The sequence below is a fragment of the Enterococcus sp. 6D12_DIV0197 genome (assembly GCF_002174385.1).
In the GTDB taxonomy this organism is placed as follows: Bacteria; Bacillota; Bacilli; order Lactobacillales; family Enterococcaceae; genus Enterococcus_D; species Enterococcus_D casseliflavus.
The window spans coordinates 1,732,576-1,780,231 of the sequence record NZ_NIBN01000001.1; the positions used below are offsets into that span (position 1 = coordinate 1,732,576).

47 protein-coding genes are annotated in these 47,656 nt (G+C 41.9%); 41 read left to right on the forward strand and 6 right to left on the reverse strand.

What is annotated here, in order from left to right:
• The coding region (locus tag A5867_RS07920; protein WP_140397106.1) for a helix-turn-helix domain-containing protein at window positions 1–584 on the reverse strand (584 nt) is incomplete at its 3' end.
• Between the two features lie 186 nt (window positions 585–770).
• Between A5867_RS07920 and A5867_RS07925 the strand changes: the two genes are divergently transcribed.
• From A5867_RS07925 to A5867_RS08045, 25 genes are all read left to right on the forward strand, one after another.
• Window positions 771–1,094 carry a PTS sugar transporter subunit IIB gene (locus A5867_RS07925; RefSeq protein ID WP_087627318.1) on the forward strand — a complete coding sequence of 108 codons (324 nt, stop codon included), beginning with the start codon at window positions 771–773 and terminating at the stop codon, window positions 1,092–1,094.
• Window positions 1,095–1,152: 58 nt separating this feature from the next.
• Entirely contained in the window at window positions 1,153–2,400 is a 1,248-nt protein-coding gene (locus A5867_RS07930) for a PTS transporter subunit EIIC (RefSeq protein ID WP_087627319.1), read from the forward strand.
• Window positions 2,401–2,421: 21 nt separating this feature from the next.
• Window positions 2,422–2,760: a PTS lactose/cellobiose transporter subunit IIA gene (locus A5867_RS07935; protein WP_087627320.1), complete on the forward strand. Its 339-nt coding sequence runs from the start codon at window positions 2,422–2,424 to the stop codon at window positions 2,758–2,760.
• Window positions 2,757–4,193 carry a glycoside hydrolase family 1 protein gene (locus tag A5867_RS07940; RefSeq protein ID WP_087627321.1) on the forward strand — a complete coding sequence of 479 codons (1,437 nt, stop codon included), beginning with the start codon at window positions 2,757–2,759 and terminating at the stop codon, window positions 4,191–4,193. Before A5867_RS07935 ends, A5867_RS07940 begins: the two co-directional genes overlap by 4 nt.
• Before the next feature lie 25 nt (window positions 4,194–4,218).
• Complete coding sequence (locus tag A5867_RS07945) at window positions 4,219–5,658, forward strand: family 1 glycosylhydrolase (protein ID WP_087627322.1); 1,440 nt, start codon at window positions 4,219–4,221, stop codon at window positions 5,656–5,658.
• A 157-nt stretch (window positions 5,659–5,815) separates the two neighbouring features.
• Window positions 5,816–6,880 (forward strand): Xaa-Pro peptidase family protein, encoded by a 1,065-nt coding sequence (locus A5867_RS07950; RefSeq protein WP_005225769.1) that lies wholly within the window; start codon window positions 5,816–5,818, stop codon window positions 6,878–6,880.
• A gap of 209 nt (window positions 6,881–7,089) precedes the next feature.
• Window positions 7,090–7,515 carry an Asp23/Gls24 family envelope stress response protein gene (locus A5867_RS07955; RefSeq protein WP_005225770.1) on the forward strand — a complete coding sequence of 142 codons (426 nt, stop codon included), beginning with the start codon at window positions 7,090–7,092 and terminating at the stop codon, window positions 7,513–7,515.
• Entirely contained in the window at window positions 7,508–7,972 is a 465-nt protein-coding gene (nusB, locus tag A5867_RS07960; protein WP_034858046.1) for a transcription antitermination factor NusB, read from the forward strand. The genes A5867_RS07955 and nusB overlap by 8 nt, the downstream gene beginning before the upstream one ends.
• Before the next feature lie 293 nt (window positions 7,973–8,265).
• Window positions 8,266–9,117, forward strand: a complete 852-nt coding sequence (locus tag A5867_RS07965; protein WP_005235351.1) for a bifunctional methylenetetrahydrofolate dehydrogenase/methenyltetrahydrofolate cyclohydrolase — start codon at window positions 8,266–8,268, stop codon at window positions 9,115–9,117.
• Window positions 9,118–10,470, forward strand: coding sequence for an exodeoxyribonuclease VII large subunit (xseA, locus tag A5867_RS07970; protein WP_087627323.1), 1,353 nt, complete (start codon window positions 9,118–9,120; stop codon window positions 10,468–10,470).
• Window positions 10,451–10,672 (forward strand): exodeoxyribonuclease VII small subunit, encoded by a 222-nt coding sequence (locus tag A5867_RS07975; protein WP_005225774.1) that lies wholly within the window; start codon window positions 10,451–10,453, stop codon window positions 10,670–10,672. The genes xseA and A5867_RS07975 overlap by 20 nt, the downstream gene beginning before the upstream one ends.
• Window positions 10,669–11,565 carry a polyprenyl synthetase family protein gene (locus A5867_RS07980; protein WP_081116532.1) on the forward strand — a complete coding sequence of 299 codons (897 nt, stop codon included), beginning with the start codon at window positions 10,669–10,671 and terminating at the stop codon, window positions 11,563–11,565. Before A5867_RS07975 ends, A5867_RS07980 begins: the two co-directional genes overlap by 4 nt.
• Window positions 11,562–12,383 (forward strand): TlyA family RNA methyltransferase, encoded by an 822-nt coding sequence (locus tag A5867_RS07985; protein WP_005225776.1) that lies wholly within the window; start codon window positions 11,562–11,564, stop codon window positions 12,381–12,383. The genes A5867_RS07980 and A5867_RS07985 overlap by 4 nt, the downstream gene beginning before the upstream one ends.
• Window positions 12,384–12,480: 97 nt before the next feature.
• The gene (argR, locus tag A5867_RS07990) at window positions 12,481–12,930 is read left to right on the forward strand and encodes an arginine repressor (RefSeq protein WP_005225777.1); all 450 of its coding nucleotides are present in this window, start codon (window positions 12,481–12,483) and stop codon (window positions 12,928–12,930) included.
• Between the two features lie 15 nt (window positions 12,931–12,945).
• Window positions 12,946–14,619: a DNA repair protein RecN gene (recN, locus tag A5867_RS07995; RefSeq protein ID WP_016610293.1), complete on the forward strand. Its 1,674-nt coding sequence runs from the start codon at window positions 12,946–12,948 to the stop codon at window positions 14,617–14,619.
• 96 nt (window positions 14,620–14,715) lie between these two features.
• Window positions 14,716–15,447 carry an alpha/beta family hydrolase gene (locus A5867_RS08000; protein ID WP_170927520.1) on the forward strand — a complete coding sequence of 244 codons (732 nt, stop codon included), beginning with the start codon at window positions 14,716–14,718 and terminating at the stop codon, window positions 15,445–15,447.
• A gap of 400 nt (window positions 15,448–15,847) precedes the next feature.
• Entirely contained in the window at window positions 15,848–16,702 is an 855-nt protein-coding gene (locus tag A5867_RS08005; protein ID WP_010748000.1) for a phosphate ABC transporter substrate-binding protein PstS, read from the forward strand.
• 97 nt (window positions 16,703–16,799) lie between these two features.
• Entirely contained in the window at window positions 16,800–17,720 is a 921-nt protein-coding gene (gene pstC, locus A5867_RS08010) for a phosphate ABC transporter permease subunit PstC (protein ID WP_005225781.1), read from the forward strand.
• Window positions 17,720–18,604, forward strand: coding sequence for a phosphate ABC transporter permease PstA (pstA, locus tag A5867_RS08015; RefSeq protein WP_005225782.1), 885 nt, complete (start codon window positions 17,720–17,722; stop codon window positions 18,602–18,604). Before pstC ends, pstA begins: the two co-directional genes overlap by 1 nt.
• A gap of 13 nt (window positions 18,605–18,617) precedes the next feature.
• Window positions 18,618–19,424, forward strand: coding sequence for a phosphate ABC transporter ATP-binding protein PstB (pstB, locus tag A5867_RS08020; RefSeq protein WP_005225783.1), 807 nt, complete (start codon window positions 18,618–18,620; stop codon window positions 19,422–19,424).
• 31 nt (window positions 19,425–19,455) lie between these two features.
• Window positions 19,456–20,214, forward strand: a complete 759-nt coding sequence (gene pstB, locus A5867_RS08025) for a phosphate ABC transporter ATP-binding protein PstB (protein WP_005235379.1) — start codon at window positions 19,456–19,458, stop codon at window positions 20,212–20,214.
• Window positions 20,215–20,225: 11 nt separating this feature from the next.
• A complete protein-coding gene (phoU, locus tag A5867_RS08030; protein WP_005225785.1) occupies window positions 20,226–20,903 on the forward strand; it encodes a phosphate signaling complex protein PhoU in 678 nt (225 codons plus the stop codon).
• Window positions 20,904–21,430: 527 nt separating this feature from the next.
• Window positions 21,431–22,993, forward strand: coding sequence for a daptomycin-sensing surface protein LiaX (gene liaX, locus A5867_RS08035; RefSeq protein ID WP_010748005.1), 1,563 nt, complete (start codon window positions 21,431–21,433; stop codon window positions 22,991–22,993).
• Window positions 22,994–23,042: 49 nt separating this feature from the next.
• The gene (locus tag A5867_RS08040) at window positions 23,043–23,351 is read left to right on the forward strand and encodes a PspC domain-containing protein (RefSeq protein WP_010748006.1); all 309 of its coding nucleotides are present in this window, start codon (window positions 23,043–23,045) and stop codon (window positions 23,349–23,351) included.
• On the forward strand, window positions 23,351–23,710 hold the full coding sequence (locus A5867_RS08045) for a phage holin family protein (protein WP_005225788.1): 360 nt from the start codon (window positions 23,351–23,353) through the stop codon (window positions 23,708–23,710). The genes A5867_RS08040 and A5867_RS08045 overlap by 1 nt, the downstream gene beginning before the upstream one ends.
• A 63-nt stretch (window positions 23,711–23,773) precedes the next feature.
• On the opposite strand, the gene A5867_RS08050 is transcribed toward A5867_RS08045, so the two are convergent.
• Window positions 23,774–25,474: a M3 family oligoendopeptidase gene (locus tag A5867_RS08050; protein WP_087627325.1), complete on the reverse strand. Its 1,701-nt coding sequence runs from the start codon at window positions 25,472–25,474 to the stop codon at window positions 23,774–23,776.
• A 157-nt stretch (window positions 25,475–25,631) separates the two neighbouring features.
• Here A5867_RS08050 and hprK point away from each other — a divergent pair, with 157 nt between their 5' ends.
• From hprK to A5867_RS08080, 6 genes are all read left to right on the forward strand, one after another.
• Window positions 25,632–26,567: an HPr(Ser) kinase/phosphatase gene (gene hprK / locus A5867_RS08055; protein WP_087627326.1), complete on the forward strand. Its 936-nt coding sequence runs from the start codon at window positions 25,632–25,634 to the stop codon at window positions 26,565–26,567.
• A gap of 14 nt (window positions 26,568–26,581) precedes the next feature.
• Complete coding sequence (gene lgt, locus A5867_RS08060) at window positions 26,582–27,412, forward strand: prolipoprotein diacylglyceryl transferase (protein ID WP_010748008.1); 831 nt, start codon at window positions 26,582–26,584, stop codon at window positions 27,410–27,412.
• Between the two features lie 75 nt (window positions 27,413–27,487).
• Window positions 27,488–28,516, forward strand: coding sequence for an NAD(P)H-dependent glycerol-3-phosphate dehydrogenase (locus tag A5867_RS08065; RefSeq protein ID WP_005225792.1), 1,029 nt, complete (start codon window positions 27,488–27,490; stop codon window positions 28,514–28,516).
• Between the two features lie 17 nt (window positions 28,517–28,533).
• On the forward strand, window positions 28,534–29,451 hold the full coding sequence (galU, locus tag A5867_RS08070; RefSeq protein WP_087627327.1) for a UTP--glucose-1-phosphate uridylyltransferase GalU: 918 nt from the start codon (window positions 28,534–28,536) through the stop codon (window positions 29,449–29,451).
• Window positions 29,452–29,611: 160 nt separating this feature from the next.
• Entirely contained in the window at window positions 29,612–30,037 is a 426-nt protein-coding gene (locus tag A5867_RS08075) for a DUF948 domain-containing protein (RefSeq protein ID WP_005235398.1), read from the forward strand.
• A gap of 14 nt (window positions 30,038–30,051) precedes the next feature.
• Window positions 30,052–30,732 carry a YtxH domain-containing protein gene (locus tag A5867_RS08080; RefSeq protein WP_087627328.1) on the forward strand — a complete coding sequence of 227 codons (681 nt, stop codon included), beginning with the start codon at window positions 30,052–30,054 and terminating at the stop codon, window positions 30,730–30,732.
• A gap of 83 nt (window positions 30,733–30,815) precedes the next feature.
• On the opposite strand, the gene A5867_RS08085 is transcribed toward A5867_RS08080, so the two are convergent.
• Window positions 30,816–31,694, reverse strand: a complete 879-nt coding sequence (locus A5867_RS08085; RefSeq protein WP_087627329.1) for an NAD-dependent epimerase/dehydratase family protein — start codon at window positions 31,692–31,694, stop codon at window positions 30,816–30,818.
• 54 nt (window positions 31,695–31,748) lie between these two features.
• Window positions 31,749–32,849, reverse strand: coding sequence for a Xaa-Pro peptidase family protein (locus A5867_RS08090; protein ID WP_087627330.1), 1,101 nt, complete (start codon window positions 32,847–32,849; stop codon window positions 31,749–31,751).
• Between the two features lie 194 nt (window positions 32,850–33,043).
• Between A5867_RS08090 and ccpA the strand changes: the two genes are divergently transcribed.
• Window positions 33,044–34,042, forward strand: a complete 999-nt coding sequence (ccpA, locus tag A5867_RS08095; protein ID WP_008378470.1) for a catabolite control protein A — start codon at window positions 33,044–33,046, stop codon at window positions 34,040–34,042.
• A 142-nt stretch (window positions 34,043–34,184) separates the two neighbouring features.
• Here ccpA and A5867_RS08100 read toward each other — a convergent pair whose 3' ends face one another.
• Window positions 34,185–36,629, reverse strand: a complete 2,445-nt coding sequence (locus A5867_RS08100; protein WP_034868505.1) for a transglycosylase domain-containing protein — start codon at window positions 36,627–36,629, stop codon at window positions 34,185–34,187.
• Between the two features lie 262 nt (window positions 36,630–36,891).
• Here A5867_RS08100 and tyrS point away from each other — a divergent pair, with 262 nt between their 5' ends.
• The 4 genes from tyrS (at window position 36,892) to A5867_RS08120 (ending at window position 40,549) form a co-directional block, all read left to right on the forward strand.
• On the forward strand, window positions 36,892–38,154 hold the full coding sequence (gene tyrS, locus A5867_RS08105; RefSeq protein ID WP_087627331.1) for a tyrosine--tRNA ligase: 1,263 nt from the start codon (window positions 36,892–36,894) through the stop codon (window positions 38,152–38,154).
• Between the two features lie 69 nt (window positions 38,155–38,223).
• Window positions 38,224–39,135 carry a transporter gene (locus tag A5867_RS08110; protein WP_005225801.1) on the forward strand — a complete coding sequence of 304 codons (912 nt, stop codon included), beginning with the start codon at window positions 38,224–38,226 and terminating at the stop codon, window positions 39,133–39,135.
• Window positions 39,136–39,223: 88 nt separating this feature from the next.
• Window positions 39,224–40,117 (forward strand): deoxyribonuclease IV, encoded by an 894-nt coding sequence (locus A5867_RS08115; RefSeq protein ID WP_005225802.1) that lies wholly within the window; start codon window positions 39,224–39,226, stop codon window positions 40,115–40,117.
• A 45-nt stretch (window positions 40,118–40,162) separates the two neighbouring features.
• Window positions 40,163–40,549: a cytidine deaminase gene (locus tag A5867_RS08120; RefSeq protein WP_087627332.1), complete on the forward strand. Its 387-nt coding sequence runs from the start codon at window positions 40,163–40,165 to the stop codon at window positions 40,547–40,549.
• A 134-nt stretch (window positions 40,550–40,683) separates the two neighbouring features.
• Here the strand turns inward: A5867_RS08120 and A5867_RS08125 are convergent, their stop codons facing one another.
• Window positions 40,684–41,301, reverse strand: a complete 618-nt coding sequence (locus A5867_RS08125; RefSeq protein ID WP_005225804.1) for an FMN-dependent NADH-azoreductase — start codon at window positions 41,299–41,301, stop codon at window positions 40,684–40,686.
• A gap of 162 nt (window positions 41,302–41,463) precedes the next feature.
• Between A5867_RS08125 and A5867_RS08130 the strand changes: the two genes are divergently transcribed.
• The 5 genes from A5867_RS08130 to A5867_RS08150 all read left to right on the forward strand — a co-directional run.
• A complete protein-coding gene (locus tag A5867_RS08130) occupies window positions 41,464–42,159 on the forward strand; it encodes a response regulator transcription factor (protein ID WP_087627333.1) in 696 nt (231 codons plus the stop codon).
• The gene (locus A5867_RS08135; protein ID WP_087627334.1) at window positions 42,156–43,103 is read left to right on the forward strand and encodes a sensor histidine kinase; all 948 of its coding nucleotides are present in this window, start codon (window positions 42,156–42,158) and stop codon (window positions 43,101–43,103) included. The genes A5867_RS08130 and A5867_RS08135 overlap by 4 nt, the downstream gene beginning before the upstream one ends.
• Window positions 43,104–43,192: 89 nt before the next feature.
• A complete protein-coding gene (locus A5867_RS08140) occupies window positions 43,193–43,969 on the forward strand; it encodes an ABC transporter ATP-binding protein (protein WP_016610278.1) in 777 nt (258 codons plus the stop codon).
• Window positions 43,941–46,031, forward strand: coding sequence for an ABC transporter permease (locus tag A5867_RS08145; RefSeq protein ID WP_087627335.1), 2,091 nt, complete (start codon window positions 43,941–43,943; stop codon window positions 46,029–46,031). Before A5867_RS08140 ends, A5867_RS08145 begins: the two co-directional genes overlap by 29 nt.
• Before the next feature lie 304 nt (window positions 46,032–46,335).
• Window positions 46,336–47,656: Ig-like domain-containing protein (locus A5867_RS08150; RefSeq protein ID WP_087627336.1), on the forward strand; the 1,321-nt coding region annotated here is incomplete at its 3' end.

The following is a 47,656-nucleotide window of genomic DNA, read 5'->3' on the forward strand; positions in this document are numbered from 1 at the left end:
TTTTTAAAGACATCTTTAATAATACTGTATAAAGCATCGGTATCAAAGTCAGGAAAACAATGTTTAATTTGTGTAATGTCCGTAAAACTGTTGCCTGATTCTTCGCTTATGACATAGCGAATGAGTTTTCGTTTGTCCTTTTCATCGCCAATAATCTGTAAACAATCATTGTTAGATGTAAATTTAACATTGTAGGTTTTGTACATTGTGTTCATTTTTGTCAGTAATGATTTAAGTGTCGAATAGCTGATGCAAAGTGATTCACATAAATCAAATAAATGTAGTTCAGTTGAGGAATGAAAAATTAGCTGCTTAATTATATAAAAGGATCGATCTTCATTGGATTGGGGAATCTGTTGATTAGTTTGCGCTAATAAACTTGGAATAAGCGAATGATTGCTGAGTAGATAACCGTTTCTTGAAGAGATGATAATTTTACTTTCAAAGAGTGTATTTAGTTGAGATACATAATTTTTAATTGATCTTGTTGAAATATTTAGAGCATTTGCTAACTCAATACTGGTTACAATTCGGTTTTCATTGCTGAGGTATTTCAGCAGTTCTTGCTGTTTTTCATTAATCATGATGCTCCCGTTCCTTTCTTCATTTAATTCTAACTATAGTTAGAATTGGAAAGCTGCGTCAAGCGTACTTTTGCCCCTTAATGGGAAAATGCTTAGAAGATTCCTTGCCCTTTAAAGTGAAAAAGTTCGGTTGAAGGTCGTAGTACATATTTCCTATAGTGGAGCTATCAAGAAGGAGGAATAAATATGACTAATTTAAAAATACTTCTATGTTGTGGAGCTGGAATGTCGAGCGGATTTCTTGCTAGTAACGCCCGTAAGACTGCAAAGAAAAGAAAATTATCCTTAAATGTAGAGGCAAGGAGTTATACAGAAGTGAATGATTATTTATCAGCTATTGATATTTTGATGATTGGCCCGCATTACGCAAGTGAATTATCAAAATATGAAGCATTGGCATACCCCTACAATGTTCCTGTTGTGGTAATCCCGCAAGATGTATACGCGCAGTTAAATGGAGAAAAACTTCTGGATATTGCTCTTCATAAAATCAATGAGCGCAAGAGTTGATCGTTTCTAAAAGGCAAAATATCTGTTTTTACTGAAACTAAAAAAGGAAGTTGTGAATATGAAAAAATTTATGAACTGGCTGACGAATTCGTTTGCCCCAACCATGAACACTTTTTTCTCAAAGCCTTGGCTGGCTGCTCTTTCAAGCAGTATGCAAAAAATCATTCCATTTATTTTAACCGGGTCACTTATCTATTTTTATAATGTGTTTGTATCGTTTTTTCCAGCATTACCTGATCTTTCTCCGATTTTGAATTTTAGCTTTGGACTGATTTCATTAATTGTCGCTTTCATGATGGCAAATCAGTGTATGGAGAAACTTAACCATCCGTTTTATATTACCAATGCGGGCATTACTTCAGTCTGCGTATTATTGATGGCGGTCATTCCACAAGAAGAAAATACAGATAGTTTGTCTGCCTTTCTGGGAAACTTGGGACCATCTGGAATTGCTGTTGGGATGGTTATCGGTCTTTTTGTATCGCTCGTGTTCCATTTATGGGCTAAGGTTCGTTTCATGGAAGGGAGCAGTGTACCCGACTTTGTGACTGGTTGGATAAACACCATTGTGCCGAACGTTATTGCTCTAGGAATTACAATGGTTTTGGTGAATGTTCTTCATGTGAATCTCTTTGAAGTGATATTAGCTGCTTTTCAACCAGTTGCCTCAATAGGACAAACCTTACCTGGGTTTATATTAATCTGTTTTGTTCCGGCATTCTTCTATACGATGGGGATTTCAAGTTGGCTTTTTGGTGCAGTTACCACACCAATTTTTCTAGCAGGTATCCAAGAAAACATCGAGGCTGCTGCTGCAGGAGGAGTGGCTCAAAATATTGCAACAAGTGAAGCGGTTTTTACGCTAGCGTTTATCACAATGGGTGGTATGTGTGCAACATTAGGTCTGAATATCTTGATGTGCTTCTCAAAATCCAAGCAGCTGAGAACTTTAGGTCGTGTCTTTCTTGCCCCGTCAATTTTCAATATTAACGAACCAGTTATGTTTGGGGCCCCAGTGGTATTCAATCCGCTGTTGATGCTTCCAGCTTGGATAAACTCTATTGTCGGAGCGTTGTATGTTTGGTTTCTGATGAGCACTGGCTTACTCAACATCCCTTCTAAAATGATCCAAGTCGGACAAGTGCCTGCGCCGATCTCAAGTGTGATGGTAACAGAAGATTTACGAGCTGTGTTGTGGTGGGTACTTTTATTTATTTTATATTTGGTTATCTGGTATCCATTTTTTAAAGCTTATGAAAAAGAAAAGCTCTTAGAAGAATCACAAGCAGTAGAACTAGAAATTTAGGGATTGGAGACGAGCAAGTTTATGGAAGAGCAAAACGAAAATGAACTAATACCAATAGCTATGCAAATCATTATTCATGCCGGAGATGCTAGAAATCTATTAGTTGATGCAATGAAAATGGCAAAAATATTTGATTTTTCTGCTGCAGAAAAAAAACTTTTTGAAGCAGAAAAAAAAATCGTGTTAGCACATAAAGCACAAACAGAAGTTATTCAAAAAGAAGCCAACGGACACTATTATGAGATATTTTTATTGTTTGTTCATGCACAGGACACCTTAATGACAATAAATTCCGAAGTTAAGATGACAAAAGAGATGATTGATATTTTGAGAATAGTTGAAAGAGGGCAAAAAGAATGAAACAATTTCCAAAAAATTTTTTATGGGGCGCAGCCACGAGTGCTTATCAAGTGGAAGGCGCGGCATTGTTAGATGGCAAAAAAGCATCTCAGCAAGATGTGATCAATGAAAAAAGCTTTGAAGAAAAGGGGTTTGCTTCTGCAGAGATCGCGAGTGATCATTATCATCATTACAAAGAAGATGTTGCATTGATGGCAGAAATGGGGTTTTCAACCTACCGATTTTCAATTTCTTGGTCTCGAGTTTTTCCTGATGGTGTTGGCGAAGTAAACGAAAAAGGAATTGAGTTTTATCGAAAATTGATTGATGAGCTTTTAACTTATGGAATAGAACCAATCGTTACACTGTATCACTATGATTTACCATGGGCTCTTGTCGAAAAGTATCAGGGGTGGCTGGATAGACGAATTGTTACAGATTTTGAATATTATGCGAAGTTTGTTATCAACGAGTTTAAAGATAAAGTTAAGTATTGGACGACTATTAATGAACAGAGCATTATCGTCCAGTATTGGACACAAAAATGCTATATCCCGAAAGAGCTTCAGTCACAAAATCAGTTGCGTTATCAAATCAACCATCATATGAACCTTGCACATGCGACGGCCTGTAAATTGGTGCATGAATTAGTGCCCGACGGATTAGTAGGAGCTGCTTTGGGGTATGCACCGATTTATCCTCTTACATCTAAACCAGAAGACGTATTGGCTGCTTTAAATGCCCATGACTTAAGAAATGCTTTCTACTTAGATATTTATTTCAAAGGTATTTATACAGAGTCGGCAATGACCTATCTCCAAGAAAATCACTTGGCACCAATTGTTGAGCCAGGGGATATGGACTTAATTAGAGAAGGATATTCAGATTTTCTTGCATTAAACTATTATGCAAGTGAATGTGCAAAAGCTTGCCCTAAGGAGTCAGGGAAAGCAATACGATACAGTGGCGTTAATCTTTCTGGAAAAAAAGGCGAGATTTCTGGTTTTGAAACACATCCTGGTTTTTACGAAATGTGTAAAAATCCCCATCTTGATACAACTGATTGGGATTGGGCGATTGATCCAATTGGATTAGAATATGCGTTCAGAGATATTTATACTCGTTATAATAAGCCCTTGATGATTACAGAAAATGGCTTAGGAGCATTCGATGAACTTACTCCAGAAGGAAAAGTACATGATGAGTACCGCATCTCCTATTTAAGAGACCATATTAAAGCGATAAAGAGAGCAATGGAAAAAGGGGTTGAGGTCTGGGCTTACTGCCCTTGGTCAGCGTTGGATTTACTGTCCACAAGTAACGGAGTCAAAAAACGTTACGGTTTTATCTATGTTGATCGGACTGATGATGATCCGAAAGATTGCGCTCGTATCAAGAAAGACTCTTTTTATTGGTATCAAAAGGTTATCCAGTCTAATGGAGAAAATTTATGATTGTGAATCATTTAGGAGGAGAAGAATGACAAAAAAAAGTTTTCCAAAAAATTTTTTATGGGGCGGAGCAGTTGCAGCTTGTCAAATTGAAGGTGCTTTTGACAAAGATGGTCGCGGTTTATCAACTTCTGATATTCATGCGTTTGATCCTGAATTAAATAGAAGCAACATAAAAAAAGAAGGCGGAGGGACATTAGCTGAGATAAAGTTTGCTACAACAGATTGTACCAACTATTACCCTAAACGGTTCGGAATTGATTTTTACCACACGTATAAAAAAGATCTTGCCTTGTTGAAAGAGCTGGGATTAAAAGCATTTCGAACAAGTATCTCTTGGTCAAGAATTTTCCCTAATGGCGATGAAATGCGGCCAAATGAAGCTGGGTTAGAATTTTATGATGATCTGATAGCTGAAATTATCAGTTGCGGTATGGAACCAATTATAACAATGAGCCATTACGATATGCCGCTTCATCTGGTGACAGAATATGGTGGTTTTGCAAATCGTAAAGTAATTGATTTTTTCGTACGCTACGCAAAAGTATTACTAAGTCGATACAAAGGAAAAGTTAAATATTGGATTATCTGTAATCAAATCAATTTGGTACCAACCGTTCAGTTTGGTAGTTTAGGTATTTATGATGACCAATCTGATAATATGGAACAACTGATGTATCAGGCGGTACATCATCAATTTGTAGCTGGAGCCAAAGTTATCGAATTAGGGCGAGAAATTGATCCAGATGCTAAACTAGGAACAATGGTCGCAGATGCAACATTTTATCCGGCTAGCTGCAAACCAGAGGATATAGTCTTAACGATGAAAAAAAACCGTATGCAGTACTATTTTACTGATGTCCAATTGCGAGGAACATATCCAGAATTTGCGTTGCGCTATTTTAAAGATCAAGGGCTTTCTATCGAGATGCATCCGGCAGATCTGCCATTACTAAAAGAGAATACGATGGATTTTCTAGCGATTTCTTACTATTATTCACGTATCGTCGACGCATCCAAAAATACGATGGCACCATTTGACGGTGAACAAAATCCATATTTGAAGCCCACTGCATGGGAATGGCGAGCAGATCCTTTAGGTTTTTACAATTGCTTATCTCAATACTGGGACCGCTATCAAGTTCCTCTCATGATTGCCGAAAACGGCTTAGGTGCAATCGATACAATCGAACAAGACGGAACCATTCGAGATCAATATCGTATTGAGTATTTGAAACAACATATTGTACAACTAAAAGAATGTATCAAGGACGGTGTTGATATTCTTGCTTATTTGAGCTGGGGCCCTATAGATTTAGTCAGCTCTTCCACTGCAGAAATGAGCAAACGTTATGGGTATATTTATGTTGATTTAGATGATTATGGTAAAGGAACCAGGGAACGCATCAAAAAGAGCTCCTTTTATTGGTATCAAAAAGTAATTGAAAGCAATGGAGAAGAATTGTAGAGCAAAGACCGTCTAGTTTTCTAGATGGTCTTTTTGATAACTTGAGGTCCCAAGTTTCTGAAGGTTCATTTTTTAGAAAACTTTTCGCTTGCTTTCCGCTTTTTCTGGAAGTTTGTTATAATACTATCGTATAGAACAAGAAAGTAGGGAACGATACATGTTAAGAGTTGAAAAATTACGTGAAGCAATGAGAAAAGATTCGATTGATGGGTTCTTGATCACCAGCCCATACAATTTGCGTTACTTGACAAACTTTACTGGGACAACTGGTTTAGCAGTCATTACGTTGGACAAAGCTTTTTTTGTAACAGATTTCCGCTATACAGAGCAAGCAGCTGCCCAAGCTCAAGGATTTGAGATCGTAAAAAATAGCGGACCGATTTTTGAAGAAGTTGCAACTATCTGCCAAAAGGAAGAAATCAATGTCTTAGCATTTGAAGAAAGTTTCGTCAGCTTTGCTGAATACTCCGTCTTAGAAGACTTGATCGAGGAATCATCCCTTGCCCCTGTATCGGGGATGATCGAGGCTTTGCGGGAAGTCAAAGATGAGGAAGAGATCGCATTGATCCAACAAGCCTGTCATATCGCCGATCAAGGATTCGAACATATTTTGAAAATGGTCCGCCCAGGAATGACAGAAATCGAAGTGGCGAATCAGTTAGATTTCTTTATGCGTTCATTAGGTGCCACAAGCGTATCTTTTGAAACGATCGTTGCTAGTGGGCTGCGTTCAGCAATGCCCCATGGGGTTGCGAGTGAAAAAGTGATTGAACAAGGCGATCTGATCACGTTAGACTTTGGCTGTTACTATCAAGGCTATGTGTCTGATATGACTAGAACCTTTGCAGTAGGAGATCCTGGCGATAAATTGAAGGAAATCTATCAAATCGTACTTGAAGCGCAAGAAAAAGTCTTGGCCGCAGCAAAACCTGGAATGACCGGAATTGAACTAGATGCGATCGCTCGGGATCACATTGCTTCCTTTGGCTACGGAGATGCCTTTGGTCATTCAACAGGTCATGGGATTGGTTTAGAGATCCACGAAGGACCAAATGTATCCTTCCGCGCTGATAAAGCATTTGTTGTCGGAAACGTCATTACAGATGAACCAGGAATCTATCTTCCAGGAATTGGCGGCGTTCGTATCGAAGATGATCTTTTGATCACCGAAACTGGCAATAAAGTGTTGACACATTCACCGAAAGAATTGATCATTCTCTGATTCATCGACCTTGTTTTTCAGAAAATTCATTGAGAATAGTGGGTTATTATAGATTCTCAGTGCAGAAAATGATAAACTTAGAGCGAGAAGAAACACTGTGCCATGGATGTTATTGATTGAATCAAGCGTTGGTTTGCTTCAAACGGAAAAAACGAGCGGTTTTTTTACAAACAATACGGTACAGCTGTTTAGAATGGAGGCAAAAACGTATGAATGAAGATAAAAACCTTGTATTAAATGCAAGTCCTGAATTAGGCGAGATCGTCATCGCACCAGAAGTGATCGAGATCATTATTGGGATCGCTGCTTCTAAAGTGGAAGGTGTCTATGGGATGCGAGGAACACTGGCAAACAGTGTCACTGAATTATTAGGTCGCGCAGCTCATGGCAAAGGGGTCTACTTAACGATCGATGAAACAGGGATCAAAGTGGACATCTATTGCTATATCACTTATGGGATGTCAGTGCCTAAAGTGGCAATGGAGATCCAAGAACGGGTCAAGCAGCAAGTCTTATTTATGACAGATGTACAACTGGCTGAAGTAAATGTTCATGTTGTGGCAGTCGTGCCAGAAAAAGTAGATTTACCAGACATCGAAGAATTATTTGGAAACGATGAGGAAGAAAATGAGTAAAGAATTATCACGGCATGAAATACGGAAAATGGCGTTACAAGCTTTATTTCCACTAGACTTTAATAAAGATTTAACGAAACAAGATGCCATCATGCATGCCATCGAGTTGGAACACCATGAATTGATCGATGAAGAACAAGAGCATTTTGTGCCTGTTTATTTAGATCAATTAGTGGCAGGTGTCTGTCATTACAAAGAAGCCTTGGATGAAGTCATTCAAAATCATTTAAAAGCTGGTTGGAAAATCCAGCGTTTATCAAAAATGGACGTGACGATATTACGAATTGCTTTGTATGAAATGATCTATGTGGATAATGTGCCGAATCGTGTGGCTTTGAATGAAGCGATCGAGTTAGCGAAAACTTTTAGTGATGATCAGTCCAGAAAGTTTGTCAACGGTATTTTATCGACAGTCAATCAAGAGCTAGAAACAAAAACCAACCAGGTAAGTGAGTAATTTTCAGCCCTAACACGATCGATCAAAAGAGATCAGCTTTTTTTCGATCGAGTCAGAAACCGAACGATTTATGAGCAACCGCCTTGTTTTGACGGTCCTGCTTGATCGTTCGGTTTTTTTGCACGCACTTTGTCGGTTTACCCTCGTTTTTTCCGAAAAAAGGGAGCCTTAGACGGTGTTTTTCTTTTCAGAAAATGCTATGATAGAAAACATGAAGAAGCATATCGACAAACGATTGGTGCGTTTCTTTTTACAAAATAAGTCCGTATAATCAGGTTGGAGGAGTTGTCAGAATGGGTACATTAATCAATGGAAAAGAATTGGCTGAAAAAATGCAAGCAGCGTTTCTTTCAGAGACAGCAACACTAAAAGAGCAGGGTGTGACACCGGGATTAGTTGTTTTGCTTGTTGGAGAAGACAAAGCAAGTCAGACTTATGTGAAAAATAAAGAACTAGCTGCGGCGAAAATCGGCATCAATTCCCGTGTTGCCCGCTACCCTGAATCCATTACTGAGGCAGAATTATTAGCAGAAATCGAACAGTTCAATAACGATGATGCCTTTCATGGAATTTTGGTTCAACTTCCTTTGCCAAAACATATCAATGAAGAAAAAGTACTGTTAGCCATCAAACCAGAAAAAGATGTCGACGGCTTTCATCCAATCAATTTAGGAAAATTATTCGCAGGTGTACCTGACCGAATTCCTTGTACCCCTTATGGCATTATGAAAATGTTTGCTGCGTATGGGATCGAATTGGAAGGGAAAAATGCCTTAGTGATCGGTCGCAGCAACATTGTCGGAAAACCAATGGCGCACTTGCTCTTAGGGGCAAATGCCACCGTGACTATTGCTCATTCAAAAACCAAAAATCTGCCCGAGTTGGCAAAACAAGCGGACATTTTAGTCGTGGCGATCGGCCGCGGTCATTTTGTCACAAAAGACTTCGTAAAAGAAGGGGCTGTGGTGATTGATGTTGGGATGAATCGTGATGCCAACGGCAAGTTGATCGGCGATGTGAAATTTGATGAAGTCGAACCGATCGCTAGCTATATCACACCGGTACCTAGAGGTGTAGGTCCAATGACGATCACGATGTTGATGGCCCAAACGATCGAGGCAGCAAAGGAGACAATGAAAAACTAAATGGCGCAAGAATATTTAACGGTAACCGCATTAACAAAATATATCAAGCGTAAGTTTGACGTCGATCCGTATCTAGAGCGGGTTTATTTGACGGGGGAGATCTCCAATTTTCGTCGTCGCCCCAATCACCAATACTTTAGTTTGAAGGATGATGGTGCAAAAATTTCGACCGTCATGTTCAAAGGCGCTTTTGACAAGTTGCGCTTTCAACCAGAAGAGGGCATGAAAGTCATGGCGGTTGGGCGTATCACTCTGTATGAGGCAAGCGGAAATTACCAGATGGTGATCGAACATATGGAACCAGACGGTGTCGGCGCTCTTTATCAAGCCTATGAACAATTAAAGCAGAAATTGGCAGCAGAAGGTTTATTTTCTGCACCGAAGCAGTCCTTGCCGAAATACCCGAAACGCATCGCAGTTTTGACCAGTCCTAGTGGGGCGGTGATCAGAGATATCATCACGACGACACAGCGGCGTTACCCCATTGCTCAGATCGTTTTGTATCCAACCGTGGTACAAGGCAATAAAGCTGCGGATGATGTGGTGAAAAATATCCAACGAGTCGAAGCCGATGGGTCCTTTGATACTATGATCATCGGACGTGGGGGTGGATCGATCGAGGACCTCTGGCCTTTCAATGAAGAACGAGTGGCAAGAGCCATTTTTGATGCAAAAACCCCCATTATTTCTTCAGTGGGGCATGAAACCGATACGACGATTGCCGATTTAGTGGCGGATGTACGGGCGGCAACTCCGACCGCCGCTGCCGAATTAGCGGTGCCAGTGCTGTCGGAGGAGATTTTGCGGATCGAAGAAAGACAAGCCCGATTAGAGCAAGCATTTATGCACCAGATCCAGTACAAACAAGAACGCTATCAGCGAGTGATTGGATCGTATGTTTTTCGACAACCAGAGCGCTTGTATGAGGCACAGTCCATCAAACTCGATCAGTTGCAGCAGCGGATGCAGCAAGGCTTGCAAACCTTGCTTTATGACAAGGATCGCCAGGCACAGCAATTGATTTCACGGTTGGCCCAACAACAACCAAAAGCGCGATTACAAGCCAGCAATCAAGAGGTCAGCTATCTTTCTCAACGCTTAACGAAAGCCATGAAAGATATTTATGCGGCAAAAGAAAATCAATTTGCAAATGCAGTCCAATCCCTTGATTTGTTAAGCCCACTAAAAATCATGGGACGCGGCTACAGCTATACCACGAAAAATGAGCAGGTGATCAAATCGATTGATGCGATCGAGCCAGAAGATCAGCTGACGATCCATTACCAAGATGGCCAAGCGCTTGTCGAAGTTATTAGTACAGAAGGAGTTAATCATGGCAAATCCAACATTTGAAGAATCATTACAAGAATTAGAACAAATCGTAACCCGTTTGGAACAAGGTGATGTTCCATTGGAAGAAGCGTTAGATGCTTTTCAAAAAGGCATGGTTTTGAGCAAGCAATGCAAGGACACCTTGAGTAAAGCGGAAAAATCCTTAACAAAAATGATGACTGAATCCAATGAAGAAGTCCCCTTTGAAGAGGAAAGCCAATGAGTGCTTTGAAGGAATTTACGAAAGAACACGCCCCATTGATCGAAGAAGTTATGGAACGTTTTGTCAAAGAACACACTTCTGATCAACGACTATTTGAAAGCATGCAGTATTCGATCCAAGCTGGCGGCAAACGCATTCGCCCGCTTTTATTGGCAGCAACAGTCGCCGCTTTTCACAAACCCATCAATACCGCGGTGTACCAGTGTGCAGCAGCCCTAGAAATGGTGCATACGTATTCGCTGATCCATGATGATCTGCCAGCAATGGACAACGATGATCTGCGTCGAGGCAAACCCACCAACCATAAGGTTTTTGGTGAAGCTTTAGCGATTTTAGCTGGAGATGGTCTTTTGACGGCTGCGTTTCAATTAGTCGCTATGGCGGAAATCGAAGCCAATCAAAAAGTCTTGCTGCTGCAGCAGTTGAGTAAAGCAGCGGGCACGCAAGGGATGGTTGCCGGCCAAGCAGCTGATATTCAAGGGGAGAACCAAGCGCTTCGTCTTGAGGAGCTGATGTCAATCCATGAACGAAAGACTGGAGAATTGATCCGCTTTGCGGTGATTGCTGGTGGTGTCTTAGCCGACCAGACGGAAGAGGTTCTGCATGAATTGGATCGCTTTGCCCAGCATATTGGGTTAGCCTTTCAAATTCGCGACGATCTGTTAGATGCCACTAGTACAACCGAAGAACTAGGCAAAGTTGTCCGCCGAGATGACGAGTTGGCGAAAAGTACCTATCCTGCTTTACTTGGCTTAGCAGGCGCGCAGCAAGCCTTGACTGAAGAATTGGGCAAAGCCAAAGAAATTCTGGCACAATTAAGCCAATACGGTCAATTTACGCAGGATGTTTTATTGGCATTTGTGGAACGATTTGAGATTCGAGGGAACGCATGAAGAAAGAACGAGTAGATGTTTTAGCTGTCCAGCAAGGCCTCTTTGAGACACGCGAGCAAGCCAAACGAGGAGTGATGGCTGGATTGGTGTACAAAGAAAAAAACAATGAGCGCTTAGATAAGCCTGGAGAAAAAATTGCCGCAGATACACTGCTGCAGATCAAAGGGAAGAAGCTGCCTTATGTTTCTCGTGGTGGTCTCAAGTTAGAAAAAGCACTCAAAGTTTTTGATTTTGACGTAACCGATAAAATCATGTTAGATATCGGCGCTTCCACCGGTGGCTTTACTGATGCGGCGCTGCAAAATGGCGCCAAAAAAAGCTATGCACTGGATGTCGGTTACAATCAGTTGGCATGGAAGCTGCGGCAAGATGAGCGAGTGATCGTAATGGAACGGGTCAACTTCCGTTATGCAAAACCAACAGACTTCCTGGATGGTCTTCCTGAAGCTGCTACGATCGATGTTTCTTTTATTTCACTTAAACTGATCTTACCTCCCCTTTATGATATTTTGGTAGCGGATGGCGAAGTGATGGCGCTGATCAAACCACAATTTGAAGCGGGCAAAGAAGCGGTCGGAAAAAATGGGATCGTTCGTGACCCCAAAACCCATGAACGAGTGTTGGAGGAAGTACTGGCATTCGCTAAGAAAACAAAATTCGATGTATTAAACCTAAGTTTTTCACCAATCACTGGTGGCGAAGGGAATATCGAGTTTATCGTACATTTAAAGAAAAGCCTGCAAGAAGGCACCGCAGCAGGGATCGACATCCCGAAAGTTGTTGCATCAGCACATGAGACCTTTCATCAACCAAAATAAAGAATGGAAGAGAGTGGACATTTTACTTGTCGGCTCTCTTTCTTTCTTGCGCAAAATAGGATAAAATTAGTAGGAATTCATTCAGGAGGAACAAGAGATGAGAAAAAAAGAACGGCATCGCTTGATTACACGATTGTTAAGTGAACAAGATATTCAGAAACAAGAAGATTTTGTCGAGTTGTTAAAAGATCGCGGCGTCTCAGTCACACAAGCAACCATATCAAGGGATATCAAGGAATTGAAGTTAGTGAAAGTTCCTTCCCAAAAAGGCGGCTATCGCTATAGTATTCCACAAGAGACAACGGAAGACGTGAGTGGTAAACTAGATAAAATCCTAAAAACGGCGTTTGTTTCTGTCGATCGAATGGACAAATTTGTGATCCTGCGCACACTGCCTGGCAATGCTTCGGCTTTGGCGAATTTGATTGATAAGCGTTATGCCAAAGAATTATTTGGCACGCTAAACGATGATGACAACGTCTTGATGATCACTAGAACAGAAGCAGATACCGAGAACCTATTCAAGGATTTCCAACGTTACGTATAAAAGAGGAGGCAAGGGATGCTTTTAGAATTGTCGATCCAAAATTTTGCGATTATCTCCAACTTGCACCTGTCTTTTCATGAGGGGATGACGGCTCTAACAGGTGAAACAGGTGCTGGGAAATCAATCATTATCGATGCGATGGGCTTACTAGCAGGTGGCAGAGGATCCAGTGACTATTTGCGTCAAGGCGCAGAAAAATGTCGTTTGGAAGGGATTTTTGAATGGCCGAATCAGCAGGAGTTCAAAGAGCTGACCGCAGATCTGGGTATTGATGAAGAGGAAGTTCTGATCGTACAACGGGATATCTCTCAATCGGGTAAAACTATTTGTCGTGTAAATGGTCGAACCGTTACCTTGTCGGTTTTGCGCCAAATTGGCTTGTTTTTAGTTGATATCCAAGGACAAAATGAGCATCAAGAGCTGCTGCAGCCAGAAAAACATTTGGCGTTGATGGATGGTTTTGGAGATGATGCCTTTAAAGCAGAACTTGCAAGTTACCGTCAAGCCTATCAAGCCTATCGCTCCTTAGAAAAACATGTGCGGACCATTCAAGAAAATGAGCAGCTCTATGTGCAGCGAATGGACATGCTGCGTTTTCAACAAGAAGAGATCGCCCAAGCGGAATTGATGGAAAATGAAGAAGAGCAGCTGATCGATGAACGAGAAAAACTGACCAATTATCAAAAAATCGTGGATGCTCTAGGGCAAAGCTATGGCGCTCTATCTGCCGAAGAAGTTAATAGCCTAGATGGAGTCAGTGTGGCATTATCAGAGATCCAGTCGATCGCCCATCTTGATCCTGCGTATGAAAAAATCAGTGAAGCGATCCAAAGTGCGTACTACCTGCTACAGGATGCAGCCACTGATATTTCTCGTCAAGTCGACAACCTTGAATTAGATGAAGGTCGTCTAGAAGAAGTCATTTCACGACTAGAAACGATTCGTCAATTGAAGCGCAAATACGGGGAGTCAATTCCTGTGATTCTTGCTTATTATGATGAGATCAGTAAAGAAATCAGCGAGTCTGCCTATACAGAAGGTCAGTTGGAGCAATTAGAAGAAGAGCTTGCCCAAAAAGCTGAAGCAGTTTGGCAGCTGGCGGAAGCCTTGCACGTCAAACGACGTGAATTGGCTCATCGTTTAGAAAAAGAAATCGTTCAAGAGTTAAAAGAGCTGTATATGGAGCACGCGCAATTTGAAGTACGGTTTGCATCTGGTTCAAAACAATTAAGCAGCAGCGGCTTTGATACCGTGGAGTTTTATTTGACCACCAACCCCGGTGAAGGCATGAAACCGTTAGTGCGAGTTGCTTCTGGAGGAGAGCTTTCCCGGATCTTATTAGCGCTTAAATCGATTTTCTCCCGCAAGCAAGGAATCACTAGTATTGTCTTTGACGAGGTGGATACTGGGGTCAGTGGCCGAGTAGCTCAGGCGATCGCCGAAAAAATCGCCAAGATCGCTGCGAATTCGCAAGTCTTGTGTATCACCCACTTGCCGCAAGTAGCGGCTGTGGCGGACAATCAATATTTTATCGAAAAAGCAATTCAAGAAGGTCGGACAGAAACCCATGTCCGTAAATTATCAGAAGAAGAACGAGTGGCTGAGATCGCCCGTATGCTCTCAGGTGCAGAAATCACCGATTTAACGATCGAACATGCACGAGAACTATTGGCGCTGGCTCACCGATAAAAATTGGAAACACTTATAGAAAGATTCAGGAGATGATGGACCCGCAACTTTCGTCTGCCATCCTTTCCTGATCTTCTTTTTTTGCAGGAGGATATGATGAGAAAAAGAACAAAAGTTTTGATTGGTGTATTGATCACCGTTGTTATTTTAACTATTGCCGGTTGGGTCGGTTGGCAACAATTGCATTACCCAGCAGTGGATGCTGCAGTTGCAGCAGCGAAAGAGGCAGATGATGAGGGAAATGTCCTCTATTTTGCTGGAGATGAAGAAAAGCCTTTGGTTATTTTCTATCCTGGTGCGCTTGTCGATGCCGAAAGCTATAGTGTATGGGCAGCAGGTTTAGCGGAAAAAGGCTATCCTGTCGCGATCGTTAAAATGCCCTTTAACATGGCTGTTTTAGCAGGCAATCGAGCAGAAGAGGTCTTGAAAGAAATTCCCCATAGCTCCTATGTCATTGGTGGTCATTCATTAGGTGGCGTCATGGCCAGCCGTTTTGCAGCGAATCAGTTGACTGAAAACGACAACGAGTTAAAAGGCGTCTTTTTCTTTGCTAGTTACCCAGATGAAAAAGGATCCTTAGCTGATCAATCGATTGCTGTGTTGTCACTCTCAGGCAGTCAAGACCAAGTAGTGAATCAAGAAAATTGGCAAGCTGCCCGCAGCCTCCTTCCAGAAACTACGACGTTCCAAACGATCGAAGGCGGCAATCATGCTGGCTTTGGTACCTATGGGTTACAAAAAGGAGAAGCAGCAGCGGATCTACCAAATGAAGCACAGCAAGAAGCCATCATTGAGCAGATGGCGACATGGTTAAGTGAATTAGAATAAAAAAAGACGGCAGAAGATGCATAGGAATGCTTCTTTCTGCCGTTTCGATTCAACAGACATTTTGGGGAAATGTTGATGAAATCGTGAAAACGCTGAACATAACAACATATTGTACTTGATTGGGGAAGCAAGATTAATAATTATGTTCTTTTTAAAATACGTTTCCTCTCACAGTATAGCACAGCATACCTTCTGGATGCACGTAATTTAATTAAGAAATCTTGTCATTTTATTTACAAAATAGTTATTTTGTAAAAGAAAAAAAGCGTTTTAAATAAAGGGGCAGACTCAACTCAAGAAAAAAAAGCAAATAATAATTTTCATTGATTTCAACTAATGGTAAAATGAAAATAATTGATTTTTATAATCAATGACTTTCGAAAGTACAAGGAGCGTTATGATGAAAAAATTAAAACTTCTAAGTCCTATCATCGGATTGGTTATTTTACTCTCAGGATGTGCAAGCTGGGCAGATCGAGGAGAATCGATCACAGCAGTCGGGTCTTCTGCCTTGCAGCCACTCGTAGAAACCGTTGCGGAAGAATTTCAAAACTCAAATCCTGGGCGATTTATCAATGTCCAAGGAGGCGGGAGCGGCACTGGGTTAAGTCAAGTCCAAGCAGGCGCAGTCGATATTGGGAATTCTGATTTGTTTGCAGAAGAAAAGCCAGGGATCGATGCGGATGCACTCGTTGACCACCGAGTGGCAACGGTGGGTATCACACCGATCGTCAACAAAGGCGTCGGGATCACGGATATTTCAACAGAGGACTTAAAAAATATCTTCTTAGGAAATATTACAAATTGGCGTGAAGTTGGCGGAAATGATCTGCCCATCGTTTTGTTGAATCGGGCGACTGGAAGCGGCACGAGAAGTACGTTTGAAAAATGGATCATGGATGGTGAAACAGCGATTCCTTCCCAAGAGCAAGATTCTAGTGGGATGGTCCGTTCGATCGTTTCAGATACACCAGGCGCCATCAGTTATGTTGCATTTTCTTATGTGACAGATGAAGTCAACGTCCTTTCCATCGATGGGGTTCAACCAACGATTGAAAATGTAACGACCAATGATTGGAAAGTTTGGGCTTACGAGCATATGTATACAAAAGGAGAACCAACGGGATTAACCGCTGAATTTCTTGAATATATGCTTTCTGATGAAGTACAAGAGCATATCGTCGGGGATCTGGGTTATATTCCAATATCCATCATGCAGGTGGAAAGAGATTGGGAAGGCAACATCGTCGAGTAATCTTTACACAAAATTTACACAAGCTTTAACAGAAATTGATGTTGAACCGATAAACTAATGGTTATGAGTTTAGTTTGATTTTTGAGGAGGAACCCTCGTGGAAAATGTAAAAGAAGTGTTAACAAAAAAATCCAAGCGCGCAAGAATGGAACAAAGAGGAAAGCTGGTTAGCTTTCTATGTATTGCGTTGATTGTATTGGTTGTGATCTCCATTTTTTATTTCGTTGCTAGCCGTGGATTAGCGACATTCTTTGTAGACAAAGTCAATGTTTTCGACTTTTTGTTTGGTACGCAATGGAATCCAAGTGCTGTTGGTCCTGATGGCCAACCATTAGTAGGTGCTTTACCGATGATCCTTGGTTCGTTCTTCGTAACCTTCCTATCAGCGATCGTCGCAACACCATTTGCGATCGGTGCAGCAGTCTTTATGGTGGAGATCTCCCCTCGTAACGGAGAGAAGATTTTACAGCCCGTCATCGAACTATTAGTCGGTATTCCTTCTGTAGTTTATGGTTTTATCGGTTTGTCTGTCATTGTACCAGCAGTCCGTTCTGTTTTTGGCGGTACAGGGTTTGGGATCTTGGCGGGGACCTTTGTCCTATTTATCATGATTTTGCCGACAGTGACTACGATGACTGTCGATGCGTTACGGGCAGTCCCTCGGCACTACCGTGAGGCATCCTTAGCTTTAGGTGCAACACGCTGGCAAACGATCTATAAAGTTGTTTTACGAGCAGCTGTCCCTGGGATTTTAACGGCAGTTGTTTTCGGAATGGCTCGCGCATTTGGGGAAGCATTGGCGATCCAAATGGTTATCGGTAATGCGGCATTGATGCCGACGAGCTTAGTGACACCTGCATCAACATTGACATCGATCTTAACCATGGGTATTGGGAATACGATCATGGGAACAGTCCAAAACAACGTTCTATGGTCATTAGCCTTGATTCTCTTATTGATGTCCTTACTATTTAACATTGTCATTCGCTTTATTGGGAAGAAAGGAGCATTGAAATAATGAATGCAAAACGTTCAGATAAAATTGCTACCGGCGTCTTGTATGCTGTTGCTGGAGTCATTGTTTTGATTTTGGCTTCCTTACTATTGTACATTTTGGTACGTGGTATTCCCCATATCAATTGGGAGTTTCTGACTTCTTCTTCAAAAGCGTATCAAGAAGGTGGCGGGATCGGCATCCAATTGTTCAATTCCCTATACTTGCTTTTAGTGACAATGATCATTAGTTTTCCGATTTCTTTAGGAGCGGGGATCTACTTATCAGAATATGCGAAGAAAAACTGGTTGACGGATATCATTCGGACATCGATCGAAATCTTGAGTTCACTGCCTTCTGTGGTTGTCGGTCTTTTTGGTTTCTTGGTCTTTGTTATCCAGTTTGGTTATGGCTTTTCGATCATTTCTGGTGCCTTGGCATTGACTTTCTTCAATTTGCCACTATTGACTAGAAATGTGGAAGAATCTCTACAAGCGATTCATTATACGCAGCGTGAAGCGGGCTTGTCTTTAGGCTTATCCCGTTGGGAAACTGTCACACGCATCATTGTTCCAGAAGCAACACCAGGGATTTTGACTGGGGTCATTCTAAGTTCTGGTCGGATTTTTGGTGAAGCGGCAGCGCTGATCTACACTGCAGGACAAAGTGCACCGGCCCTTGATTTTACAAACTGGAATCCATTGAGTGTTTCCAGCCCGATCGGTCTTTTCCGACAAGCGGAGACGCTGGCAGTCCATATTTGGAAAATCAATACAGAAGGTACGATGCCTGATGGCGCTCAAGTTTCAGCCGGGGCTTCGGCGGTATTGATCATTGCCGTCTTGCTATTTAACTTTGGCGCCCGTGCAGCTGGCAAACGGTTGTACAAGAAAATGACGTCAGCATAAGGAGAATGACAGTATGAACGATTACAATTGGGACGATCGAAATATCATTACCTTCGATAAACCAGAAGATGTGGCGCTTTATACCACTGACTTGCATGTATGGTATGGATCAAATGAAGCCATCAAAGGCATTGATCTACAATTTGAAAAAAATAAAATCACCGCATTGATCGGACCTTCCGGTTGCGGTAAATCAACGTATCTGCGTTCTTTGAATCGAATGAATGATGGGATCGCAAACACGAGAGTCACAGGAAACATCATGTATAAAGGAGTCGACGTCAATACAAAAGAAGTCGATGTCTTCGAAATGCGCAAGCGTATCGGCATGGTTTTCCAACGACCAAACCCTTTCAGTAAATCGATCTATGACAACATCGCCTTTGCTTTGCGACGTCATGGAGAAAGAAACAAAAAGAAACTGGATGAAGCAGTCGAAACCAGCTTGAAACAAGCCGCACTTTGGGATCAAGTAAAGGACAGCTTAGACAAAAGTGCTTTGGCATTGTCCGGTGGACAGCAGCAACGTCTGTGTATCGCTCGAGCAATTGCGATGAAACCAGATATCTTACTTTTAGATGAACCAGCTAGTGCCCTTGATCCAATCTCAACAGGGACAGTGGAAGAAACTCTTATCAACTTGAAAAACGACTATTCAATCATCATCGTGACCCATAATATGCAGCAAGCTGCTCGGATCAGCGATTATACAGCCTTTTTCTACTTAGGAAATGCGATCGAGTACGATGAGACCCGTAAGATATTTACTCGTCCAAAAATTAAAGCAACAGAAGATTACGTATCCGGTCATTTTGGCTGAGCCGATTCGATCAGTAAACGGAGGCAAAACAATGGCAGAAGAAATTATTACATCGAAAGATCTGCATTTATACTACGGAAAAAAAGAAGCATTAAAAGGAATCGACCTTTCCATCAAAAAAGGCGAGATCACTGCAATGATCGGACCTTCAGGTTGTGGGAAATCGACCTACTTGCGTTCTCTTAATCGAATGAATGATTTGATCCCTGGTGTGACAATTACAGGAAGTGTTGTCTATAAAGGGAAAGACATTTATAGTCCAAAGCAAGACATCGTTGATTTGCGCAAAGAAATCGGGATGGTTTTTCAACAACCGAATCCTTTTCCCTTTTCAATTTACGAAAATGTGATTTATGGGTTAAAATTAAAAGGAGTCACGGACAAGGCGATTCTTGATAAGACGGTAGAAGAAAGCCTGAAAGCAGCTTCTGTCTGGGAAGATGTCAAAGACAAACTTCACCAAAGTGCGCTTTCTTTATCAGGTGGACAACAGCAGCGGGTTTGTATCGCTCGGGTATTGGCTGTCGATCCAGAAATCATTTTGCTGGATGAACCAACCAGTGCGTTAGACCCCATTTCATCAGGGAAAATCGAGAATACCCTTCTAGCACTGAAAGAACGCTACACCATGATCATCGTGACCCACAACATGTCACAAGCTTCAAGAATCTCAGATAAAACCGCGTTCTTTTTGGACGGCAACTTGATCGAGTTCAATGACACGAAAAAAGTGTTCCTAAGTCCAAGCAAAAAAGAAACAGAAGATTATATCTCAGGAAGATTTGGTTAGGAGGAAAAGGGATGTTGCGTACACAATTTGAAGAAGAATTATTAAATTTACACAATCAATTTTATGAAATGGGGATGCTAGTCAGCAGTGCCATTCATAAATCTGTGCGAGCATATGTCAGACATGACAAAGAAATTGCGCAGGAAGTAATTGAAAATGATTTGGCGATCAACAATATGGAAGTTCGTTTAGAAAAAAAGAGCTTTGAGATGATTGCTTTGCAACAACCAGTAACGACCGATCTACGAATGATCATTACTGTAATGAAAGCCAGCTCTGACTTGGAGCGGATGGGGGACCATGCGGTATCCATTGCGAAGTCAACGATTCGGGTCAAAGGCGAAACGCGGATCGCCGAAATCGAAAAAGAAATCTCAGATATGTCGGATTACGTCAAAAAAATGGTTGATAATGTCTTAGTGGCGTATGTAAAAACTGATCAAGATGATGCCCGCATGATCGCTCAAATGGACGATCGGGTCAATGAATATTACAAAGACATTTATTACAAAACGATCGAGAGTATGAAAGAAAATCCAGAAACAGTTGTCAGTGGGACCGATTATTTATCCGTTGCTCAATACTTGGAACGAATCGGTGACTACGTAACGAATATTTGTGAATGGATCGTGTATCTTGCTACTGGGAAAATCAGTGAATTGAATACAAACCGTACGGAAATGATTTAAGAAACCAGCTTGGGTTCTTGATCACATATCTCTTTAAAAGAGATGGGACGGACCGTCGAAAGCAGTTGTCCTTTAAGGAGTAACTTCTCTCGGCGGTCTTTTTGATTTGAAAGAATCGCTTCAATCGATGACGTGAATAGGATAGGCAGAATAGAAAATGGCTCCTCCATAAAGATGGCCAATGGAAATCGATTCTATCGTCCTTGAAATTTACTAGTTGAGCCGTCTATGCTTTTCGTCGCCGACCTGCAGTGAAAGGAGCAATCACTCATTTACTCTAGCAGGCCTATTCCTTAAGAGTTCTACTAGCTGAAACTTTTGTTTCTATTGGTTTTTCGTGGTACTGTTAATAATAGGAAGATCGTTTTGAGCCTAGTGTAATGAAGAAAAAGTGTCGGTTTTGCTTGCCAATCTGCAGATTGAGAAAAACTTGGTACTTAAGACCTATGACACTTTTGCAAAAACAAGGCATAATAGGTTCGTAAGCTAAACTTGCAATCACACATTTGCTGAAGGAGGCAATTTCCATGAACGAAAGAGAACGTATATTGGATCTAGTAAAAAAAGGTGTGCTTTCTACAGAAGAAGCCTTGGATTTACTAGAAGGTATGGCAAAAGCCAAAGACGAAAAACAAATTAACAAAGCTGCTGCTGAGGTAACCGCGGATAAGAATGCGACAAGCCCATTTGATGATACTGAAAACGACGATGAGATGTTCACGTTTGACAGCGAAGAAAAACTTCGTCAAAACGAAGCGCAAGACAAAGAAAATCTTGAAAAAATTCTCGATGGTTTAGCAACGGAAGCCAACCAAGCATCTGCTGAGTTGGACGAAATCAATGCTGAAATTCTTGGCGTCAAAGAAGAATTAAAAGAAGCACAAGAAACACTGATGCAATTGAACACCAAAGAAGAGTTGGATCAATTGTCAGAAGATGAATTGGCTACGCGTCACGAAACAGAAGCGACCATTACTGCCTTGGAAGAAACCTTAGATGGTTTATCTGAAGAAAAAGCAGAATTGGAAGCAAAATTAAAAAATATTCGCAAAGACCAATGGTCTCAAACAAAAGAAAAAATTTCTCAAAAATTAGATATTCCAGAGGATTGGAAAGAGCAAGCGACTGACACCTTTAACCAAGTAAGTGAAAAAATGGTCGATGCCAGCACACACTTCGGACACTTCTTGAAGAAAACGGTTCGGGCAGTGACAGAGTCAGTCAATGACAACATGGAATGGAAAGACATCAACTTGAAAGTTCCTGGTGTTGCAGCGACAAAATTTGAGCACACATTCAGCTATGATGAAACGGCAGCGACATTGATCGATGTGAAATTGGCAAACGGCAATGTTTCCTTCCAATTATGGGATGAACCAGGTGTCAAAGTAGATGCCAAAATCAAACTATATGGTAAAATGGATGCGGCGGAGCCTTTCGATGCTTTTGAAGCAAGAAGCCAAATCAATGTCGATGATGAACGCATCTCTTTCCAAATTCCCAACAAACGCATTCGTGCCGATCTCGTTTTCTACTTGCCAAAACGTACCTATGATCATGTGGCAGTGAAATTGTTGAACGGCAATGTTACATTCAATGAATTGGATGCGAAAGATGTCTATACAAAATCAACAAACGGCAATATCGATTTCCGCAAAGTAAACGCATCGATGTTAGAGATTGAAGGCGTGAATGGAACGATCACTGTTCAAGAGGGTGAGATTTTAGATGCCATTATCGAAACGGTGAACGGCGACGTTACGTTGACAGCAACGCCACAAAATACCGGCATTTCTTTAGTTAACGGCAATATCCGTGTGACCTACAAAGAAGAAACGGTCCAAAAATTAAACGCCAGCTCTGTAAATGGGAATGTCAAAGTAGCATTACCGACAGGAATCGGTTTTGAAGGGATCGCAAAAACAAGTTTAGGTAGCATCAACAATCGTTTAAGCGAGATGGAAGTTGTGCGTGAGAAAAAAGAACGCCTAAACCAACTATTGCAATTCCGTCGGGTTGCCGATAAAGTCGCTCAAATCGATCTATCCACAACAACAGGAAATGTCTTTATCAAAGATACAGACAAATAAGAATCGCTGGGTTTACACTCATTAAAGAAAAGAAGGAAGGTGTAGATAAATGAACAAAAAATTAACAAAATCAGCCAATAACGTTGTCATTACAGGTACTCTAGGGGGGCTGGCAGAATACTTGCGAATTGATCCAACCATCGTTCGCGTGATCTATGTCTTTCTATCTTTAGTGACTGCTGCGTTTCCTGGAATCACTTTATATATCATCATGGCGGTCTTGATTCCTTCTGGTCGCAAGAGCACCTCAGGATATGGCCACGACAATCACTACTACAAACAAAACAAATACAATGAAGCAAATCGTCCCCGTAAAGAAGCGGAAAAGGTGGAGGATGAGGACTGGAGTGACTTCTAGTGTCTTATTTTCAACGGCTTATCATGAATACACTGACGTTTGTCACATTGGCGGTTCTATTACCAAATATGATCCATGTTCAAAGCATTATGACTGCAGTGATCGCCAGTTTCGTACTGTCGATCCTGAATGCTTTGATTAAACCAATTCTGATCGTCATTTCATTTCCATTGACTTTACTGACGCTTGGTTTCTTCACTTTTGTGATCAATGCGCTCATGCTGAATTTGACTTCGTATTTTGTTGGGTCAGCCAACTTCGGCTTCTCCTCGTTTGGGGCAGCGCTATTAGTGGCACTGATCATGTCAGTGATCAATATGATCGTGACTGAACACCATATCGAAAAATATTCACGTTAAAAAGACGTTTCACGTTTTCTCCCACTAGCTATGAAGCTAGTGGAGAAACGGAAACGTCTTTTTTTAGTTTAACTGTTCTTCTTTGATAGCAGCAAGGTACGTATCTACTGCCTGTAACGTCTCATCAAGCGCCCCTTTTTCAAAAGGTGAACGTAAATGAGCAAGAGACAGGATCTCAAGGAATGTTTTCGTGCCGCCGACTTCGCAGATGGCCAAATAATCTTGCCAAGCGGTTTCGTCTTTTGCCACGATGAATCGATACCAAAATTGGAACGCACACACTTGTGCCAATGTGTAATCGATATAGTAGAAAGGTGATTCAAAAATATGCCCCTGTCTGAACCAATACAAGCCACGATCAAGGTCAGGATATTCTGAATAATCCCGTTCTGGGCAATACTGGCGCTCTAATTCCCGCCAACGGGCTTTGCGCTGTGCTGGTGACCACTCAGGATGCTCATAAACCTCTTGTTGGAAGTGATCCACTAAAACGCCATAAGGCAGAAATTGCAGGCTGCTAGCAAGATGCGCAAATTTGTATTTTTCTGTTTCTTCTTCGAAAAAGGCATCCATCCATGGCCAGGCGATAAACTCCATCGACATTGAATGGATCTCGCAAGATTCATAATTGGGAAAGAGAATTTCCGGTTCTTTGATCCAACGAGAGCGAAAGGCTTGAAAGGCGTGGCCAGCTTCGTGGGTCAAAACATCGACATCGCCCGAAGTACCGTTAAAGTTGGCAAAGATAAATGGCGATTGATAGTCTTGGATAAACGTACAGTAGCCGCCAGATTGTTTGCCTTTTTTGCTTAGTAGATCAAGTAGGTCATGCTCGACCATAAAATCAAAAAATTCGCCAGTTTCAGGGGATAGTTCCTGATACATCACACGGGCTTTTTCTACTAGTTCTTCAGGAGTTCCTTTAGGCTCTGCGTTACCACTAGGATAAACAAGTGGCAAGTCGGTAAAGGTTGCCTGAGTCAATTGATTACGCTGCGCCTGTCTTTGGTACAGCTTTTGGGTAATTGGGACGACTTTTTCTAAAATTTCCCGACGATAGGTCTCGATCATTGAACGATCATAGTCCCAACGATTCATTTGGGTATCCGCAAAGGCAACATAATTTTCAAAGCCGAGCTTGTGGGCGATCTCGGTACGAACCTTGACCATCTCGTCATAAATTTGATCAAAACGGTCTTCATTTTCCGTGAAGAAAGCCGTTTGTTTTTCAAACGCTTCTTTTCGAACACCGCGATCTTTGTTTTCGGTAAATGGTCGCAGTTGTGCGAGGGTATAGGTTTCTCCTTGGAAGTCGATTTGGGCAGAAGCGACCAATTTGCTGTAATCAGAAGCCAATTGGTTTTCTTTTTGAAACAATTCGATCAAGGCCTCATCAAAAAGCTTCACACGGCTTTCGGCATATAAAAAAAGTGTTTCTGGATATTCGGCTTTTAATTCATCTAAGACCGGTGAAGCCAAGAGTGCTTGATAGAATTGAAAATCCAGAGCTTCAAAATGAGGCTGGTATTCATTCCAGAAAGTGTCTTCTGTTTCATAAAAGGCATCGTTGGTATCGATCGAATAACGGATCGAAGCCAAGTTCATTGCGGTATCGATCGTTCCTCTTAGTTCGTTCAAAGCATCAAGAGCTTGCTTCGCCTCCGAGAAGGTATCGGCTGACTGAAGGTTTGCTAATGCTTTTTTGAATGTTTCTTGATAGACTGGAAAATCAGGGCGTTGATACTTGTATGCTGAAAATTTCATTAAAAATCCCTCCTTAGTAAAATAATAACACAAACGAAAAAGAATGAGGACTTCTATTGGCGAAGGTAGTAACTTTACTGATAGAATGATAAAATAGAACCAGAGTGTCGTTTACAAGAAACAGCGGCAAGAATCATTGAGAAAAGAGGGAAAACCTATGGCAGAAACCGTCAAAGTCAGCGAGCTGGCGGAGGCTTTAAATTTAGAGATAGTTGAAGGAACTGAAAACAGTTTAGAAAGAAAAATCATTACCGGCGATATTTCCCGACCTGGTTTGGAATTGACGGGTTATTTTAATTACTATTCCCATGATCGTCTGCAATTATTCGGCAGCAAAGAGATCACCTTTGCGGAACGGATGATGCCAGAAGAACGCTTGATGGTGATGCGCAAAATGTGTGCCGAGGATACCCCAGGGTTTATCGTTTCTCGCGGCTTGGAAGTACCAGCAGAAATGATTCAAGCCTGCAAAGAACATGAGATCACAATTTTGCGTTCGCCCATCTCAACCTCACGTCTGCAAGGAGAGCTTTCTAGTTTCCTCGATGGACGCTTAGCCACAAGAACCAGTGTCCATGGGGTATTAGTGGATGTCTATGGGCTAGGTGTTTTGATTCAAGGCGATAGCGGAATTGGGAAAAGCGAAACAGCCTTAGAGTTAATCAAACGTGGGCATCGATTGATCGCTGACGATCGGGTGGATGTGTATAAGCAAGATGAATTGACTTTGGTAGGGGAACCGCCAAAAATCTTGCAGCACTTGATCGAGATCCGCGGAATCGGGATCATCGATGTCATGAATCTTTTTGGTGCCAGTGCCGTACGAGGGTATATGCAGGTTCAAGTAGCGGTGTATTTAGAAGCTTGGGCGAAAGACAAAAAGTATGATCGACTAGGAACCGATGATACGACGGTTGAAATTGGTGGCGTCGATGTACCACAAATCAAGATCCCCGTAAAAACTGGTCGAAATGTTGCGATCATTATCGAAGTCGCTGCCATGAATTTCCGAGCGAAAACGATGGGCTACGATGCAACGAAGACCTTTGAAAACCGATTGACGCAATTGATCGAAGAAAATTCTGGAAACTAGAGAGGATAAGATAGATGTTAGGTTTAGTAAATCGAGTCGCATTTGAACTATTTGGTTTGCCGATTTATTGGTATGCGATCATTATCGTATCAGGCGTGATCATTGCTATGTGGTTAAGCACGAGAGAGGCGGTTCGTGTCGGGCTCAAGCCAGATGATGTGACTGATTTTATGTTGATTGGATTGCCAGTAGCGATCATTGGTGCGCGGCTTTATTATATTCTGTTTGACTTGCAATACTACATTGATGACCCAAGTCAAATTTTCAATATTCGCTCTGGTGGGATCGCGATCTACGGCGCACTGATCGCCGGGGGGATCTGGCTATACTTTTTCTGCCAACGAAATTTTATTTCTCCCTGGACCTTCTTAGACATCGCCGCACCAAGTGTCTTATTGGCACAAGGCATTGGGCGTTGGGGCAACTTTATGAACCATGAAGCATTTGGCGCTGAAGTCAGCCGCTCCTTCTTAGAAAGTTTGTATATACCGAAATTCATTATCGATAATATGTATATCGATGAAGCGTATCGGCAGCCGACCTTTCTTTATGAATCGGTTTGGAACGTGATTGGATTTATTGTTTTGATCTTCTTGCGTAAGAAAACTGGGTTATTAAAAGAAGGCGAAGTCTTCTTGAGCTACTTGATTTGGTATGGATTCGGGCGCTTCTTTATTGAAGGAATGCGTACCGATAGTTTATACTTATTTGGTGGAATCCGTGTGTCACAGGCACTTTCCGCTTTATTGTTCTTCGGAGCGATCGCTTTAATGATCTGGCGCAGGAAAAAACAAGCGTTAAAGGATTACAACCGCAGCTTTGGTAAGAACCAAGCGATTATCTAAACAGTTATTTTATCGAAATTATGGTAAAATGATGAAGTGCATGAATTTGCGAAAAGGATAGAGGAGGTTTCCATAGTGAAACAGAAAATCGCCGTCTTAGGTCCCGGATCATGGGGGACTGCTTTGGCACAAGTCTTGTCTGAAAATGGACATGAAGTGACTATTTGGGGGAACAATCCCGCCCAAATCGATGAAATCAATACGTATCATACGAATCGGCATTATTTGCCAGATCTGAAGCTTCCTGAAAATATTCTAGGCTGTAAAGATTTAGAAGAGGCGATCCAAGGGGCAGATGCCGTCTTGTTTGTCGTACCAACTAAAGCGATTCGTGCCGTGGCACAAGAATTCACTAAGAAAACAACTGGCAAGCCAGTCATTATCCATGCCTCAAAAGGGTTAGAACAAGGCAGTCATAAACGAATCTCAGAAGTACTTGCCGAAGAGATCCCAGCTGATAAACGGCAAGAAATCGTTGTCTTGTCAGGACCATCTCATGCGGAAGAAGTCGCTGTCCATGATATCACCACAATCACGGCAGCTTCAGAAAATGAAGCGGCTGCTAAGTATGTACAAGAGCTATTTATGAATGATTACTTTAGAATCTACACGAATAACGATGTGATCGGTGTCGAAACTGGCGCCGCTTTGAAAAACATCATCGCCATTGGTGCCGGTGCTATCGCAGGACTTGGCTTTGGGGATGATGCGAAGGCAGCGATCATGACCCGTGGGTTAGCAGAAATCAGTCGTCTTGGTGTGGCAATGGGTGCCAATCCTTTAACCTTTATCGGATTGAGTGGGGTTGGCGATTTGATCGTCACTTGTACCAGTGTCCATTCACGGAACTGGCGTGCAGGAAACCTATTAGGAAAAGGCCATAGCTTAGATGAAGTATTAGACAATATGGGGATGATCGTTGAAGGAGTTTCAACCACAAAAGCTGCCCGCGAATTAGCAGAAGCTTTGTCGGTGGAAATGCCAATAACAGAAACGATTTATTCGGTCTTGTATGAAGGCAAAGACATCAAGCAAGCAGCGAAAGATATTATGCTGCGAGACGGCAAAGAAGAAAACGAATTTTCGGTAGATCAATCATTATGATTAAAGGAGCGAGTCACATGAATGTCAAAAAAGCAGTTATCCCAGCAGCCGGTCTGGGTACCCGATTTTTACCAGCTACAAAGGCAATGGCAAAGGAAATGTTGCCGATCGTTGACAAACCAACGATTCAGTTTATCGTGGAAGAAGCTTTACAATCGGGGATCGAAGATATTTTGATCGTAACAGGGAAAGCAAAGCGTCCAATCGAAGACCATTTCGATGCCAATTTAGAATTAGAGATGAATCTAAAAGAAAAAGGCAAGATGGAGCTTTTGAAATTAGTGGAAGAAACAACTGACGTAAATCTTCATTTCATTCGCCAATCTCATCCGAAAGGATTAGGCCATGCCGTATTACAGGCTCGGGCATTTGTCGGAAATGAACCGTTTGTAGTTATGCTAGGTGATGACTTGATGGAAGATCAAGTACCGTTGACGAAACAGTTGATCGATAATTATGAAAAAACGCATGCATCAACGATCGCTGTCATGGATGTTCCTCATGAAGATACATCAAAATACGGGATCATTGATCCTGGTATGGAAGTTGAAAAAGGCTTGTTCAATGTCAAAAACTTTGTTGAAAAACCAGCGCCAGAAAATGCGCCAAGTGATTTAGCAATTATTGGCCGCTACTTGCTGACCCCTGAAATTTTTGATATTTTAGCCAATCAAGAACCAGGTGCTGGTGGCGAGATCCAATTGACGGATGCCATCGACACATTAAATAAAACCCAACGCGTGTTTGCTCATCAATTTACCGGCAAGCGTTACGATGTTGGAGACAAATTCGGTTTCTTAAAAACAAGTATCGAGTATGGTCTAGTGCACCCTGAAGTCAAAGACAGCTTGAAAGAGTATTTGATCGAGTTAGGAAAAGAACTAGCTCCGGCTCAAAAAGAAGTCAAAGAAGCACCGAAAGCGTCAAAAAAATAACAAAAACTCCTAAACAAGGCGATTTCTGATGAAATTGCTTTGTTTTTTTATTATTTCTCGTTGAAAGCGGATAATTTTCTTAAAAATGCAGTCTTTTATTTGTAGAAAGTGCAGTGAAATGCTATTCTTAATATAAGTAAATGGGGAAAGGAGCCATTCTATGTCAGGAGGAGAACTAGCTGCATTGATTGCTGCGATCGCATTTGTCGTATTGGTCATTTTCGTCGTTCGTTTGTTGATGCAAGTCAGCAAGACAATGACCAAAGTAGACAAAACGGTCGAAGAGGCAAATACAACCATCCGTGTCATTACCAAAGACGTTGATATTCTTTCAAAAGAGGTTGAAGGTCTATTGGTAAAAACGAATGAGCTTTTACAAGATGTGAACGGAAAAGTCGCAACCATCGATCCTTTGTTCACAGCAGTTGCAGATCTAAGTACCAGTGTTTCAGAACTAAATGTTTCTGGAAAAAATTTAATTACGCGCGTGGGTAGTCTTGGCCGGACCACTGCCAAAGCAACGGTAGCTGGAAAAGTCGGTCAAACAGCCATGAAATTTTTCAAAGACAAAAATAACCAAAAATAAAAGGAGGACTTTCAATGAGTAAAAAAGGCGGATTTTTATTAGGAGCAATCATCGGAGGAACAGCGGCAGCAGCAGCAGCACTTTTGTTGGCGCCAGAATCTGGTAAAACATTAAGAAATAAATTAGCAAAACAAGCAGACGATTTATTAGATAAAGCATCTGATTATGGTGATTTAGCCAAAGAAAGAAGTACGGATCTTGTCGATATCGCTAAAGATAAAGCAGCAAAATTAAGCGAGCAAGCATCTGACTTCACCGGTTCTTTAACAGCGAAAGTCGATGACTTAAAAGAAACAGCAGCTGGTTCATCAGAAGAAACCGTTGAAGAGTTAAAGAAACAAGCAGGTGACCTATCAGAACGCTTCAAAAAATCAGCGAACGAGGTCAAAGAATCAGCGAAAGATGCCAAAGTAGACGCTGATGACACGGTGCAAGATATCATCATTGATGCAAAATCTTCTGCAGCGGATATGAAACAAACCGTCAAAGAAGGAGCACAAGAAGCAAAACCTGTAGTTGAAGAAGCCAAAAAAGACGGTCAAGCAGCCGCAGCTGATTTGAAAAAAGAAGCTGGAAAAGCAGCAGATGATGCCAAAAAAACAGCGAAAGCAGAAGCAAAAGATGCCAAAGCTGACTTAGAAGATGCGAAAGAAGAATTAAAAGATACATTAGAAAAAAACAATCCTGAAGCATAAGTAAGGATACAAAAATTTGATTACTTCAAAAGATAAAAACGTTCGCCAGTTAAATCGGCGAACGTTTTTTGTGATTTTGGTAGTTATTCGTTTGATGCTTGGGTGATTTCCCAATCGCAAAGTTGATAGAGCCAATCCTGCAGGTGACTGAATGGAAAGCCAATTTCCTCAGCGAGACCAACATTGATCGAATAAGCAGGTGTACCATTATAAGGGCCTTGATCGCCTGTTTCTGAAAAGAGCGGGGAAAGACCAGTTTTTTTCGTTACGTATTGCAGCACTTCTTCTAAGGAAACTGTACCTTTTGACGCACCATTGATGGGTCCTGTGAACGAGCTAGTACCTAGAAACGCTAAAAATTTACCAGCTTCTTGGGCATCCACAAAGCCCATTTGATGCGTTAGATTATCGACAGCCATTGGCTTTTGCTTTATCAGATGGTCGATGTAAAAGGCAAAACGTTTTGTATAATCATCTGCACCGATCACGTAAGGAAAGCGGACAAAAACGGACGGGATCTGACTGTATTTTTGGGTCAGGATCTCTTCCACGGTTCGCTTGCCTTGTGCATAATCGACCTCCTCAGAGCTGACCAGTCTGAAGGGTTCTTTAGCAGGGTCAAAATCCGCTTCAATCAAATCGAAGTGTAATTCATGATACGCAGACATTGAGCTAGTAACGATGTAGCGCTTCGGTGTGACATGACGCAGTAGAATCTCAATGTCGTTGGAAGTATAAGCAATATTGTCAAAAATGACCTCATAGGTTTCTTTTGTTAATGCTGTTTTGATACTTTCTTCGTCCGTGCGATCGAAGATGATTCTGTTGACTTGATCGCCAAAGGAATCTTTCGTGTTCCCTCGAGTAGCGATCGTCACGTCCAATCCTTGATCAATTAGTGATTGGACCAAATATTTACCGAAAAAACGCGTACCGCCTAAAACCAACACTTTTTTACTCATAAGAACACTCCTTTTCATGTAATGCCAACATGTTGCACCGTTTCATTAGGAAAATCAAGATAAGATCAATAATTCTTTTGCTGTTTTGGTAAAAGGTACACAGCCATCTGCTGTGACATACACACAGTCTTCAATGCGGACACCGACCTGATCTGGTAAATAAATGCCCGGTTCGATAGAGAAGCACATGCCTTCTTCGATCACTAAATCATTGCCAGTGATCAAAGAGGGGAACTCATGAACCGTGGTCCCGATGCCGTGACCTAGACGATGGTTGAAGTAGTCGCCGTAGCCATAGCCAGTAATCACATCACGAGCAATCTTGTCTAATTCTCCAGCGGTAATCCCAGGTTTGACCGCTGCTTGCGCTGCTAGTTCAGCTTCAAGAACGATGTCATAAATTTTTCTTTGTAATGCAGTCGGTTCTTTATAGGCAACCGTTCTGGTTGCATCACTGCAATATCCTTTCCAAACGACCCCTAGGTCAAACAAGACAAGTTCATTGGCAGTCACTTTGCGGTCACCAGGTACGCCATGAGGACTGGCTGCATTGGCACCAGCTAACACCGTCGTATCGAAGGACATATGGGAAACCCCACGCTTTTTCAACTCGTACTCAATTTCCGCCACGATTGCCATTTCGCTGACGCCTTCTTTGATGGCAGCAAATCCAATCTCAAAAGCAACGTCTGCCCAGTTGCCAGCTTCTAGCAAGGTGTCAATTTCAGCAGCCGTTTTGGTTAACTGCATTTTTTGAATGACCGGAGTCACATCTAAAGAAAAATCGGTCTGTGGCAAAAACCGTTTCAATGCTTCATAGCGCTCGACGGAAAGGTCATTTTTTTCTAGTGCGAAGGAAGAAACTTGGTAACGAGAGGTCAATTCCTGACAGATTTTCGCCCAAGGGTCTTCGCTATCGAGATAACCGATAATGTCAAAAGGCCAGCCACTATTTTTTGCTTCTTCTACTTCCAGAGCTGGTGTGAAAAGAAAGGGATCTTTTCCAGGTGCGACAAACAAAGCAAGGACCCGTTCATGAGGTTCACTTTTAAAACCTGAAAAATAAGCGATCGTTGCTGGATTAGAAATATAGGCAACATCTGCGCCATTGGTTTTCAACCAGCCATTTAACTCATTGATTTTTTTATCATTCATTTGATAAAACCTTCTTTCAAGTATTCTTTTTCTATTTTATCATGCTTTCGAAGAGAATAGGGGAGGGGAAAGTAGGAAATTGCTAAGTTTTCATGAAAACAAAATTAAAACGGTTGCAAATACGGAAAAAATTTGCTATCCTAACAAAGAAATGTAAATAAGATTTTCTGAAAATAGAATAAGGGAGATATATCATGGAAAAACAAACAATTACGATTTATGATGTTGCACGGGAAGCGAATGTATCGATGGCAACTGTTTCACGGGTAGTCAACGGAAATCCAAATGTAAAACCAGCAACTCGTAAGAAAGTGCTGGAAGTGATCGACCGCTTGGATTATCGTCCAAACGCAGTTGCTCGAGGGTTAGCAAGTAAAAAGACCACGACTGTTGGTGTCATCATTCCTGATGTCAGCAATATGTTCTTCTCATCACTTGCTCGTGGGATCGATGATGTAGCGACCATGTATAAATACAATATCATCTTAGCCAACTCTGATGGCGATACGATGAAAGAAGTCAACGTTTTGAACAACTTGTTAGCAAAACAAGTGGACGGCGTTATCTTCATGGGTCATCGCATCACGGATGAAATTCGCGGGGAATTCTCTCGCTCAAAAACACCAGTCGTTTTAGCTGGTTCGATCGATCCTGATGAACAAGTAGGAAGTGTCAATATCGATTACACAGCAGCTGCCAAAGATGCTGTTTCATTATTGGCGAAAAACAATCAAAAAATCGCTTTTGTCAGCGGTGCTTTGATCGATCCAATCAATGGCCAAAACCGCTTGAAAGGCTATAAAGAAGCCTTGAAAGAAAACAACCTTGACTATTCTGAAGGGTTGATCTTTGAATCACCATACAGCTTTAAAGAAGGCTTAGCCTTAGTTGATCGCATCATCAACAGTGGTGCAACAGCAGCTTATGTCACAGACGATGAGTTAGCCATCGGTGTCTTAGATGGTTTGTTAGACAAAGGTGTTAAAGTTCCTGAAGATTTCGAGATCATCACCAGCAACAATTCATTATTGGCTGAAGCAGCTCGTCCACGCTTATCAAGCGTGACGCAACCATTGTATGATATGGGTGCCGTTGCGATGCGTCTATTGACAAAAATGATGAACAAAGAAGATGTAGAACAAAAAACGATCGTCTTGCCTTACGGTATTTCAGAAAAAAGCTCTACGAAATAAGCAGCAATTTGATCAAACGATCAGTGGAACAACGCCTTGTTGTTCCACTTTTTGCTTCAACGATCGTTCGTGTGGGGAGAAAATCTATGGATTTTCTCCTCACACTTTTTTTGCATAAAAAAACTGATCAGCACAAGGCTGATCAGTCATCATTATTGTTGGTATTTTGTTGATTATTGTCTTGCTGTTCCTCATCGTCATCCTCATCATTTGCCGTAGGTGTAACATTGTTGGATGCGTTATTCGATGATGTATTCGACGAACGATTTGTTGAACGGCTAGAAGATGCTTTTCTCCAATAGTCAGCGTAGTTTGCATCTGAACCACCGAGTCCAAATTTGAAATCGACCGTATCTGGTCCGCCAGTGGCCCAATACGAAGTAACGGTACTGCTTGGATTGGTATAGGTTCGATTATCGACTCGCACGGTTCCTCCTGGTTGGGTACCAGTAAACTTGGAAACTTGAGCTTTTTTGACATCACTAGAAAGTTCAAACTTCTGATTCACACCAAAGACTTCTTGGTTTGTTTGATAAATACGATTGATCAAGTAAGCCATATAGTTGGCTGTCCGAGTTCCTGCAGCACTATCGGTCCCTTTATTGTCATCTCGACCTGACCAGCTGCTGATGGTGATCGATGGGGTGGAGACGACTAGCCAAGAGTCCGACCAGTTGTTGGTGGAACCAGTTTTTCCGACCCAATCGGCATTTCCGAGGTTCCAATCCAATCCGCTGATAACCGATTTAAAGGAACTGGTTTTTTGCTCATCGATGACACTACGCATCATGTCGGTCATGATGGAAGCCGTCGCTTCTGAAAAGACTTGGACAGGTTTGGCTTCATGCTGGTAAAGCACTTCGCCTTCATTGTCTTTGATTGATTCGATGATATAGCCTTGCTGATAAACACCATTATTGGCAAATGTTTGGAAGCCATTCGTTTGATTCAAGACTGTGACATCTGTAACCCCTAATGGCGCTGATTCATACGCCCAGCTATTATCTTCGGGATAGCCCATTTTGCTTAAATAATTTGTGTAGGCATAAAAATGATCGCCTTCTTTTTCCCAAAGATCTTGGAAAATATTTGTCGCTGCGATATTACTGGAAACCTCCAATGATTCACGAATCGACATAAAAGTATTGGTTCCACGGTTTGTGGCATTGACGATCGGCTCACCGGCGTTTTCTCCTGTCCGCCATTTTGCGGCATAGTCAGAAACCATCGATTCAGAGCCCATTAAGCCACTTTCGATCGCCGGTCCGTAAACCAGCATGGGTTTGATACTTGAACCTGCTTGGCGTTTGGCATCAAAGGCATGGTTGAATTGATTGTCAGCATAGTTACGACCGCCAATAAAGCCTAGTACTTTCCCAGTGGCGTTGTCCATCATGACATTACCGACTTCGATGGTGGAGTCACCCCAGTTGTCTAGCATATAGCCGTATTTGTCGACGGCATCTTGCATCGCATTATAAATATCTTTATCGATCGTTGATGTGACGGTATAGCCGCCATTAACAAGTTTTTGCTGCGCCAATTCGAAGTATTTTTGATAGGTTTCCTCTTTGGCGTATTCTTCGTCACTGACATCATCTTCATCTGCCAGCTGTTTGGCAATAATGTCTTTTGCTTCATTTAACACAGTGTAATAAAGGAAGCTTTGATCCGTTTGTTCAATGGCTTCTTGTTTTTTGAAGTCTTGCTTCAAGTCATAATTAAGCGCCTCTTCGTATTCTTCTTTCGTGATATCGTGGTTACGATACATACTGAAGAGCACGAAGTCTTTTCGTTCTAAGCCAGCGGTCAAGTTTTCCTTGATCTCACCCGTATTTGTATAAGGGCTGTAGACGATCGGGCTTTGTGGCAGACCCGCAATAAAGGCTGCTTGCGGTAAAGACAGGTCAGCTGCGTTGACGCCAAAAATTCCTTGCGCCGCTTCTTGCACACCTGCGATATTTTGCCCTTTATTGTTTCGACCAAAAGGGGAGATGTTTAAATACATAGTGACGATCTCATCTTTATCGAAAAATTTCTCCACTTCCATGGCTAATAAAATCTCATTGGCTTTGCGTTTAAAGGTCGTTTCACTGGAAAGGATTTGTTGTTTTACCAGCTGCTGGGTCAAAGTGGAACCCCCGCTGCCGCCAAAGCCTGTCGCTTCTGATAATAATGCCCGCACGACTGCTTTTGGTACGACCCCATTATGAATATTAAAATATTCGTCCTCTGTTGCGATGATCGCTTTTTTCAAATAATCTGAAATTTGATCGGAATTAACCGACGTTCGCATTAGATCCGAGCGAATCGTTGCGATTTTGCTGCCATCAGCGTATGCGAGTTGAGAAGTTTCTGTGATGTCGGTCAATTCTTTTTGTAACTCATCTTTAGAAGGAGCTGCGGTATCTTCCACAAGAAAAGCAAAGTAGCCGGCACCGATCCCTAAGGCTAAAGAACCGCCTAGAACCAGCAAAGAAATAGCAACTAAGAACAAGGCATGTAAAACCCTAAGACTGATGTTGAAATAGAACCAGCCTCTATTTTTGTTTTCTGTATTCTTTTGATTTTTCGTTTTCTGGGACAAAAAGAGTCACCTCAATAAATTAGAATAGATTCCGTGTAATTATAGCAAAAAACAAGGCGCTTGGGTAGCACCCTATCTGTTATCGAAAGAAGTGTGCGAGAAAATACCAGTTGGTGTTTGTATTGAACCAGCGATAATAAAGGAAAATGAACGGATTTGCCTAAAAGTTTCTTTTTTGGTAAAGGACTTTGAGAGAAAGACTTTTCATTGACCTCTTTTTCAGTTAAGATGAACAATGAAGCAATTATTAGGAGGAGAAAGAATGAGTACAGACTTTTTTGAAGAGCTAAAGCAACGCGGATTAGTTCATCAGACCACAGACGAAGCAGCCTTGACCAAACAATTAAATGAAGAGTCTGTGAAACTATATATCGGCTTTGATCCTACCGCAGATAGCCTGCATATTGGTCATTTATTGCCTATTTTGATGTTGCGCCGTTTCCAACAAAACGGACATGTGCCGATTGCATTAGTAGGCGGTGGTACAGGAATGATCGGTGACCCATCCTTTAAAGATCAAGAACGTCAATTAAACACACTAGATACCGTTTTAGAATGGTCACAAAGTATCAAGAGCCAATTATCTCGCTTCATTGATTTTGATGACCAAGAAAATCCTGCCATCATTGCCAATAACTATGAGTGGCTAGGGGAATTGAAACTGATTGATTTCTTGCGCGACACTGGGAAAAACTTTACCATCAATTACATGATGAGCAAAGAAAGTGTCAAACGTCGGATCGAAACTGGGATCTCCTACACGGAATTTGCATACCAGCTATTACAAGCCTATGACTTTTTGAATCTTTACGACAACCACGGTTGCTTGTTGCAATTAGGCGGTAGCGATCAATGGGGGAATATCACCTCTGGGATCGAATTATTACGTCGTGAGCGTGAAGTCCAAGGGTTCGGTTTGACTATGCCATTGATCACAAAAGCAGATGGAACGAAATTTGGGAAAACAGAAGGCAATGCGGTTTGGCTAGATGCCAAGAAAACGACGCCTTACGAGTTCTACCAATTCTGGATCAATACGGATGATCGTGATGCAGTCAAATTCTTGAAATATTTCACCTTCTTATCATTAGAAGAAATCGCTGCGATCGAAGCAGAATTTAACGCTGCACCAGAATCTCGAGCAGCACAAAAAGCTTTGGCAAAAGAAGTCACTACTTTGGTTCATGGGGCAGAGGCTTATCAACAAGCCTTACGCATCTCAGCAAGTTTATTCAGTGGCAATATCAAAGAATTGAACGCTGAAGAGATCGAACAAGGCTTCAAAGGGGTGCCAAGCCATCAGGTAACAGCAGATGATTCTTTGAACATCGTTGAAGTGTTGACGACTGCTAAAATCGAACCATCAAAACGTCAAGCAAGAGAAGACGTTCAAAATGGTGCCATCTACATCAATGGGGAACGCGTCCAAGACCTAACGTACGAGCTCCAAGCAAGTGATCGGATCGGTGGAAAATACGTCGTGATTCGTCGTGGCAAGAAAAAATATTTCTTATTAACATTTTAATCGCAAAAAGCGAACCGCCTTGTTGGTTCGCTTTTTTCAAATTTTTGTAGAGGAAGGGTTTTTGTTGGAATGGGAAATATAGTGTTGAATGCCGCCGGTTTATTTGCCATGATCTTCTTAGGGTATTTTCTTAAGCGGCTAAATGTCCTTTCAAAAGCGGATGGCTCGATCTTATCCAAAATTATTTTGAATGTGACGTTGCCGGCAGCAATCATTTTGAATTTAGCTTCAATGCAAGTACAAGTCAGTGCGCTTAGTTTGATTGTGATCGCGTTGATCATTACGATCGTCCAGATCCTCTTCGCATTTTTCTTAACCAAAAAAGAATCGAACACGCTGCAGCAGTTTGCGATGTACTGCGGTTCAGGCTTTAATATCGGCAATTTTGCGATTCCTTTTGCCCAAAGCTTTTATCCTTTAGGGATTCCGCTGATTTCGCTGTTTGATATGGGGAACAGTATCATGTTGGCAGGGGGAACGACGATTTTCATCGAATTCTTGATTGGAAAGCGGACGACGTTTGAACCAGGGAAAATCTTTTTGAATCTCCTGCGTTCGCCAACGTTTACTATTTATCTAGTGATGCTGATTATCCGCAGTGCGGATTGGAGGATTCCCGAAGCGGCATTGGCGCTTGTCCAACCAATCGGGATCGCAAATACGTTTTTGTCCATGTTTATGATTGGCTTATTTTTGGATTTCCGCTTACCGAAGCACACCACCCAAACAGTGATCAAAATTTTAAGCTTGCGGTACGGACTGGCATTCGTGCTGTTCGCAGCTTTCTATGTTTTACCAATCCCAGTTTTATTAAAGCCAGTTCTTTGTTTGTTAGTGTTTGCTCCAATTCCTTTATTCGGTGTCATTAATTCCGTGATTGCTGGAATGGAGGAAGAAGCGGTGGGGTTCGTTTCTTCCATTAGCTTTTTGATAAGTATGCCGCTAATGACGGGTGTTCTGATGTTATTTGGACTCGCTTGATAAAAAAATACGGCAATGAGCAAAATAATCGCTTTACAAGGCGCTTTTATCGATAATAGAGAAGACTAGATTTAGGAGGAAAAGAAAAATGTTGATTGGTTCACACGTTTCAATGAGCGGCAAAAAAATGCTTTTAGGAGCAGCAGAAGAGGCAGCTAGCTATCAAGCTACTACGTTTATGATCTATACCGGAGCTCCGCAAAACACGCGGCGCAAACCGATCGAAGAGATGCAGATCGCAGCTGGACAAGATTTTATGACGGAAAAAGGAATTTCGAATATCGTCGTCCATGCCCCGTACATCATTAATTTAGGCAATACCATCAAACCAGAAAACTTTGGCTTTGCTGTTTCGTTCTTACAAGAAGAAATCCAACGAGCCCAAGCTTTAGGTGCAACTCAAATCACATTGCACCCCGGTGCCCATGTCGGTGCAGGACCAGAAGCTGGGATCAAGCAGATCATTAAAGGCTTGAACGAGGTCCTTGAAAAAAATCAAACTGCCCAGATCGCATTAGAAACAATGGCAGGTAAAGGCACCGAGATTGGTCGCAGCTTTGAAGAATTGGCAGCAATTATCGATGGTGTCACCTTAAATGAAAAATTATCCGTTACACTAGATACTTGTCACACGAACGATGCTGGCTACAATGTCAAAGAAGACTTTGACGGCGTGTTAAACGAGTTTGACAAAATCATCGGGTTGGATCGCTTGAAGGTCATCCATGTCAATGATTCAAAAAATCCACAGGGCAGCCACAAAGACCGACATGCGAATATTGGTTTTGGCACGATCGGCTTTGAAGCCTTGAATAAGATCGTTCATCATGAGCAATTATCAGCGTTACCGAAAATTTTGGAAACACCTTATGTCGGCGAAGACAAAAAGAATAAAAAAGCCCCTTATGGCTATGAAATCGCGATGCTGCGGGAAAAGACCTTTGATCCTGAGCTATTGACGAAAATCATGGCGGGTGCTTAAACGGTTCATTTAACCATGAGCCAGCTTATTATTGGAGGAAGAAAAATGAACTTTCAGTTGCTGATCGATGCCGCGAAACAAAAACTGGGATTCAGACAGCTCTCTCAATTTGCAGAAGCAGGGAGTGTTGCGGCAGCTCTGGCTACTGCAGATGGACAGATTTATACAGGGATCTGTATCGATACCAGCTGTTCTATGGGTTTTTGCGCCGAACAGGCTGCGGCTGCGCAAATGATCACTGATGGTCAACAGCGGGTGTTACAGATGGTTGCAATCAATTCGGTAGGTGAGCCGATCCCACCTTGTGGTCGTTGCCGTGAATTCATCAGCCAGCTGGATCCTGCCAACCATAACACGCAGGTCATGATCGCAGCAGGAAAAATCATGACGCTAGAAGAGCTGTTGCCTGTTGATTGGAAAGCATCAAAATAAAAAGAGTCCCCTTAGACCGCTGTGTTCTAAGGGGACTCTTTGTTTTATCGATCCATAGACGAGCTACGTTTTTGGATAAAAAAACTCCTCAACAAGCAATAGCGCTTTGTTGAGGAGTTGATCGATAGCAATGATTAGAATTTTTTCGCAGCTGCTGCTACGCGTTCTAAACCTTCAGCAATGATTTCTGCTGTTTTAGAAGGATCTGCATTGTGGCCTTCAATGATTACTTCTTCTGTGATGTTCATGCCGAACATACCACCGAAAACTTTTTCCATAAAGGTTACAGCGTTTTCCATTGCGCTCATTTCGCCTGAGTAAACACCACCACGGGCATTCAATAGAACGATTTCTTTGTCTTTCAATAATTGGTTCATTGAACCATCTTCGTTATAAGAGAAAGTAAAGCCAGCTTGGAAGATGTAGTCGATGAATGTGTGCAAGGCAGCAGGAATCGTTAAGTTCCACATTGGGAAAGCGAAAACGATGGTATCCGCTGCTGCGAATTTGTTCATCACGTCTTGACGGACAGTCATCAATTCTTGTTCTTCTTGGTTTAATTCTTGTTCTTGTGAAAGTTTGCCAAATGCTTCAAATAACGTTTGACCGATATAAGGCATTGGTTGTGCGTACACATCAAAGGTTACAACGTCCACATTGTTGGTATCAAGATTTTCAACGAACGTATCAAACATTTTTGCAGATACTCCATCAGGACGGTTATTGGCTTTAACAACTAAAATATTTTTCATTTTTTTCCACCTTTACTTTAAGTAAGTTTTAATCACAAAATGTAGTATACTATAAAATAATTTTGCTTACAATAAATAAGTACACTTTTTTTAAAAAAGCTGGAATTTTGCAGTTTTTTTCACACAGATTTGGTAAACTTTAGAGAAAACAGGAGGATTTATATGAAAATATTCGTGGTCGAAGATGACAAATCGTTAGTCAAAATGATGGAAAATCAATTATCCCGCTATGCGTATCAAACCTTTGTTCCAGAAAATTTCGCTGCGGTTTTAGATGAATTCTTGATGATCCAACCTGATTTGGTTTTGTTGGATGTCAATCTTCCTTATTATGATGGGTTTTATTGGTGCCAAAAAATCAGGGAACGCTCGTTGGTTCCAATTCTCTTCATCTCCGCCCGTGACGGCAATATGGATCAAGTGATGGCTCTAGAATATGGTGCTGATGATTATCTAGTCAAACCTTTTTCTTATGATTTGCTGCTGGCAAAAGTAAAAAGCCACATTCGTAGAGTCTACGGGGATTATGCACAGTCTGATCGGGCGAGAAGTTTGAAAGCTGGCGAATTGATCTACTATCCCGAAGCATTGAAGATAGTCTATCGTGAAGCCAGTGAATGGCTGACTGTTCGAGAAGGAGAATTATTGACCCTGTTAATGTCGGCACACCCAGAGATGGTCAAACGGGAACGGATCTTAAATCTATTATGGGATGATGAGCGCTTCGTTGATGACAATACGCTTTCTGTCAATGTCGGCCGTTTGCGAAAAAAACTGGCGGCAATGGGCATCAATGATCCGATCCAAACGATTCGCGGAAAGGGCTACGCTTTATCAGTGATAGGTACGGAAGAATGAAAGCATATGCAAGTGTTCATTTACCTAAACTACTCGTTACGTTCCTAGCCATTTCATTGTTCGTTTTAGTGATTTGGTTGGATGGCTATCGAAATTACCTCGTAATTGGTTATGGTCTGCTTCTATTCGGGCTGTTCATTGTTCTTATTTATTTGGTAGATTACCTTTCCAATACTGCGTTTTATCAGTATATCAAGCATGGAAGAGCGACACACCGAAGCAATGGCTACCTTTCCAAGCAATGGCGCAAGCAGTTCGATGCCCATGAACAGCAAGAGCAAGAGCGGCTGACAGAATTAGATCAGCACCATCAAAATCATATTCGTTTCATGAATATCTGGGTTCATCAAATGAAAACACCTGTCTCAGTTTTGGCGCTAATGGCTGAAAGTGAAGAAGTCGATAGCTATGATCTTTTGGCTGAAACAGATCGCTTAAAAAGTGGCTTGGCGACTGCGCTGAATTTTGTGCGCTTGGAAGATTTCACGGAGGACTTCGTTATCGAATCAGCCTCATTGTTGGAATTGTTAAAACACAGTATCGGTGACCAGAAGCGAAATTTTATTCGCAGTGAAGTCTATCCGAAGCTGATGAGTGAAGCAGATATCACGGTGACAACAGACAAAAAATGGCTAGGTATTTTGCTCTTTCAACTCATCAGCAACGCCATCAAGTACTCAAAGCCAGACAGTAAAGTCTATTTTGAGATCGATCCTTTTTCTAGAAGCTTAACGATCGCAGATGAAGGCTGCGGGATTGCAACAGCGGATCTCCCGCGAGTTTTTCGCCCCTTTTATACAGGTCAGAATGGGCGGCAAACAGGAGAGGCAACTGGGATCGGTCTTTATTTAGTTGAAACGATCAGTACGCAATTAGATATCGATGTGTCGCTTGCCTCTAAGGAGAATCAAGGCACGACAGTTACCTTAACATTTCGGAGGTGAAGGCTTTCTTACAATTTTGTAAGCTTTCTATCATGAAATCGATAACTGATTGCGGTGCCGCCTGCTAAACTGGTAGCAAAGGAGTGAAGATGATGGCTTTACTAGAATTGAAAAATGTATCGAAAACCTATACAGGGGAAGTGTCTGTTGAGGTTTTACAACAAATCGATCTCAAAGTGCCAGAAGGAGAATTTATCAGCATTATGGGTCCATCTGGCAGTGGCAAGACCACCATGCTGAATTTGGTGGCAACATTGGATAAACCGACTTCAGGTTCGGTGATCCTCAAGGGAGAGCAGCCACTAGAATTATCTAAGCAAAAACTCGCGGAGTTTCGTCGTCGGCAACTAGGCTTTGTTTTTCAAAACTACAATTTACTTTCGCCATTGAGCGTGCTTGAGAATGTGATTTTACCACTGACATTGGATCGGGTGGCAGTTCCTGAGATGAAAGAACGTTCGGAGCAGCTATTACGTGAACTTGGGATCTATGAGAAAAAAGACAAACGCATCTATCAGCTTTCCGGTGGAGAGCAGCAGCGAGTTGCGATTGCTAGAGCTTTGATCCATCAACCAGAATTGCTTTTAGCAGACGAACCGACGGGTAATCTTGATTCCAAGGCAGCACGAGATGTCATGGAAATACTAAGTCAGATGAACAAACAGCGAAAAGTCACCACTATGATGGTCACCCATGATCCGTATTCCGCCAGCTTTTCTGATCGGGTCGTTTTCATCAAAGACGGAAAGCTGTATAACGAAGTCTATCGTGGTGCTGATCAACAGCAATTTTATCAAAAAATTCTTGAAGTCCTAGCACATTTAGGAGGTCGCCGTCATGAATTTCAGACAGTTGATCATTCGTAATCTGCGGGGAAATTTTCGAACCTATGCAGCATACTTCGTCAGCAGCGCTTTTGCAGCGATGGTGTTTTATATCTTTAGTCTTTTGCTCTTTCATCCGCAATTGGAAGAAAACTTATCTAATAGCGATACACTTTCAAGCTTAGCTAAGGTCGGTCTATCCGTCGCACTCGTGGTGATCGCCTTACTGTCGCTGTTGTTTTTATGGTATACATTTGTGGTCTTTTTGAAACGACGCAAACGTGATCTGGCGATCTACTTGATTTTGGGGATCGAAGAAAAAGATCTGCGAAAGATTTTGTTTGTCGAAAATGCCCTTTTAGGAACCTGTGCCACAGTGACCGGTATTGGGTTGGGGATTTTAGTGACGAAATTGTTGCTGCTGATTGCGCAAAATGTCATGTATCTAACAGAAGGACTGAAATTTATGGTTCCTATGGAAGGTTTAGGATTGACCTTTGGGATCTATGTCTTTATTTTCCTCTTGATCTCCTTTTTCAGTACTCGGACCTTGCAAGGAGAACAGATCATCTCATTGATCAAGGAAAATGAAAAACCACGTCCTGAGCCAAAAAGTCATTGGGCATTGGCATTTTCAGGAATTGTGCTGTTACTAGTTGGCTATGGATCGGTCTTTTATTTTAGCTACCAAACGTACTCAATGCTGCCACTTATGCTAGGAGTCTTGTTGACTGTTGCAGGCACGATTTTGTCATTCCATCAGTTCAGCGTATTTCTGTTGAAACGATTAAAAAAACGCCCGACCTTCTTACGAGGGACTCGGATGCTGACTATCAGCGAATGGATCTTTCGCATGCGAGACAATGCGGCGATGTATAGTCTGATCGCTATTAGTACCTCCGTGGCATTCGTTGGGATTTCCGTGATGCTGGCGATCGGCAGTTCTTCTTTTTCTTCGATCCAAGGAATCAGTGTAGCCTATGTGTTCCCGTGGTCTGGGCCAGAAGACCTCGATCATTCTGAGGGGAAAATGAATGAAATTAAAACTGCCATAGAAGAAAAAGGGTACTCACCTGTAACGGATAGTGTTTCCTTACTATGGGCCTATGCGAATCTTGATGAATCTGCAGTTATGAATGATTCATTTTATACGACGAATGGCTTTTCAATTATGCGAGAAAGCGACTATCAGAAAATGATGAAACAAATCGGTGAGGAAGCTGATTCCGTTGCAGATAATCAAATAATGACACTTAGTGCTAATTATTCACGTCGAAAACAGCTTCTAGAAGTCCCTGAGAACGAACGCACAAGTATCTATCCAATCGAATTGGGATCAGAAACCGGTATAAAAAAGGATATTACGATTGTCCACAGCCCCTCAATGCTTTCTCTGAATCACTTTGGTTTGTCAGTTGTGACAGATAAGACCTTTGAGGAATGGCAAGCTCTCTTACAAGAATCTAACGATGATATGGAATCTGGTTTTATTTGGTTAGACTATCCAGAATGGGCTGAAACACCTGAATTGGTATCTGATTTCAATGGAAAGTTAGATAAAGAAAATGCCTTGATCGATCAGCAATACGAAGAACTCAGTCGGGAGTTTGAAGCCAAAGGTGACTATACAGATGAAGAGTGGTCAGAAGCGGCAAAAGACATTCCGATGCGTACGTCTTATACCTCGAAATACCAAGTTTTCCAAGAAAATCGTCAAGGAAATGGCATCATTTTAATGATCACGGTATTACTAGGTTCGGTTTTCTTTATTTTCTCCGCTTCGATTATCTATTTCCGTTTATTTGCAGATTTAGATAAAGATGGTGCGTATCATCGTTCCTTGCATATTTTAGGTGTGTCGCCCAAGGAGCGTCACAACGTTCTGAGACGCCAGCTGCAAGTGATGTACTTCTTGCCAACAGTCGTGGCAATGATCCATTTTGCGGTGGCAATGACCGCTTTGCGTATTTTAGTAGAATTGCCTGTTTGGCAATACTATGGCGTGATCGTTAGTCTCTTTTTGATTTTCCAAATCGTTTTTTACTTTGTTTGTCAGTACCGGTACTTCCAGCAAATTGATCGAATCGCCGATCCGACAGAGTGATTTATTTTTTAGCCAAATCCCTTTCAATCCACACGGATTGGGATTTGGTTTTTTGCTTGCTGCATTGTTATTTTCTTTCACCAATGAAGCGTTTTAATTGTGTAAATCACCGAAAAGCAGATAAAATTAGTTAACACTGATTCTATTAGGCAGTCGCTGATACGCGGCAAGAATGTGGCAACTGGAAGTCTATTTTTCTCACCGTGAAACGAAAAGACAACTGTTAATGAAAATATTCATGTCGAGTACAGTAATTGCTGTGACCGATGGGGTTAGCTAAGCGCTCACTTAAGGGAGGAAACCAATGATCAAACGTTTAGGAAAAGCATTTGCTGTCTTGCTGCTGTTGATTCCTGTTTTTGCTGGTATGCGGGTTGTTTATGGGGAAACCGATGTGGGTGCCAAGCTGATCACAAATGTATCGATCGTTAATAGCCGCAACGAGGTCATCACAAGTATTGAAAAGGATGATTCCTTCAAAATAGATATGACCTGGAGTTTGGAGGACTTAGGTGATTTAAAAGCAGGTGACAAAGCGACCGTCACCTTGCCAGCTGAGATTGAAGGCGTTAATAATACGTATGCTTTATACGATGAAAATAACAACTTAGTGGTCAATGTTTCCCAAGTTGGCAATCAGCTGACCTTTGTTTTCACGGAATTTGTCGAACAAAATACCAATGTACATGGGGACTTTTATTTTTGGACAAAGTTCAGTGATGACGTGATAGAAAATCAGATCAACAACATCAACTTTGAAACGGCAAATGGGACGCAATCGGTGCCTATTTTTATTCAAGCAGTGGATGATTCAGGGGAGGGTGCCTTACTCACCAAACAAGGACTGTATTTAGGTACGCAACAACCCAAACGGATCATTGATTGGCGAGTGTATATCAACTCGTTTGACACGGACCAAGTGACGATCAAAGATGGAACGTTTATTGACTTTTTAGGTCCTCATCAGACACTAGTCAGTACGAGTGCTCGAGTGGTCTATGGACCCAGCGTTTCCAACCCAACGTATGTCGAGCAAGTACCGATCGTTTTAAATAGTGACGGCTCCTTTGAAATTCCTTTGCGGGATACAGAGGAACGGATCTACATTACCTACAAAACAGAAACGGATGGTTCATTGGAACAATATACCAATCGGGGCATCCTTGATGCTTTGGTCAATGATGTGCCAAGAACAAGCAGTATTACTGGCTATACGCCACGCTATGGTGGCGGTGGTGGCGGAACCGGTGAACCAGGGGAGTCCAGCAGCACGGAACCAAGTAGTGAAAGCAGTACGAGTAGTAGTACGGAACCAAGTAGCGAAAGCAGCACGAGTAGTACTACGGAACCAAGTAGTGAAAGCAGCACAAGTAGCAGCACGGAACCAAGTAGCGAAAGCAGCACAAGTAGTAGTACGGAATCAAGTAGTAGTACGGAACCAAGTAGTGAAAGTAGCACCAGCAGTAGCACGGAACCAAGTAGTGAAAGCAGTACAAGTAGTACTACCGAACCAAGTAGTGAAAATAGCACCAGCAGTAGCACGGAACCAAGTAGTGAAAGCAGCACCAGCAGTAGCACGGAACCAAGTAGTGAAAGCAGCACAAGTAGCAGCACGGAACCAAGTA

What these genes read in the sequence shown, in the direction of transcription:
- pstB (WP_005225783.1), top strand. Translation starts at nt 18,618, where the DNA reads ATGAACGATTACAATTGGGACGATCGAAATATCATTACCTTCGATAAA.
- A5867_RS07965 (WP_005235351.1), top strand. Translation starts at nt 8,266, where the DNA reads ATGGGTACATTAATCAATGGAAAAGAATTGGCTGAAAAAATGCAAGCA.
- A5867_RS07930 (WP_087627319.1), top strand. Translation starts at nt 1,153, where the DNA reads ATGAAAAAATTTATGAACTGGCTGACGAATTCGTTTGCCCCAACCATG.
- A5867_RS08050 (WP_087627325.1), bottom strand. Translation starts at nt 25,474, where the DNA reads ATGAAATTTTCAGCATACAAGTATCAACGCCCTGATTTTCCAGTCTAT.
- xseA (WP_087627323.1), top strand. Translation starts at nt 9,118, where the DNA reads ATGGCGCAAGAATATTTAACGGTAACCGCATTAACAAAATATATCAAG.
- A5867_RS08135 (WP_087627334.1), top strand. Translation starts at nt 42,156, where the DNA reads ATGAAAGCATATGCAAGTGTTCATTTACCTAAACTACTCGTTACGTTC.
- A5867_RS07985 (WP_005225776.1), top strand. Translation starts at nt 11,562, where the DNA reads ATGAAGAAAGAACGAGTAGATGTTTTAGCTGTCCAGCAAGGCCTCTTT.
- A5867_RS08130 (WP_087627333.1), top strand. Translation starts at nt 41,464, where the DNA reads ATGAAAATATTCGTGGTCGAAGATGACAAATCGTTAGTCAAAATGATG.
- nusB (WP_034858046.1), top strand. Translation starts at nt 7,508, where the DNA reads ATGAGTAAAGAATTATCACGGCATGAAATACGGAAAATGGCGTTACAA.
- tyrS (WP_087627331.1), top strand. Translation starts at nt 36,892, where the DNA reads ATGAGTACAGACTTTTTTGAAGAGCTAAAGCAACGCGGATTAGTTCAT.
- A5867_RS08120 (WP_087627332.1), top strand. Translation starts at nt 40,163, where the DNA reads ATGAACTTTCAGTTGCTGATCGATGCCGCGAAACAAAAACTGGGATTC.
- pstA (WP_005225782.1), top strand. Translation starts at nt 17,720, where the DNA reads ATGAATGCAAAACGTTCAGATAAAATTGCTACCGGCGTCTTGTATGCT.
- pstB (WP_005235379.1), top strand. Translation starts at nt 19,456, where the DNA reads ATGGCAGAAGAAATTATTACATCGAAAGATCTGCATTTATACTACGGA.
- A5867_RS08080 (WP_087627328.1), top strand. Translation starts at nt 30,052, where the DNA reads ATGAGTAAAAAAGGCGGATTTTTATTAGGAGCAATCATCGGAGGAACA.
- A5867_RS08115 (WP_005225802.1), top strand. Translation starts at nt 39,224, where the DNA reads ATGTTGATTGGTTCACACGTTTCAATGAGCGGCAAAAAAATGCTTTTA.
- A5867_RS07945 (WP_087627322.1), top strand. Translation starts at nt 4,219, where the DNA reads ATGACAAAAAAAAGTTTTCCAAAAAATTTTTTATGGGGCGGAGCAGTT.
- lgt (WP_010748008.1), top strand. Translation starts at nt 26,582, where the DNA reads ATGTTAGGTTTAGTAAATCGAGTCGCATTTGAACTATTTGGTTTGCCG.
- A5867_RS08140 (WP_016610278.1), top strand. Translation starts at nt 43,193, where the DNA reads ATGATGGCTTTACTAGAATTGAAAAATGTATCGAAAACCTATACAGGG.
- A5867_RS08125 (WP_005225804.1), bottom strand. Translation starts at nt 41,301, where the DNA reads ATGAAAAATATTTTAGTTGTTAAAGCCAATAACCGTCCTGATGGAGTA.
- A5867_RS08000 (WP_170927520.1), top strand. Translation starts at nt 14,716, where the DNA reads ATGAGAAAAAGAACAAAAGTTTTGATTGGTGTATTGATCACCGTTGTT.
- ccpA (WP_008378470.1), top strand. Translation starts at nt 33,044, where the DNA reads ATGGAAAAACAAACAATTACGATTTATGATGTTGCACGGGAAGCGAAT.
- A5867_RS07950 (WP_005225769.1), top strand. Translation starts at nt 5,816, where the DNA reads ATGTTAAGAGTTGAAAAATTACGTGAAGCAATGAGAAAAGATTCGATT.
- liaX (WP_010748005.1), top strand. Translation starts at nt 21,431, where the DNA reads ATGAACGAAAGAGAACGTATATTGGATCTAGTAAAAAAAGGTGTGCTT.
- A5867_RS08145 (WP_087627335.1), top strand. Translation starts at nt 43,941, where the DNA reads ATGAATTTCAGACAGTTGATCATTCGTAATCTGCGGGGAAATTTTCGA.
- argR (WP_005225777.1), top strand. Translation starts at nt 12,481, where the DNA reads ATGAGAAAAAAAGAACGGCATCGCTTGATTACACGATTGTTAAGTGAA.
- A5867_RS08075 (WP_005235398.1), top strand. Translation starts at nt 29,612, where the DNA reads ATGTCAGGAGGAGAACTAGCTGCATTGATTGCTGCGATCGCATTTGTC.
- A5867_RS07940 (WP_087627321.1), top strand. Translation starts at nt 2,757, where the DNA reads ATGAAACAATTTCCAAAAAATTTTTTATGGGGCGCAGCCACGAGTGCT.
- A5867_RS08040 (WP_010748006.1), top strand. Translation starts at nt 23,043, where the DNA reads ATGAACAAAAAATTAACAAAATCAGCCAATAACGTTGTCATTACAGGT.
- A5867_RS07935 (WP_087627320.1), top strand. Translation starts at nt 2,422, where the DNA reads ATGGAAGAGCAAAACGAAAATGAACTAATACCAATAGCTATGCAAATC.
- A5867_RS08085 (WP_087627329.1), bottom strand. Translation starts at nt 31,694, where the DNA reads ATGAGTAAAAAAGTGTTGGTTTTAGGCGGTACGCGTTTTTTCGGTAAA.
- A5867_RS08110 (WP_005225801.1), top strand. Translation starts at nt 38,224, where the DNA reads ATGGGAAATATAGTGTTGAATGCCGCCGGTTTATTTGCCATGATCTTC.
- A5867_RS07925 (WP_087627318.1), top strand. Translation starts at nt 771, where the DNA reads ATGACTAATTTAAAAATACTTCTATGTTGTGGAGCTGGAATGTCGAGC.
- hprK (WP_087627326.1), top strand. Translation starts at nt 25,632, where the DNA reads ATGGCAGAAACCGTCAAAGTCAGCGAGCTGGCGGAGGCTTTAAATTTA.
- A5867_RS07980 (WP_081116532.1), top strand. Translation starts at nt 10,669, where the DNA reads ATGAGTGCTTTGAAGGAATTTACGAAAGAACACGCCCCATTGATCGAA.
- A5867_RS07955 (WP_005225770.1), top strand. Translation starts at nt 7,090, where the DNA reads ATGAATGAAGATAAAAACCTTGTATTAAATGCAAGTCCTGAATTAGGC.
- galU (WP_087627327.1), top strand. Translation starts at nt 28,534, where the DNA reads ATGAATGTCAAAAAAGCAGTTATCCCAGCAGCCGGTCTGGGTACCCGA.
- A5867_RS07975 (WP_005225774.1), top strand. Translation starts at nt 10,451, where the DNA reads ATGGCAAATCCAACATTTGAAGAATCATTACAAGAATTAGAACAAATC.
- recN (WP_016610293.1), top strand. Translation starts at nt 12,946, where the DNA reads ATGCTTTTAGAATTGTCGATCCAAAATTTTGCGATTATCTCCAACTTG.
- A5867_RS08005 (WP_010748000.1), top strand. Translation starts at nt 15,848, where the DNA reads ATGAAAAAATTAAAACTTCTAAGTCCTATCATCGGATTGGTTATTTTA.
- A5867_RS08090 (WP_087627330.1), bottom strand. Translation starts at nt 32,849, where the DNA reads ATGAATGATAAAAAAATCAATGAGTTAAATGGCTGGTTGAAAACCAAT.
- phoU (WP_005225785.1), top strand. Translation starts at nt 20,226, where the DNA reads ATGTTGCGTACACAATTTGAAGAAGAATTATTAAATTTACACAATCAA.